The organism is Methyloversatilis sp. NSM2, from assembly GCF_038066675.1.
GTDB classification, from domain to species: domain Bacteria; phylum Pseudomonadota; class Gammaproteobacteria; order Burkholderiales; family Rhodocyclaceae; genus Methyloversatilis; species Methyloversatilis discipulorum_A.
The window spans coordinates 1-57,671 of the sequence record NZ_JBBUKV010000007.1; the positions used below are offsets into that span (position 1 = coordinate 1).

Below are 57,671 nucleotides of genomic sequence, written 5' to 3' on the forward strand. Positions count from 1 at the left end.
TTTGGCGTTCTCCGATCCGGCAAACCTTTCGACCCAACCGCTCACGGGGTTTGACTCGGATAACAGTATCTACAGGGCTCACTGAGCAGAAGACCGCCCGAAACGGCTCAGTAATCGTCGTCGTTCGCGACCTCGTCCTCTTCATCTTCCTCGTACTCGTCGTCCGCCTCTTCGGCGACGCGGGCTTCGAGGAAGGCCTTGAAATCGTCCGGGTCACAGAACTCGTCGATGAAATCGGCGAGTACGCTGACCACCATGTCGGGGTCCCAGTCGCACTGGTCGGCGGCGTCGTGGATCAGCTTTTCGGTGCTCATTGTCTTTCTCCCGAAGGAACACTGACGAGGGTGAGAACGGCTTTTGCAGCCTAGCACAGGCTCATTGCTTCGCCACCGTATCGGCATTCTGGCCGAACAGCAGCTTGCGCGACTGCTCGTCCACGACCGGCTTGTCGCTGACCTGGGCGCCACGTTCGTAGGCGCGCACGGTGGCAGTGCGGGCGCGTATCGATTCGAACCAGCGCTTCAGGTGCGGAAAATCGTCCAGATCCATCTGCTGGCGCTTGTGCGGCACCACCCACGGGTAACTCGCCATATCGGCGATCGTGTAGTCGTCGCCGGCGATGAAGGCGCGGTCCGCCAGATGCTTGTTCAGCACGCCGTACAGGCGGCCTGTTTCATCGACATAGCGCTTGATCGCGTAGGCGATCGCCTCCGGCGCGTACTGGACAAAATGGTGATTCTGCCCGGCCATCGGCCCGAGGCCGCCGACCTGCCAGAACAGCCATTCGAGCGCCTGCACGCGGGCACGCAGATCGGCCGGCAGGAACTTGCCCGTCTTTTCCGCGAGATACAGCAGGATGGCGCCCGACTCGAACACCGACAGCGGCGCCCCGCCGTCGGCCGGTGCGTGATCGACGATGGCAGGCATGCGGTTGTTCGGCGAGATGGCCAGGAATTCGGGGCGGAACTGCTCGCCGGCGCCGATATTGACCGGCACGATGCGGTGCTCGACGTTCGCTTCTTCGAGGAACATCAATACCTTGTAACCGTTCGGGGTCGGCCAGAAATGAAGATCGATCACGATGCGCTGCCTCGGAATGAATGCCGTCGCTTCCAGCCTAACCCGCCGCCGCGGTTTCTGTCTGCCCGAGCTGTAAGCCGCCGTGTCGGATGGCGCACCGCCGCCACGTACAATGTCGCTTTCTCGCAACTGCCTCGCCCATGCTCCAGCACGCCATCATCCCGGTCACCCCGTTCGCCCAGAACTGCACCCTGCTGTGGTGCGACGAAACGATGAAGGGCGCCGTCGTCGACCCGGGCGGCGATCTCGACCGCGTGCTGGCCGAGGTGCAGCGCCACGGCATCACGCTGGAAAAGATTCTGGTCACCCACGGCCACCTCGACCACGCCGGCGCGACGCAGGACCTGGCGGAACAGTTCGGGCTGCCGATCGAAGGCCCGCATCCGGACGACAAGTTCTGGATAGACGGCTTCCCGGTGCAGGCGCAGATGTTCGGCTTTCCGCCCTGTCGCCCCTTCGTGCCGACCCGCTGGCTGGCCGACGGCGACACCGTGACCGTGGGCAAGGTGACGCTGGACGTGGTGCACTGCCCCGGCCACACGCCGGGCCACGTGGTGTTCGTCGACCGCGCCGGCCGTCTGGCCCAGGTCGGCGACGTGCTGTTCGCTGGCTCGATCGGCCGCACCGATTTTCCGCGCGGCAACCACGGCGACCTGATCCGTTCCATCCGCGAAAAACTGTTCCCGCTCGGTGACGACATCCGCTTCATCCCCGGCCACGGCCCGATGTCCACCTTCGGCGAGGAACGCAAATACAACCCCTACGTGGGCGGAAACCACTGATATGCAACTCGAACGCATCCTGCAGAGCCAGGGCTTCGGCACCCGTCGCGAATGCCGCGCGCTGGTGCGCCTCGAACGCGTCACCGTCGGTGGTGAAATGATCGACGACCCCTTCGTCGAACTCGATCCAGAGGGCATGGAATTCACCGTGAACGGCCAGCCCTGGCGCTATCACGAAAAGGCCTACGTGATGCTGCACAAGCCGGCCGGCTACGAATGCTCGCAGAAGCCCAAGCACCACCCGGCGGTGTTCACGCTGCTGCCGTCGCCACTGGTGATGCGCGCAGTGCAGTGCGTCGGCCGGCTCGACGAGGACACCACCGGCCTCTTGCTGCTGACCGACGACGGCCAGTTCATTCACAAGCTCACCTCGCCCAAGCACGGCGTGCTGAAGCGCTATGTCGCCACCACCAAGCACCCGGTCGACGACGCCCAGCTCGCCGCACTGCGCGGTGGCGTCGAACTGAACGACGCGCCCGGCGTATCGGTGGCCGCGCACGCGGTCGAACAGATCGCTGCGAACCAGCTGTCGATCACGATAGGCGAAGGCAAGTACCACCAGGTCAAGCGCATGGTGGCCGCCGCCGGCAACCGCTGCGAGGCGCTGCACCGGGTCGCGGTCGGCAAGCTCGAACTGCCGGCCGATCTGGCGCCGGGCGAGTGGCGCTGGATCGATCCGTCGGAGGTGTAAGCGCATGGCCATCCAGACCGATTCCCTGCCCAGCGGCCCGCGCATCGTGTCGGCAGCACCCGCCAGCCCGCAGGAAGACGCACTGGAGCGCGCGCTGCGGCCGAAGCGACTCGACGAATACATCGGCCAGCAGAAGATCCGCGACCAGCTCGACATTTTCGTCGCCGCCGCCCGCGGTCGCAGCGAGCCGCTGGACCACGTGCTGCTGTTCGGCCCGCCGGGCCTCGGCAAGACCACGCTGGCCCACATCGTTGCCGCGGAAATGGGCGTCAATCTGCGCCAGACCTCGGGCCCGGTGCTGGAGCGCGCCGGCGACCTGGCGGCGATACTGAGCAACCTCGAACCGAACGACGTGCTGTTCATCGACGAGATCCACCGCCTGAGCCCGGTGGTGGAGGAAATCCTCTACCCGGCGCTGGAGGATTTCCAGATCGACATCATGATCGGCGAAGGCCCGGCCGCGCGCTCGATCAAGCTCGACCTGCCGCCGTTCACACTGGTCGGCGCCACGACGCGCGCAGGCATGCTCACCAATCCGCTGCGCGACCGTTTCGGCATCGTCGCCCGGCTGGAATTCTATTCGGCCGACGAGCTGGCTCTCATCGTGCGCCGCTCGGCGCGCCTGCTCGACTGCGTGATCGACGACGCCGGCAGTCTGGAAATCGCGCGCCGCTCGCGCGGCACGCCGCGCATCGCCAACCGCCTGCTGCGCCGCTGTCGCGACTACGCACAGGTGAAAGCCGACGGCACCATCACGCGCGAAGTGGCCGACGCCGCACTGCTGATGCTGGACGTGGACAGCGTCGGCCTCGACCTGATGGACCGCAAGCTGCTCGAAGCGGTGATCGACAAGTTCGACGGCGGCCCGGTCGGCGTGGACAACCTCGCCGCCGCCATCGGCGAATCGCGCGACACCATCGAGGACGTGCTGGAGCCCTACCTGATCCAGCAGGGCTATCTGCAGCGCACGCCGCGCGGCCGCATCGCTACCGCCGCCATCTATCGGCACTTCGGTTTCAATGCGCCCGGCCCGGCCATCGCCTCGCTTTGGGACGAAAAACCGGAAGGCTGACGTGCGCGATCAGCGCTCGCCGTCGGTCGTGCGGCGGCGCATTTCGTCTAGTGCGGAATCGAAGCGCGCGTCGCCGGCGCGGATGTTCTCGATATAGACCTCCCACGCCTCGACGCCCTGGCGGGCGGCGATCAGCTCGCCCGGCCGCAGCGCGAACGCGCGGTCCTCGGCACGGGTGCGCAGCTTGGGCGGCGTGAACAGCACCAGCATCTCTCCGCGCGCAAAAATGTCCTTCGCCAGCGCAACGCGGCGCGACGCGGCGGCCGGCCCGATAGAGCCATTGGGCGTGGTGACACGGCCGGTCAATGAATCGACGCCGGTGTAGAGCGCCGGATCGCGCGGATTCTGGCCGGCTTCGATCAGATCGTCGATCTGCGCCATCACCTCGTCGCGCCGTTGCGGCTCTTCGAGCAACAGCGGGAACACCGCGGCGTTGAGGCGTTTCGAGTAGTCCTCGAAATTCAGCTTCACCCGCATCGCCACCGCCTCGTCCGTCACGTTGCGACCGAGCGCATCGAACGCCTGGACCGCACGCCCCACCTCCTCGATGGCCACCCGGGCCAGCAACGCGGCGCGCGCGTGGTGATGGTGACGCAACAGCAGCGGCGCTTCGTGCAACAGCTGGCGTGCGTTGTCGTTGGCCACGTCGCGGATGGTGCGCAGCAGACGCGAACTGAGGGGAACGCTGGAGAAGGATGCGGACGACACGGCAGGACTCCGGTTACGCGGAACGGGCAGGGGCGCGACACACCACCCCCTGGAAAAAGCATACGCAGCGCAGCACGGCACGTCCAGCGGGCAGAAGTCGCGCGTGCGCAACGTGTCACCGGGATGCGGATGCGGATGCGAGCGCAGCGTACCCGCCCGACGGCGCGGTGATCAGCCAGACAGGAATCTCGGTTGGCGGCTATGACCCCGTCGCGGATGGATCCGGCAGCTGGGGAGACAGCGGTATCGTCAGCGTCACCTGCAGGCCGCTATTGTCGGCGCCACTTGCCAGATCGATGCGACCGCCGTGCGCCTGAACAATCTCGCGCGCGATCGCAAGGCCGAGGCCGCTGCCCTCGGCACGGGCGGCGGTGCCGCGGCGGAAGCGCTCGAACACCTGCGCCCGCTCGGCATCGGCGATGCCCGCACCGCTGTCGCTGACGCTGAGCAGGAGATGGTCGTCATGCGCCTGTGCGTGGATGACGACTTCGCCCGGCGATCGCGTGTAGCGGATCGCGTTGTCCACGATGTTGGCGAGCATTTCAGGCAGCAGCACGCCATCGCCCTGCAGCGCAGGCAGTCCGGGTTCGATGTCGACGCTCACTTCGATGCCCCGCGCCAGCGCCGCCGGAATCAGCGCGGCCACCACGTCCTCGACCATCGTGCTCACGACGACCGGCGCGCGGGCCAGCGACGCGCCGGCCTCCGCCCTGCTCAGGCTGAGCAACTGGTTGGTCAGCCGCGCAAGCCGTGCGCAGGCGGCATCCATGTCACGCAGCAGGCGTTCGCGCTCCGGCCCCTCGGCGGTACGCAGTACGAGCTCGACCTGGGTGCGCAACACCGTGATCGGCGTGCGCAGCTGGTGGGTCGCATCGGCCATGAAGCGCTTCTGCGCATCCAGCGTATGCCCAAGCCGCTCCATCAGCTGATTGATCACATGCACCTGCTCGAACACCTCGGCTGGCAGCCCCTGCTCGTCGATCGGGCCCATGTCTGCATGGTTGCGACGGGCGATCGCTGCACTGACCCGCTGCAGTGGCGCGATACCGCGCCCGACCCCGTACCAGAGAAAGAGCGCAAGTCCGGTCACGAAAACAGCCTGCGGCGCCAGCATGTAGGTCATTACCTCCTGCGCCATCAGTTCGCGCTTGTTCAGCGTCTCGGCCACACGCACCAGCAGGTCGTGGTCCCGCACTTCGCCACGGGTGACGAACTCGGCCAGCCGCACGCGCCGGCCATCGACTGTGCCGTCGTAGAGGTGCGCATCGCCATCGACTTCGATGTCCGCTGCCGGCAGCGCACGATTGCCGGCCCAGACGCGGCCGCTGCGGTCAGTGACGCTGAAATAGACCGTATCGATCTCGTCGAACTCCAGCATCCGACGCGCTGCGGGCGGCAGATCGACGGCAAGGCCTGCACCGTCCGGGACCACCTGACCGGCGAGCGTCCTGGCCGAATCCTCCAGCGCGCGGTCGTGCGCCAGATTGGCAAAGTGGAGCACCACGCCGTGTGTCGCCCACACCCACAGCACGGTGAGCGCCAGTATCGGCGGCAGCAGCCAGCGCAGCAGGCCTCGTCTGAGCGTGGCACGCTCAGTGCGCATCGGGTTTCTCCAGCAGGTAGCCGAGACCGTGCAATGTGCGGATGCGGATGCCGAAGGGCTCCAGCTTTCGACGCAGTCGATGGACGTACACCTCGATCGCGTTATGGCCCAGTTCGCTGCCCCAATCGCCCAGCGTGTGGGCCAGTCGGGACTTGATCACCGCCTCGCCCGGTCGCTGCATCAGCGCGTCGAGCAGCGAGGCTTCGCGTGCCGACAGTTCCAGCGCACGACCGCCGATATGCGCCTGCCGGGTGAGAGGATCGAATTCGAGCGGGCCGTGCGACAGACGCGCCGGCCCCACGCCCGCTCGCCGGATCAGAGCGGCTACGCGCGCCTCCAGTTCGGGCAGCGCGAACGGCTTGGTCAGATAGTCGTCGGCGCCCTGGCGCAAGCCAAGCACGCGCTGGTCGAGGCTGTCGCGCGCGGTCAGCACCAGAACCGGCGTGCGGTCGCCGCGCTGCCTCAGTTGCTGCAGCAGCTGCATGCCGTCGGTATCGGGCAGACCGAGATCGAGCACCACCATGGCATAGTGGCCGCACAGCAGGGCGCCGTCGGCGCTCCGTCCGTCCCCGACCGCATCGACGCCATAGCCAGCTCCTCGCAATGCGTGCGTAAGTGTCTTGCGCAGCGCGTCGTCGTCCTCGACCAGAAGTAATCGCATCGTTGAATCCGTGTATCAGAAGCGGCAGGGCGCGGCACTGCATGAAAGAACTTTGTAAGGCCCCGGCAGCTAGCCTGCCGCGCTTTCTTCACGTTCAGCCGCAGCCGCTTTGACCCGCTTTCACGAAATCGTTGCAGGGGCCGCCCGCCGGGGCGTCCTGTTGCTGCTCGCACTGGCGCCGACCGTCTGCACCGCGGACAGTGCGCTCGATCTGCGCACCGCGCTGCGCCTTGCGCGCGACGCCGAGTTGCAGAGCGCGCTCGACGCGGCATCGCTCGCGGCCGTCGAAGCGGACCGGCGCAGCGCCAGCGCCCACCCCAATCCGGTCATCAGCTATGGCCGGCTGCGACCCGGCCGCGCGAGCACCATGTTCGACGGCTCCCGTCAGCAGGACGTGGCGATCGAGCAACCGCTGCTGCTGGGCGGACAGCGACGTGCGCGCATGGAAGCGGCCGAGCGCGCGGTCGATGCGGCGCGCGCTCGCGTGGCGGTGTCACGGATGACGCGCGCCGCCGACGCCGCACTCGCCTTCGTGTCGCTGCAGGCGGCCCAGTCACGGCAGGCCGCCGCGACCGTCGGGCTGAACCGGCTGGAGGACATCGTCGCCAGTGCGAGCATGAACCCCGCCGCGCACCCGTACGCCGAACAGCGGCTGGCCTTCGAACGCGCCGACTGGCGCGCCGCCCTGTCCGCCGCCGACGCCGAACTGGCCGCCGCCAGGCAGCGTCTGGCCGACATGCTCGACATCACGGACTGGCGCACCCTGGTGGTCGTCCCGCTGAACCCGCTCGACCTGGTCGCTGCGAACGGCGAACGCAGCGGCGAACGCAGCGACCATCTGGCGCTGCATGCCGCGCGGCTGGAGGAGACCGCCGCCGAGGCGGCAGGGCGCGCGGCGCGCGCCGAACGCTTCCCGCAGGTTTCGCTCGGCCTCATCCGCAGCTGGACCAGCGAGCCCTACGGTATCGCCGACGGGGTCAGCGTGTCGGTCGAACTGCCACTGTTCGACCGCCGCGACGGCGCCGTGGATCGCGCCGACGCACTGGCTGCCGGCGCGCGGCTGCAGCGCCAGCTGCTGGAAGCCGAAATCGACCTCGATGCCCGCCGCAACCAGATCGAGGTGGCGATGCGCAGTGACGCGCTGGCCGCCTTCGATGCCGAGGTCGGACCGCGCCTGCAGGCGCTGCTGCGGCTGGCTGGCGACGCCTACCGGAACGACAGTGCCGGGCCGGCCGACCTGATAGACGCCCTGCGCGCGCAGCAACGCGCAACCCTGCGCCGGATCGAGCTCGAGGAAGGATTGCTGCGCGCCCAGATACGGCTGTTGCTGGCACGCAGCGAACTGCCGAGCCTGCTCGACTGATCCGCCCTCAGCCCAGCGCGCGCTCGATGAAATGGCGCGGCACGCGGGTCTTCGGCACGCGGCCGCCGAACCAGGTGCGCACGTCCTCGTCCAGACCGATGCCGTGCATGTAGTTGTACAGCGCCTTGTTCAGCGCGGCGCCCATCGCGTCGTGGTCGGTGCCGACCGGGTCGATGAAGCCAACGTCGTTCTTCGCAAAGGTGACCGGCGGCAGCGGCAGCAGCTGTACGCCGTAGTCCTCCGGGTGCATGCCGACCGGCGAATGCACGGTACAGGCGAAGCGGTGGAAGAAGCCGCTCTGGATGCAGCCGTGCTCGAACAGCTGGCGCACATACTCCAGCGCATCGACCGTGTCCTGCACCGTCTGCGTCGGGAAGCCGTACATCAGATAGGCGTGCACCAGAATGCCGGCGTCGGCGAAGCCGCGCGTGACGCGCGCGACCTGCTCGACCGACACGCCCTTCTTCATCAGCTGCAGCAGCCGGTCGCTCGCCACTTCCAGTCCGCCGGAAATGGCGATGCAGCCGCTGTCGGCCAGTTCGAGGCACAGCTCCGGCGTGAACGACTTCTCAAAGCGGATATTGCCCCACCATGAAATGCTCACGTCGCGCCGCTTCAGTTCAGCCGCGAAGGCGCGCAGCGACTTCGGCGGCGCCGCCTCGTCGACCAGGTGGAAACCGGTCTGCCCGGTCTCGGCGATGATGGCTTCGACGCGATCGACCAGCGTGCTTGCACTGGCCGCGTCGTAGCGCGAAATGTAGTCGAGGCTCACGTCGCAGAAGCTGCACTTCTTCCAGTAGCAGCCGTGCGCCACCGTGAGCTTGTTCCAGCGCCCGTCCGACCACAGCCGGTGCATCGGATTGAGCATGTCGAGCAGCGACAGGTAGCGGTCCAGCGGCAGACCGGCCCAGGTCGGCGTGCCGACCTCATCGAACGGAATGTCCGGCTCGACGAAGTTCACGTACTTCACCGCGCCATCCGGTTCGCGCAGGAAGGTGCGCACCAGTCGCTGTCGGGAGCGCCCACCGGCGAGGTGCTCGAGCAGCGCCAGCAGCGGCCGCTCGCCGGCGTCCAGCGTCACGTAATCGAAGAAGTCGAATACGCGCGGCTCGCTCAGTTCGCGCAGCTCGGTGTTGACGAAGCCGCCGCCGAGCACGGTGACGATGGACGGATCGACCGCCCGTATCGTCTGCGCGATGCGGAAGGCCGCGTACACCGCGCCGGGAAAGGGCACCGACAGCAGCACCACCCGCGGCGCGTGGCGCGCCAGCGCTTCACGCGTCAGCCGGTCGAGCGCGCCGTCGACCAAAGTGGGCGTGGCGGCCAGCGCCTGCGCCAGCGGATCGAAGCTGGGCTGGCTCTGCGCCAGCGATTCGGCGTAGCGGACGAATTCGAAGCGCGGGTCGACGGCTTCGCGTATCGCATCGGCGACGTCGTTCAGGTAGAGCGTCGCGAAATGGCGCGCGCGGTCCTGCACGCCCAGCGCGCCGAAGGCCCAGGCCAGCGGATCACCGCCGTCCGGGTCGATGTAGGCCTCCAGCGACTCGAAGCGCGGCCCTTCCGGCAGAAAGCCGCGCGACACGATGCGGTGCGCCAGCGTCGGATCGCGTCCCTGCAGGAAGGCGAGCACCGGCGCCATGGTCGCGGTGTAGCGCGCATGCTGCGCCGCGAAACTGGCAGCGGCGCGCGGGCGCTTCTTCTGCGGCAGCGCCTCGCAGGCCTCGCGCAGCGCCACCAGACCGTCGCGCGACAGCAGGTCCAGCACCAGCGCCAGCGCCAGATCCTCCTGCACCGCATCGACGCCGCGCGAGCGCAGGAAACCGGTCAGGTAGGCGGTGGACGGATAGGGCGTGTTCAGCTGCGTCATCGGCGGAATGACGGACAGCACACGGGGCGACGGGGTCGAGGAGGCGGGCGCGCTCATGGTGGATACGGCGGTGCGACAAGCCGCGCAGCGTACCCGAAGGCGCGCCGATCCGCGCAATACCTCACGACTGACCGCTCGCGGCATCGGTGACCACGCCTGGTTCCCAAATATTTACTCGGCAATTCGCTGCACGCCCCTACCATCACGGCGATACGAGCGCGAAGGTCCGTCGACGCCGTACCGAGGAGAGAGGCCACGATGCCCGAATCACCTACCCAAGCCGGACCGCCGTCCGTCGCAGTGCTGATCGAGGCACTGGCGGCCGATGCCGGTGACCGCACGGCGCTGATGCGCAGCGACGGCAGCAGCCTGTCGCGCGCCGAGCTTGCCAGACGCACCCGCCTGCTGGCGCAGCGGCTCAACGCGCTCGCCATCGCGCCGACCGACCGGGTGGCGGTGCTCGCGCCCAATGGCATCGACATGGCGCTGGCCGTGCTGGGCACGATGCGCGTCGCCGCCTGCGCGCCACTCAATCCGCAGTACGGGCCGGCCGAACTGGCCTTCTACCTCGACGACCTGGCCGCACGTGCGCTGGTCGTCACCGGCGACAGCCCGGCGCTGGCGCGCGAAATCGCGGCGCAGCGCGGTCTGCCGGTGATCGAGGCGGGCGAAGCACTGTGGGCGACCGGCGACGCGCCGCTGCCGCCGACACCGGCGTCCGACGACATCGCGCTGGTGCTGCACACCTCGGGCACCACCTCGCGTCCGAAGCAGGTGCCGCTGAGCCACGCCAACCTCGCCGCGTCGATGGCCCACATCGTCGCCGCGCTGCAACTCGTCGCTGACGACTGCGCACTGAACGCGATGCCGCTGTTCCACATCCACGGTCTGGTCGCCGGCCTGCTGGCGCCGCTGGCCGCCGGCGGCCGCACCATGTGCGCACCGGCACTGCGCCTGCCCGACTTCTTCGACTGGCTCGATGCCTGCGGCGCCACCTGGTATTCGGCGGTACCGACCATGCATCAGGCCGTGCTCGCTGCCGCCGACGGTCGCCGGCCACGACGCCCGCTGCGCTTCGTGCGCTCGTCGTCGGCCGCGCTGGCGCCAGCCACGCTGGCCGCACTCGAAGCGCACTTCGGCTGTCCGGTGATCGAGGCCTACGGCATGACCGAGGCGGCGCACCAGATGGCCAGCAACCCGCTGCCACCGGCCGTGCGCAAGCCCGGCTCGGTCGGCCTGCCAGCCGGCCCGGAAATCGCCGTCATCGACGCCGCCGGTGCGCCGCTGGCCACCGGTACGCGCGGCGAGATCGCCATCCGCGGCACCAACGTGATGCGCGCCTACCACGCCCACCCGGAGGCCAACCGCAGCGCCTTCACCGCTGGTTGGTTCCGCACCGGCGACGAGGGCTATGTCGACGCCGACGGCTATCTGCACATCACCGGACGGCTGAAGGAAATGATCAACCGCGGCGGCGAGAAGATCACGCCGCGCGAAATCGACGAAGCGCTGCTCGCTCATCCCGACGTCGCCCAGGCGGTCGCCTTCGCGGTGCCGCACCCGACGCTGGGCGAGGACGTCGCCGCCGCCGTCGTGCCGCGGCCGGGCAGCACCATCGGTCCGGAAGCGCTGCGCGAATTCCTGTTCGGCCGGCTCGCCGACTTCAAGGTGCCGAGCGAGGTGCTGCTGCTGGCCGAGATTCCGAAGGGGCCGACCGGCAAGGTGCAGCGCATCGGTCTGGCGGACAGGCTGCAGGCGCTGCGCACGCCGGACTTCGTCGCGCCGCGCGACGTGGTCGAGGACATCCTCGTCCAGTGCTGGCGGGAGGTGCTGGGCGGCGACATCGGCGTGCACGACAACTTCTTCGCGCTCGGCGGCGACTCGCTGAAGGCCACCCGCGTGGTTGCCCGCATCGTGTCGGTGCTGCCGGTCGAACTGCCGACCGCGCTGCTGTTCCGCCATCCGACGGTCGCCGCCCTCGCCGACGCGGTGCGGCAGACACTGGATCCGTCGGTGATCGCCGAGATCGAGTGCATCCTCGACGAACTGGCGCCGCTGCCCGCAGCCGGCGACGAACAGGATGCGCGCCCCGTCTGATCGGAAGCGCCGGACCGATGCGGTGCTCGACCGCTTGGCCGCGCTCGCGCCGGCGCATCGCGATGCCCTGCGCGACGCGTTACAAGCGCGCCGCGTGCGCGGTCACGACGCGGTCGCGCAGGCGCTGGCCGCACTCGGCATCACCCATCTGTACGCAATGCCCGGCCTGCCGATCGACGAGACGATCGGCGCCTGCGCACGGGCCGGCCTGATCGTCACCGGCGCCCGTCACCAGCAGGCGACGGTGATGATGGCCGCCGCCCACAACTACATCGCCGGCCGCCTCGCCGCGGTGGCCATGGTGTCCAGCGGCGTCGCGGTGACCAATGCGATGACCGGCGTGCAGGTCGCGCAGGACAATGGCTGGCCGGTGCTGCTGCTTGCCGGTGCGGTCGAGCAGGCCGCCGCCGGCATGGGTGCCTTCACCGAATTGGACGGCATGCGCGCAATGCGCCCGCTGGCCAAGGACTGTCTGTGCGCCGGCAGCACCGCCGACATCGGCCGCACATTGGCCGCCGCCGCCCGCATCGCCTGCGACGGACGCCCGGGCGCCGTCCATGTCGACCTGCCGGAAGACAGCCTCAGCGGCTTCGCCGTCGCTGCACCTGTGGACATCGGCGCACCACCCGCCGACACGCCGCCGGACACCACTGCCCTCGATCGCACCGCCGACCTGTTGCTCGGCGCACGCGCGCCGCTGCTGGTGTTCGGCAAGGGCGTGCGCTGGGACGACGCCTACCGTCCGCTGCGCGCGCTGGTCGATCATCTGCAACTGCCCTTCGTCGCCTCGCCGATGGGCCGCGGCCTGCTGCCGGACGATCACCCGCTGTCGCGCACCGCCGATCAGGGCCGCGCGCTGGCCGCCGCCGACTGCGTGCTGCTGGTCGGCGCCCGGCTGAACTGGACCTTCCGCTACGGCGCAGAAATCCGCCCCGGCACGCCCATCGTGCAGATCGACTGCTGCGACGCCGCCCTCGCCGAGGGCCCGCCGCGCGCGCTGACGCTGGCCGGTCGCGCCGGCACGTTGCTGCCGGCCCTGCTCGAGCGGATCCGGCAGCACCGGCTCCTTCCAGCGCAGGTGCCAGACAGCACGGGCGGCGTCATCGCAGCGCCGCCGGCCGCAGCCGCCGACCGGCCGACGCCGGACGAGGTCGCGGCGGCACTGGCCGCCACACTGCCCGCGGACGCGATCACCGTGCTCGACGGCAACGTGACGCTGCTGGCGGCACAGAAACACATCGTCGTCCGCCAACCGCTGTCGCGACTGACGCCGGGCACCAGCGGCTGCATGGGCAGCGGCCTGCCATTCGCCATCGCGGCCGCGCGCGCCGGCCGCGGCCGGCCAGTCGTGCTGGTCACCGGCGACATGGCACTGGGTCTCAATTTCTTCGAGCTCGAAACGGCGGTGCGGCACGGAATCAAGCTCGTCGTCATACTGCTGAACAACGACGGTCCGTCCGGCGAACGTCGTCAGCACAAGGCCTTTCCGGCCGGTCACGGCGAGCGGCTGCTGGCCTACCGCAGGGGCCTGCGCTACGACCTGATGGCGCAGCAGCTCGGCGTGCGCATCGAACAGGCAGACGGTCCGGCGACGCTGCCGGCAGCACTCGCGCGGGCACTGGGCGGTGACGGGCCGGCGTTGATACAACTACAGATCGATCCGCTGGCAAGCTGATCGCGAGGGGGAGCGCATGAGGATGCGTCGTGGGTGATATCGGCAGACAGGATGCCCTGACCGGCGGACCGGTCGCACGGGCCGGGCGGCTGGACAGCGCGCGCTTCGATGCCTTGCGTGCGCGCATGCAGGCGGCGTCGGCGACGCCGTCGCAGTTGCGCGCGCATCCGCGCGCGGCCGATGGCGAACCCTGTTCCTGCGAACAGGCGCGCGCCTGGTTCCTCGAACAGTGGGAAGGATCGAGCGCGCTCTACCACGTGGTGAGCCGCTGGCGACTCGACGGGACGCTCGACGAAGCAGCGCTGCAGCAGGCGCTCGACGCGCTGGTGGCGCGGCACGAATCGCTGCGCACCGGCTTCCCGGCCGTCGACGGCGAACCGGTGCAGCGCATCGCCACGCACGCGCACTGTCCACTCGAGCGCATCGCCGCGGCCGACGCCGACGCGCACGCGCAGCGCCCCTTCGATCTCGAACAGCCGCCGCTGCTGCGCGCAGCGCTGTGGCACGCCGACGACGGCGCGCAGAGGCTGCAGCTGGTGACCCATCACATCGTGTCCGACGGCTGGTCGCAGGGCGTGCTGCAGCGCGAACTGGGTGCGCTGTACGCGGCCGCGCGGCGCGGCGACGATGCCGCACTGCCGCCGCTGCCGCTGCAGTACGCCGATTTCGCGCGCTGGCAGCGCGAACGCCTGCACGGCAGCGCTTACGGCGCACTGCTCGGCTACTGGCGCGACACGCTGAGCGGACTGCCGCTGCAGGCGCTGCCGACCGACCGGCCCCGCCCGGCGCAGCCGGACTACCGTGGCGCCACGGTGGATTTCCGTCTCGACGCCGCACTCACCGGCAAGGTGCGCGCGCTCGCCCGCCGCCACGGCTGCTCGCTCTACATGGCGCTGCTGGCCGCCTTCAAACTGCTGCTGGCGCGCTGGAGCGGACAGAATGACGTCGTCGTCGGCACGCCGGTGGCCGGTCGCGGCCAGCCCGAACTCGACCACCTGATCGGCTTCTTCGCCAATACGCTGGTGCTGCGCACCCGGCTCGACCTGCAGGCCGGCGTCGCCGATCTGCTCGACCGCGTTCGCGCGACCGCGCTCGGTGCCTTCGACCACGCGGCGATGCCGTTCGAGAAGCTGGTCGAGGAACTGAAGCCGCCGCGCGACCCGGGGCGCAACCCGCTGTTCCAGGTCATGTTCGCGCTGCGCAACGCGCCGCGGGCCGATCTGCAGCTGCCCGGCATCGCTGCGCAGCCGCAGGCGCTGCGCAGCGACATTGCCAAGTTCGATCTGACGCTGGAGCTGAGCGAACACGACGACGGCATCAATGCGCAGATCGAATACGCCCGCGCACTGTTCGACGCCGCGACCGCGGCGCGCATGGCGGACCACTACCGCAGCCTGCTCGAAGGCATGGTGGCCGACGACGGTCTGCCGGTCGGCCGGCTGCCGATGTACGCCAGCGATGCGGCGCGCGACGGCAAGGACACCGCCGTCGATTACCCGGCGGACGCCACGCTGGCATCGATGTTCGCGCAGCAGGTCGCACGGTCGCCAGACGCCGCCGCGCTGGCCTGCGGCGACCGGGTGCTCGGCTACGCCGAGCTGAATGCACGCGCCAACCGCGTCGCCCACCGGCTGCGCGCACTCGGCGTCGGGCCGGATCGCTGCGTCGCGGTCTGCATGGGGCGCAGCTTCGAACTGGTGATCGCGCTCATCGCCATCCAGAAGGCAGGCGGCGCCTACGTGCCGATCGACCCGGACTATCCGGACGCGCGCATCGACTACATGCTGGACGACGCCGCCGCGCCGGTGCTGCTGACCGAGCGTGCGCTGGGCGCACGCTTCGCCGCGCGCGCTGCGACGGTGATCTGCCTCGACGACGACGACTGCGCCGACATGCCGGCGCACGACCCGGCGCCGTCGGCCGGGCCGCGCGACCTCGCCTATGTCATCTACACCTCGGGTTCGACCGGCCAGCCCAAGGGCGTGATGATCGAGCACGCCGCCATCTGCAATCACATGCACTGGATGCTCGCCACCTTCGGCTTCGACGCATCCGACCGCGTGCTGCAGAAGACCGGCATCTCGGCCGACGCCTCGGTGTGGGAGCTGCTCGCGCCGCTGTTCTGTGGCGCCTGCATGGTGCTGGCCGAGCCCGGCAGCCAGCGCGATCCGTCGTCGCTGGTGCGACAGATGCAGGCACAGCGCATCACCGTCATGCAGGTGGTGCCGTCGCTGCTGCGCGCACTGCTGGCCGAGCCAGGCTTCGCCGCCTGCGCGGCGCTGCGGCAGATGTTCTGCGGCGGCGAAGCGCTGGAAGCGCCGGTGGTTACCGCCTTCTTCGCGCGCAGCACGGCGCGTCTGCACAACCTGTACGGCCCGACAGAGGCGGCCATCGACGCCACCTGGTGGACCTGTGATGGCGCGCCCGGCGCGCAGGTACCGATCGGCCGGCCGATCAGCAACATGCAGGCTTACGTACTGGACGAAGCGATGCAGCCCGTGCCGGCCGGCGTCGCCGGCGAACTGTATCTGGGCGGCATCGGTCTCGCGCGCGCCTACCTGGGCAAGCCGGCGCTGACCGCCGAACGCTTCGTCACCGATCCCTTCGACCCGCGCGGCGGTGCACGCCTCTACCGCACCGGCGACAGCGTCATCCGGCGCGCCGACGGCGCACTGGTATTCGTCGGCCGCGTCGATCACCAGATCAAGCTGCGCGGCTTCCGCATCGAGCCGGGCGAGATCGAGGCCGCGCTGTGCGCCGACGCGACCGTCGAGCAGGCGGTCGTCGTCGCACGCGAAGAGCGTCTGGTCGCCTACGTGACCGGCGCCGGGCACCGGCCGGACGCCGCCGCGCTGCGCCGCCGACTGCAAGACAGTTTGCCGGCGCATCTGGTGCCAGCCGCCATCGTCTTGCTCGACGCGCTGCCGCTGACTTCGCACGGCAAGCTCGACCGTAACGCGTTGCCTCAGCCCGACTCCGCCGCAGCCGGTGACGACGCGCCGCGCACGCCGCTCGAATGCGAACTGGCGGCGCTGTGGGCCGAGGTACTGGGCCTTCCGGCAGTCGGCACGCGCGACAGCTTCTTCGACCTGGGCGGCCACTCACTGCTCGCCGCGCGACTGGCGGCGAGGCTGCGCGCCCGCTTCGGCATCGACGTGCCGCTCGGCGCCTTGCTCGACGCACCGAGCGTGCAGGCGATGGCGCGCTGGCTGGACGGCCGGACCGCGGTGACCGCGAACGACACGGCGACACTGCACGCACTGTTCGAAGCACAGGCGGCGCGCACGCCGGACGCGGTGGCGCTGGTGCACGCCGGACGCACGCTGAGTTACGGCGAGCTGAATGCGCGCGCCAACCGCATCGCGCACGCCTTGCGCCGGCGCGGTGTCGGCGCCGACACGCCGGTCGGCGTGCAGCTCGAACTGTCGTGCGACCTGGTGGCCGCGGTGCTCGGCGTACTGAAATCCGGCGGCGCCTACCTGCCGCTGGATACGCGCAATCCGCCGGCACGCACGCTGTGGATGCTGGCCGACGCCGGGGCGACGCTGCTGCTCACCACGCGCACCACGGCATTGTCGGAGGCCCCGGGCGTCACTGCGCTCCACCTCGACGACGAAGACTGGCTGCGTGACGAGCCAGTGCACGACCCTGAGCACGACCCTGAGCACAACCCTGAGCACGACGGCACGGCCGACACCCTGGCCTATGTGCTTTACACCTCCGGCTCGACCGGCACGCCCAAGGGCGTCATGGTCGGTCACGCGGCGATCGGCAACCGCATGCGCTGGCTGGTCGGGCAGTTCGGCATCGGCGCTGGCGACGCCATGCTGGCGCATGCCTCGATCGGCTTCGACGTGTCGGTCGGCCAGCTGTTCGCCTGCCTGATCGCCGGCGGCCGCTGCGTGCTGGCCGGCGACGCGCTGCGCAGCGATGCCGCCGCACTGATCGAACTGAGCCGGCGTGAGCGCGTGACGCTGTGGGATTTCACGCCGGCGCTGCTGCGCCTGCTGCTCGACGAACCGCCGCTGCCGGAATGCCGCGCGCTGCGCCACGTGTTCTGCGGCGGCGAAGCGATGGACGCCGCGCTGGCGCGCACCTTCCGCGCCCGCTGCGGCGCCGCGCTCCACAATATGTACGGCCCGACCGAAGCCGCCATCGACGCCACCTTCTGGACCTGCACCGACAGCGACGGCGACGGATCACCGCCGATCGGCCACCCGATCGCCAACGCGAGCGCCTGCGTGCTCGACGAGCGCATGCAGCCGCTGCCGGTCGGTGTCGAAGGCGAGCTCTACATCGGCGGCGCCGGCCTCGCCCGCGGCTATGTCGGACGACCCGAACTGACGGCCGAACGCTTCGTGCCCGACCCCTTCGATCCAGCGCCCGGCGCCCGCCTCTACCGCACCGGCGACCGCGTGCGCCGGCGCGCCGACGGCGCGCTGATGTTCGCCGGGCGTGCCGATCACCAGATCAAGCTGAATGGCGTGCGCATCGAACCAGGCGAGATCGAGGCCGCCCTGACGGCCCTGCCCGGCGTGCGTCAGGCCGCGGTCATGGCACAGGCCGATGGTCAGCGTCTGGTCGCCTGGGCCGGCGGCCGCGATCTGGATGCCGCCGCACTGCGCGCCGCACTCGCGCGCATGCTGCCCACCAGCATGCTGCCGAGCGCCATCGTCGTACTCGAACAGCTGCCGCTGACCGCCAACGGCAAGATCGATCGTGATGCGCTGCCGCCACCCGACGACCACGCCACAGCGGGCACTCACGCCGTCGCACGCACGCCGCTGCAGCAGACGCTGGTCGAGCTGTGGGCGGAGGTGCTTGACCGGCGCAGCGTGGGTATCGACGACGACTTCTTCGCGCTCGGTGGCCACTCGCTGCTGGCGGCGCGTCTGGTCAGCCGGCTGCGCACGCTGCTCGACCAGCCGCTGCCGCTGCGCGCGCTGTTCGAAGCACCCACCGTGGCGGCGATGGCCGCCCGTCTCGAAGCGCTGCGTGACGACGCTTCGCCCGCACACCTGATCGCGCAGCCGTCGACCGGCGGGCTCGAAACAGCCTGCGCACATGCGCAGGCGGGCCTGTGGTTCATCGAGCGGATGGGCACCCGCGGCGGGCTCTACCACATCGTCAACCGCTGGCGCATCGCCGGCGAACTCGACGTCGATGCGCTGCAGTGTGCGCTCGACGCGCTGCTCGCCCGGCAATCGGCGCTGCGCACCGGATTCGACGAACGCGAGGGACGACCGCATCTGCGCATCGACGCCGACGCGCGCTGCGTCGTCGAGCAGATCGCCGCGGCGGACGCCGACGCGCACGCCGAGCGCCCCTTCGACCTGGCGCAGCCGCCGCTGCTGCGCGTGGCGCTGTGGCGCGACGACGAAGGTGCCGAGGTGCTGCAGACGGTCATCCATCACATCATTTCCGACGGCTGGTCGCAGGCGGTGCTGAACCGCGAACTGGGTGCGCTGTACGCCGCAGCGCGCCGCGGTGGCCACGCCACGCTGCCTGCGCTGCCGCTGCAGTACGCCGACTACGCACGCTGGCAACGCGCGCTGCTGGACGGCCCGGCCGGCGAGCGCCTGCTCGGCTACTGGCGCCGGCAGCTGGACGGCCTGGGCGCGCTCGAACTGCCGACCGACCGGCCGCGGCCGAAGCACGCGGATTACCGCGGCGGCAGCGTCGACTTCGTGCTCGACGCGTCACTCACTGCCGCCCTGCGCGCGCTCGCGCGTCGCACCGGCTGCACGCTCTACATGGTGCTGCTGGCCGCCTTCCAGCTGCTGCTCGCACGCTGGAGCGGACAGGACGACATCGCCGTCGGCACACCGGTGGCCGGCCGCGCCCAGCCCGAACTCGACCACCTGATCGGCTTCTTCACCGACACCCTGGTGCTGCGTACCCGCATCGATCTCGACGCTGACGTGCGCGCACTGCTGGAGCAGGTCAGAGCGACCTCGCTCGGCGCCTTCGAGCACGCCGAACTGCCCTTCGACCGTCTGGTCGAGGCGCTGCGGCCGCAGCGCGAAGGCGGCCGCAATCCACTGTTCCAGGTCATGTTCGTGCTGCAGAACGCGCCGGCCGAAACGCTGACGCTGGCCGGCGCCTCGACCCATGCGCTGCCGGCGGCACGGCCGGTGGCGAAGTTCGACCTGACACTGGACCTGACCGAAACCGCTGACGGTCTCGCCGCGCAGTTCGCCTATGCCACCGCACTGTTCGATCGCGGCACGCTGGAGCGCATGGCCGGTCATTACCGCCAGCTGCTTGCCGCCATGGTGGCCGACGAAGGCAGCGCCGTCGGCCGCCTGCCGCTGCTGACGCCGGCCGAACGCCAGAGCGTGCTGATCGACCGTAACGACACCGCCTCCGACTACCCGGCGGAGGCCACGCTGGCGTCGCTGTTCGAAGCCCGAGTCAGGCAGGCGCCGGACGCCCCGGCGCTGATCAGTGGCGAACAGGTGCTGAGCTACGGCGAACTGAACGCGCGCGCCAACCGGCTCGCCCACCGGCTGCGCGCGCTCGGCGTAGGTCCCGATCGCTGCGTCGGTCTGTGCATGGCGCGCAGCGTCGAGCTGGTGATCGGCGCGCTGGCCATCGTCAAGGCGGGCGGCGCCTACGTACCGATGGACCCGGCCTGGCCGGCGGCGCGCATCGCCCGACTGCTGGGCGACACACGGTCCGCCTGGGTGGTCGCCGGGCGCGAGGCCGACACGCCCCTCGATGGCCTCGCGGTGCAGGTGCTGCACGCCGACGACGCGACATTGCAGGCCGAACCGGCCTCCGATCCGCCGCCGCTGGGCAACAGTCGCAGCCTGGCCTACGTCATCTACACCTCCGGTTCGACCGGCCAGCCCAAAGGCGTCATGGTCGAACAGCGCAGCGTCGCGCGGCTCGTGTTCGGTTGCGACTACGCGCACTTCGGCCCGGACGAAACCTTCCTGCTGCTGGCACCGATGGCCTTCGATGCATCGACCTTCGAACTGTGGGGCGCGCTGCTGCACGGCGCGCGCTGCGTCATCCACCCGGAGGCAGCGGCGACGGCCGCCGGTCTCGAAGCGACGATCGAACGGCACGGCGTCAGCACGCTGTGGCTCACCGCGGCGCTGTTCAACGCGGTGATCGACGAACGGCCGACGGCGCTGCGTGGACTGCGCCAGCTGCTGACCGGCGGCGAGGCGCTGTCGCTGCCGCACGTGAAGCGCGCGCTGGCGGCCCTGCCGGGCGTCGCGCTGATCAACGGCTACGGGCCGACCGAAAGCACCACCTTCACCTGCTGCCAGCGCATTCCGAACCCGCTGCCAGAAGACTGGGCCGCCATTCCGATCGGCCGGCCGATCGCCAACACCACGGTCTACATCCTCGACGCGTGGGGCCAGCCGGTACCGGACGGCGTCGAAGGTGAGCTGTACATCGGCGGCGCCGGTCTCGCCCGCGGCTACATCGGCGCGCCCACGCTGACCGCCGAGCGCTTCGTCGCGCCCGCCTTCGAGGATTGCCCGGACGCACGCCTGTACCGCACTGGCGACCGCGTGCGCTGGCGCCACGATGGCAGCATCGCCTTCGTCGGCCGCAACGACCAGCAGATCAAGCTGCGCGGCTTCCGCATCGAACCGGGCGAGATCGAAGCCGCGCTGGCTGCGCTGCCCGGCGTGAATCAGGCCGTCGTCATGTTGCGCACCGCAGCCGACGGCGAGCGCCGCCTGTTCGCCTGGGCAAGCGGAGAGCGCTTGGACGGCGCAGCGCTGCGCGTACAGCTCGCGCAGACGCTGCCGGAATTCATGCTGCCGTCCGCCGTGGTCGCGCTCGAACGCATGCCGGTGACCGCCAACGGCAAGCTCGATCGCGCCGCACTGCCGGCGCCCGACGCGCTCAATGCGCCACGCACGAGGCGAGCGCCCACCGATGCGGCCGAGCGCCACCTGCTGGCGATCTGGGAGTCGCTGTTCGGGCGCGACGGGCTGTCCACCGACGACGACTTCTTCGCCATCGGCGGCCATTCGCTGCTCGCCGTGCGTCTGGTCGACGCGATCGAGCGCACCTTTGGCGTACGCCTGCCGCTGGACACCTTCTGGTTCCGCGGCAACACCATCCGCGACATCGCCGGCCTGCTGCGCGGCGCCGGCGCACCGCTGCGCTGGCCGGTGCTGGTGCCGATCCGGCCCGGCGGCACGCGCCGTCCGCTGTTCTGCGTGCACACGATAGGCGGCAACCTGTTCCACTACTACGAACTGGCGAAGGCGCTGCCGGACGGACAACCGGTCATGGGACTGAACGCGGTCGGCGTCGGCGGCGCCGAGCCGGCGCGCAGCCGCATCGCCGACATCGCCGCCGACTGCATCAGTGCGATGCGCAGCGCGCAGCCGGCGGGGCCTTACCGCCTGCTCGGCTTCTCCAGCGGCGGCACCGTCGCCTACGAGATGGCGCAGCAACTGCGTGCAGCCGGCGAGCAGGTCGATTTCCTCGGCCTGCTCGACACCTGGGCGCCGGGCACCTACCTGCGCGCACCGGACGGGAGTCTGATCGATCGCCTCATCGCGCCGCTGCGCCCCTACACCGACCGGCGACGCCTGCAGCACCTCGTCTGTTCGCTCACCGGTCTGTCGCCGCGCCGTTTCCCGGACGCCGCGTCGGCGCACTGGTGGGCGCACTGGAGCTACCGCCCGGCCACCTATCCCGGCCGCGTCGACCTGTACGTCGCCGACGCGTCACGGCTGGAGGCGAGCGCGCCCTGTCTCGGCTGGTCGAGCCGGGTCACCGGGCCGCTGGTACAGCACCCGGTGGAAGGCAGTCACGGTCTGATGGTGAAGCCGCCGCGCGTGCACGAAATCGCGCAGATGCTGCGGCAGCGACTGGATGAGCTCGATGCCGCCACTGACTGACGGTACACCCGCGTTGGCGGTCGACGAGGTCCATCTGTGGCTGGCGCGTGTGGACGACGCGCCGCCGACCGACACGCTCGCCACCTGGCTCGACGATGCCGAACGCGTCCGCCTTGCCCGCTTGCAGCGCGAAGAGGACCGCGCACTGTTCGCACTCGCACACGCGTCGCTGCGCGACGTGCTGGCGCGCAGCCTTGGCATCGCCGCGCGCAGCGTGCAGATCGACTGCGACGAGCACGGCAAGCCCCGTCTCGCCGCCGTCCACGCCAGCGATCTCTGCTTCAACCTGGCGCACGCCGGCCGGGCGGTACTGATAGGCATCGCCCGCGGCCGCGAACTCGGCGTAGACATCGAAGCCGTGATCGCGCACGACGACCTGCGCGCGGTGGCGGAACAGGTGTACTCGGCGGACGAGAGAGCGGCGCTCGACCTCTGCCCGGCAGCAGCGCGCACCGATCTGTTCTACACGCTGTGGACGCGCAAGGAAGCCTGCCTGAAAGCCTGGGGCTGCGGCCTCGACGGCCCGCTGCAGCAGTTCAGCGTGCACGCCGCCGCGTACGACGACGTCGCCGCTCCGGCCGGCAGTGCCTTACCACCACTGCACTGCCGCGACCTGCCGGCGCCGCCGGGACATGTCGCGGCGATCGCCGTCAGCGGAGGACCGACGACGGCGGTGTGCAGGCGCTGGCACGCTTAGGCGCCGTGGGCCTTCGGCGACCCGGGCGCATCCTCGCCGCAGGAAGGCATCGCGCGCAGCCTGCCCCGCTCAGCCGCGGCGACGCACTGCCAGCGACAGCAGGCCGAGGCCTGCCAGCATCATCGCGTAACTGCCAGGCTCGGGCACGGCGAGCGCCAGCGCGTGCGACGCCTGAACGTCCAGCGTCGGCGCCATCGCGTAGAGCAGGCCCTGATTGAAGTCGCTCGCCGAATCGCTGATCACGCCGACCGAGGTATTGCCACTGCCCAGCACCTCGAACGACAGGGTCGCCAGCGCCAGCGAGGTCTGACCCGCGTCGACCACACCGGGGAAGGCGGAGCCGGACAGCACGAGGCCGGTGAAGGCCGAATCGTCGCTCCAGCCGTCGGCAAGCGACACTCCCAGCAGCTTCAGCAGGCTGCTGTCGAAGGACAGTGCCAGACCGAAGGCCAGCAGTTCGTCGCCGGCGCGTTCGCCGTCGAAGGGCTGGAGCAGCGACACATCCAGCGTGAAGGTCTGGCCGACCGCCGCGCTTGCGTTGCCGGACAGCGAGACGGTGGCGGCCTGGGCCGACAGGGTGCCGGCGGCGATCAGCGCGGCGACGAGGGTCTTGATCATCATGTGGATTCTCCTTGCGGGGCGGCGCCGTCAGGCGCCGCCGCCTGTGGTCACTGAGCGCTCACTGCTTGGTGAACAGTGCGTACCAGAGCTTGTAGTCGGCCTGGGTGATGCAGCGGTCGCTGTCGAAATCAGCCAGCGGCTGGTAACGCGCGTCGCCGTCGCAGCTTCCGAGCGCGGCGCGCTGGGCATCACGGTCGGCCACGTTGATGACGCCGTCACCGTTGATGTCGCCACGCTTGCGCACCGCGAAGGGCACGCGGGCGGCGGCTTCCTCGTAGCCGTCGTTCAGCAGGAAGACCGCGTAGTACTCGCCGGCCGCCAGACCGCTGAACGACGCCGTACCTGCGGCCCCGCCGGCATAGCGCCACAGCACCGACGGGCTGCTGCTGCCCGGCGTCTGGGTCGAGCGGTAGATGCCTATCCAGTCCTTCGCATTGCCCGGCATGCCCGACCAGTTCACCTCCAGCGTGTCGCCGGTGCGGATGAGGTTGCGGGTAACGCCGAGCACGCGCGGATCCGGTTCCGGCTCGCTGCCCTCACCAACGGTAAATTCCACGCGGTTGGATACTTCGGTGTAGGAGTCGTTGATGTACAGCGCGAGGAAGTACTCGCCATCCGGCAGCGGCTCCGGCGGCGACAGGCTGCCGCTGGCGCGGCCATCGACGTAGTAGTAGTTCACCAGCAGGTCGATGCCCGGCACGGCGCCCTTGCGGAACACGCCGATATAGTCCTTGGCCGTGGCCGGACCGTCGGAGAAGCGGATGTCCAGACGCTCGCCGCTGGCCAGTGCGGTCTTGACCAGACTGACGCTCGCGATCTCGCTGCCCACGGCGAACGGCACGCGGTCGGAAATTTCGAAGTAGGCATCGTTGATGAAGAAGGCGGCGTAGTAATAGCCCTTGTTCAGCGCGCCCAGCGTGACGCTGCCGGATTCGGTCGGCGTATAGGCCCAGGTGGTGGAACCGATGCCGCCCGGCGTCTGGCCGACGCGGTACACGCCGATCCAGTCCTTGGCGCCGGCCGGTGCGCCGCTCCAGCTGAAGGCCGGCCGCTCGCCGACGTTGAACTGGGTCTTGTTGATCGTCAGTTCCGGCATGTTGCCGACATAGAAGGCCATGCGCGGCGCGATTTCGACATAGCTGTCGTCGGTGAAGAAGGCGGCGAAGTATTCGACGCCTGCCGCCAGTCCCGAGAACGCCATCTGCCCGTTCACGCCCGACACATAGCCCCACTTGAGCGACGGCGTGGCAGAACCCGGCGTCTGACCCTTGCGATAGATGGCCACCCAGTCCTTGGCCTTGCCGCGACCGTTCAGGTACTCGACGGTGACCGGCTCGTCCGGTGACCACACCTTCTTCGCCAGACGCAGAGCCGGGTCGCCTTCGGCGCTGCCTTCGACCTTGAAGCTACGCGCCTCCGACCACGGCGACCATTCGGCATTCGCGTCGCGGTGGCGGGCGCGGATGTAGTAACTGCCGTTGTTCAGGCCGTACTGCTGCACGGTATAGGTTTCGATATCGACGCCGGCATGGATGTCCACCGGCTCGTAATCCGGTGCGCCGGTGTCGCCGTAGACGTTCTCGACGTCGCGGATCAGGTCGACCACGGTGCTGGAGAAAGCGGCATCGCGGGCGATCTGGAACTGCGTGCTGTTCAGCGCCATGCCCGACATCGACATGAAGGGCGACAGCTTGAACGACTGCGGCAGCGTGACCGTTTCGCCATTGGCCGCACCGTTCAGTTCGGGCTTCTCCGGTGCGGCCGCATCGAGGTGACGTTCGAATTCGTCGATCAGCCGGCTGTTGTAGGCGAAGCCCAGCTTCGGGTGTCCTTCGGCATAGGTCGACACCTTCATCGAGCGCGCGTCGAGATCGAAGTCGATCAGCTGCCAGGTCCAGTTGGCGATGGTCTTCTGTACGTCATCCATGTCGCGCTCGGTCGACTGGCCCCAGAACTGGTCCCAGGCGGTACCGCCGCTGATGATGTGGTAGATCGGCCAGTCGCGGGTCTGACCACGCGCGTACAGGTGGTGGTGGGCGCCGATGTTCAGCGCGTGCTTGCGCGTGCCGGCCAGTATCGGCATCGCGGTGTCGCGGAACCACTGCGAAATGTCGCCGACGTACTGTTCCGCCTGATAGGGGCGATGCACGACGCTGATCACCCAGTCGACGTCCGGATCGGCGTCGGCCGCGGTCACCACCTTGCGCAGCCATTCGGCCTGTGCCGAAAAACCCGATTCCGAGTTCAGATACACCAGCAGCACGCGACCGACCTGATGCGCGTAATAGCTTTCGTCGGCCGCGGCGGCGATGCCCTTGTAGCTGATCTGGTCGTAGAAGTTGTGCGCGCGCCAGTTGGCCAGACCCGGGTCGTAGTAGGTTTCGTGATTGCCCAGCGCGGTCATGATGGCCAGATTGCCGGACACCACGGCCGACGGCTTCATGTGCACGAACTCGTAGTGATCGAGCGTGCCGACGTCGACCTGGTCGCCGTTGTTCAGCATGAGCTGCACCGACTCTTCCAGCGGCAGACCGGTCAGGGACTGGATCTTGGCCTTGGCCGCCTGCAGCAGCGGTGTGTGGCGATCGTCGTTGCGCAGCTGATGGTCACCGGTGAGCAGGATGCGGAAGTGACCGCTCTTGCGCGCCGCCGTGGGCTGGGTGCGGAAGCGGAACACCGGCGACACCTGGCTGCCGGTGCGCACGCGGTAGGTGTACAGCGTTTCCGGCTGCAGGCCGGTGAGTTGCACGCCGTGCAGGCGGTAGTTCGCGGCCAGCGTCTGCGCCGAGCCGGAGGCGGTGCGGTTCAGCGGTCCGCCATCCACGCCGTATTCGACGACGGACTCGTCGCCTTCGGCGGTTTTCCACGACACCCAGATCGAGTTCGCGGTCGGCGTCTGCAGGTAGGGAACGATGTCGGCTGCGGCTGCGCTCAGCGACGCGCAGGCGCACACCAGCGCGGCGACGGCGATGCGCAGCCGTCGCACGAATGCGGCATGGAAGTTCATGGTCGGTACATCCGGAAGAAAACCGCCGGATTACAGCGACCCCGGATTACATCTTCGAACGGCTTACCGCCTCGCGGGTGAGCCGTTCGGATCATCCATGCGGCGAAAACATCGTCAGCTCAACGGCTTGCACGTCCCGCACACTGTACCGGTCGCGCAACCGCTACAGCCGTGCGCAGACGCTCAGCGGATCGCGGCTGCGATGTCCGCGGCCAGCGCATCGGCCAGCCGGCCGTGCGCCTCGACCAGCGCTTCGTAGGTCTGCGCGCGTACCGGTTCGCTGCGGCTGAAGCGTCCGCTGCCGATGTCGTTGCCATGGCCGCGGACGGCCCACACGGCTTCCAGCGTGACTGACGAGAAGCCGTCGGCATCGAGTCGCAGCACGTCCACCGGCACCGTCAGATCGGGCCGGGCGACGCTGTTCTGCGGGGCAGCCACCACGCGCGCCAATCCACGCTCGCGTGCGATGGCGGTGGCGAGCCGGCGAGCCAGTTCGGCTTTCAGCGACCCCGCCCAGCGGTGACCCTGTGCCGGCTCGGCGCGCGCACCGGCGACGCGCTGCACGATCTGCAGACGGTCCACCGCTTCCGGCAGGCTGATCGGACCGACGACGACGCTCGGTGACGCTGCGCCGGCAGCGACCGGCGCTTCGCCGGTGGTGAGCGTGTAGTGGCGTACGGTGGGCGAACTGCCGCATCCGCCAAGCAGCAGTGCGACCATGGCGACCGGAATCAGACGAAGACGGCTCACGGTTTCTCCTCGGGCTTGCCGCGCAGCAGCGCTTCCGGGTTGCGTTCCAGCATGTCGGCGAGATGGCGCAGCGACAGCGCGGCGCGCGACAGTTCCTGCAGGCTGTCGCGCAGGTCCTGCTGCAGCGGCGCGTCGCTGGCCAGCAGGCGACGTCCGTCGGCGACAGCGGCGCGGGCCTCGGCCATGGTCTGCTGCGTTTCGGCGACGGCGGCGCGCACTTCGTTCGACGCCAGTCCGTCCAGCCGCTGCATCAGCGCCTCGGTGCGCTCGACCGCGCTGGCCAGACCGGCGATGGCACGGCGCGTTTCGGCGGCGATGTCGTCCAGCGGCAGGCGGTCGATCTTGGCGGCGATGCGGCTCAGCGTCGCCTGCAGTTCGTCCAGGCTGCCGCGCTGCGTCGGCAGTTGCGGCGGCCGCCCGGCCCAGTCGACCTTCGCCGTGTCCGCATTGGGAAAGAAGTCCATCGCGACATAGAGCTGACCGGTGACCAGGTTGCCGTTGCGCAGCTGGGCGCGCAGACCGCGCTTGATCAGGCGGTCGACGAAGGCGCGGAAGTCGGCCTCGCTCATGTCCTGCGTGGTGTCCTTGCGCGACTGCATGCGCTCCGGGAACACCGCGATGTCGACCTGCAGGCCGACGTCGGCGGCGTCGACATCGACGTCGGGCGAGATCGCAATCACCTCGCCGATCTGGATGCCGCGAAAGTCGACCGGCGCACCGACCGACAGGCCGCGCAGGGTTTCGGTGAAACGCAGCTGCCAGATCTGCGCATTCGAACTGGGCTGTTTGAGCGCCTCGGCGCGGGTCGAGAACAGGCGGAAGTCCTGGCCCGCCGGCGCCGCCTCGGTATCGCCGCCGGGCGGCGTTTCGAAGGCCAGCCCGCCGGCCAGTATCGCGGTGGCCGATTCGGTGTTGAGCTGCAGCCCCTCGGCGCCCAGTTTCAGGTCGATGCCGCTGGCGTTCCAGAAGCGCGTATCTATCGTGACGAAGCGGTCGTAGGGCGATTTGATGAACACCTGGATGTCGAGATGCTGACCGGCGTCGTCAAGCTTGAAGGCGGTCACCTGCCCGGCCTGGATGCGCCGGAAATACACCGGCGTGCCGACATCGATCGAGCCCAGCGTGTCGGCGTGCAGCGCGAAGCTGCGCCCCGGCACGCCGAGCGACACGACAGGTGCGTCCTCCAGACCGACGAAATCGCGGCGCGCCTCGCCCGACTTGCCGGCGTCCATGCCGACATAGGTGCCGGACAGCAGCGTATCGAGACCCGACACCGCGCTGCCCGACACCTTGGCGCTGACCACCCAGAAACGCGTGTCCTCGACCAGCAGCGGTGCCGCCTCGCGCGCCATCTGCGCGGTGGCGACAACGTGGCTGCCGTCCTCGGCCAGCCGCACGGTGCTGATCTGGCCGACGTCGACGTCCTTGTACTTGATGCGCGTCTTGCCGGGCTCCAGCCCGGTGCCGGTGCGGAACTGCAGCGTCACCACCGGCCCCTGTTCGTACCAGGTGCGGGCAGCGAGGAAGAGCCCGATCAGCGCGGCGACGATGGGGATCACCCACACCAGCGGGATGCGGAAGCGGCGCGGCGGGTCGACCACTGCAGTGGGCAGCGCGGGCGGAGTCGGGTCAGACATGGGCGGCAGGTTTCCCGGGTTCGGTAAGAGGGTCCCAGATCAGGCGCGGGTCGAAGCTCATCGCCGCGAACATGGTCAGCACGACGACGGCGCCGAAGGCGATCGCCGCCGGCCCGGCCTCTATCGTGGCCAGGCCACGGAAATTGACGAGCGCCACCAGTATCGTGATGACGTAGATGTCGAGCATGGACCAGCGGCCGACGAATTCGACGATGCGGTAGAGTCGGGTGCGCTGCATGACACTGCGCCGCGAGCGGCGCTGCACCGTCACGGTGAGCCAGGCGAGCGCGATGATCTTCAGCAGCGGCACCATGATGCTGGCGAAGAACACCACCGCCGCCAGCGGCCACGAACCGCTCTGCCACAGGAACACGACGCCGCTCATGATGGTGTCCTGCTGGCGACCGAGCAGCGAGGAAGTGGTCATCATCGGCAGCAGGTTGGCCGGTACGAACAGCACGGCCGACGCGATGATGAGTGCCCAGGTGGTCGACACGCTGGCCGGCTTGCGCGGGTGCATCGGCGCGCGGCAGCGCGGGCAGCGCAGCAGCGCCGCGCGATCGGCCGGAATGTGCGCGAGCTGGCCGCACACATGGCAGCTCATCAGCCCCGCTTCGCGCGCGGTCAGGTCGCGCTTCATGCGTTGGCGCCTTCCGGTGGTACCTGCCACAGCAGCCGCGTGTCGAACGCGCGCCCGGCCAGCGTCAGCGCAACGATCAGTGTCGCCATCGCCCAGAAGGCGGTACCGAGCAGCACGGTCGCCATGTGCGACAGCTTCACCAGTGACACCAGCATGCCGAGCAGGAACACCTCGACCATGCCCCACGGCTGCACCGAACGCACCAGCCGGAAGAAGGGCGCCAGCCGTGGCGACACTCGGCCCAGACGCAGCGGCAGCAGCACCATCAGGATCATCAGCAGTTCGAGCAACGGGAACAGCAGCGCGGTGCCGAACACCAGCGCGGCGACCGGTGTCATGCCGTCCTGCCACAGCACCTGCACCGCGCCGATCAGCGTCACCTCGACGCGCCGCCCCTGCAGTTCGAGGCCGACCAGCGGATAGACGTTGGCGATCACATACAGGATCGCGGCAGTCAGCGTCAGCGCCAGCGTGCGATCGAGGCTGTCCGGCGGATTGCGCGCGAGGAAGGCACCGCAGCGCACGCAGCGCGCAGTCTGCCCGGGCGCGAGTTCGGGCTCGGTCTGCAGCAGATCGCACTCGTGGCAGGCGATGGTCTGGGCGGGCAGCGTGGGATGCGCGTGGGACATGGGCATTACCTTGGAATCAGCGGCGATTGTGCGGGCCGCTGCCGCGGCGCGCAATGTGGCCGCTGCCGGTGCGTGCGCAGCCGGCCGTCAGTGCGCGCCGACGCCGTCGCGCGCCGCCAGCTTGGCGGTGATGTAGTCGGCATGCGGGATGTAGAGCAGGTCGGCCACCTTGCGCATCACGTGCGCTTCGTGCGCGTGCAGATGGCCGTCGGCGTAGGCCACCTGCCACATCAGCTCGATCACGCGCAGCTTGCGTGCGGCGTCGAAGGCGCGGTTCAGCTGGCCGGTGAAGCGCTGGTAGTCGTAGGCCTCGGCCGCCGCGGTGGTCGCCAGTTCGATCAGCCGTTCGATCTCGTCGTCGGCGAGCGCGAACTTGTCGCGCAGCGCCTGCATCGCAGCCGCGCGCTCGTCGTCACCGATGTCCGGGTCGGCGCGCATCACTTCGACCAGCAGCACGGCGGTGGCCAGCTGCAGCTGGTGTTCGGTGGCAACCGGATCGACCGCCGGTGCGGCGAAGCTGTCGAACAGCTCTTTCAGGGTACGGAACATCCATTCATCCTCGTTCGGGCCGGCGCAGGTCGCCGGCCGTGTTGTGCAGAGTGTGCATCGGTGCTGCGTGTTCCCGCCCATGCCGCAGCGAGCGACGGACGATCACGCCGGCAGTTGCGCAAACTCGCGCGCCAGATGATCGACCAACCCGCGCACCGCCGGCAGCAGGCCGCGGCGCGACGGGAACACGACGTGGGCGATGCCGCAGCGCGGCGCCCAGTTGGGCAGCACGTCGATCAGGCGACCGCTGGCGAGGTCGTCGCGCACCATCATGGTCGGCAGCTGGGCGACACCGACGCCGTGCAGCGCGGCGCTGCGCAGCGCGGCCAGGTCGTCGGTCACCAGCCGCGGCGCGTGGCGCACCTGCGCGCTGGCACCGTCCGGGCCTTCCAGCATCCACGCGTGGTCGCGCTGCGCCGGCCCCCAAGCCACGCTGGGCAGCGTTGCGAGATCAGCCGGCACGCGGACCTCGCCCAGCGGCGCGATCAGATCCGGGTGAGCGACCAGGCGTTGCAGGCTGTCGCCCAGTACCTTCATCACGAGGTCGGTGTCCTCCAGCGGCGGAAAGCGCACCCGGATCGCCAGGTCGAAACCTTCGCGGATCACGTCCACGCGCCGGTTCGTGCTTTCCAGATGAATCTGCACGCGCGGACAGGCCGCCATGTAGCGGCTCAGCATGTCGGCCACCTGGTATTCGAGCAGCGCGGTCGGACAGGCCAGCCGTACGATGCCCTGCGGCTCGGCACGCGTGCGCTCGACCGCCTCCTGCGCCGCCTCCGCCTCGACCAGCATGGCGACGCAATGACCGTAATAGGCCTGGCCGATCTCGGTCACCGCGAAGCGGCGCGTCGAGCGCTGGATCAGGCGCACCCCGAGACTGTCTTCCAGCAGCGCGATGCGCCGGCTGAGCTTGGACTTGTGCATGTCGAGCGCGCGCGCCGCCGGCGCAAAGCCGCCGTGCTCGACCACGCGGGCGAAGTAGTAGAGGTCGTTCAGGTCCTGCATCTCAGCTGCCATACCGCCCCCATCGTTCCATCAATAGAACACTGAATAGCGATTTTGCCGTCTAGTGCGTCGATTGTCCCGAATCTAGTATTCACCTCAACGCAGCACGGTTCAGACGGAACGGTGCGAACGAACAGGAGAAACACCATGAAGAAGATTTCGGGTCTGTACAGCGCACCGCGCCAGCACTGGGTCGGCGACGGTTTTCCGGTGCGCTCGCTGTTTTCCTACGATTCGATGGGCCGCCACGTGAGCCCCTTCCTGCTGCTGGACTACGCCGGCCCGGCGAACTTCGAGCCGTCGGACACGCCGCGCGGCGTCGGTCGCCACCCGCACCGCGGCTTCGAGACGGTCACCATCGTCTATGACGGCGAAGTCGCCCACCAGGACTCGACCGGCGCTGGCGGCGTGATCGGCCCGGGCGACGTGCAGTGGATGACCGCCGGTGCCGGCATCATCCACGAGGAATTCCACTCGCCGGACTTCACCCGCCGCGGCGGCCCGCTGGAAATGGTTCAGCTGTGGGTGAACCTGCCGGCGCGCGACAAGCGTGCCGCCCCCGGCTACCAGCACCTGGCGAAAAAGGACATTCCGGTGGTCGACCTGCCGGGCGGCGCCGGACATCTGCGCGTCATCGCCGGTGAGTACGCTGGGCACAGCGGCCCGGCCCGCACCTTCACGCCCATCAATGTGTGGGACCTGAAGCTGAAAGCCGGCGCCGACCTCGAACTGACGGTGCCGGAAGGTCACACGCTGGCGCTGGTGGCGCTGCGCGGTCTGATCCGTGCCAACAGCAGCCAGCCGGTGCGCGAGGCGCAGATGGCGCTGTACCACCGTGAGGGCAGCAGCTTCTCGATCGCCGCCGAAGCCGACGCCACCGTGCTGCTGCTGGCCGGCGAACCGATAGACGAACCGATCGCCGGCTACGGCCCCTTCGTGATGAACACGAAGGACGAAATCCGCGAGGCGATCGACGATTTCAACAGCGGTCGCTTCGAGACCGTGACGGGCTGACCCGCTTCACCCCCTGCGCGCACCGGGGCGCGCAGGGACCACTCCGCCGGGGGCCACAAAGGCCAAAGCCACCCTCCCGGCACCCAACCTCAACTGCAAGGAGAATTGCCATGACCACGAAGACCTACAAGAAGCTGAACAAGGACGACGCCGTGATGCTGCTGGTGGACCACCAGGCGGGCCTGCTGTCGCTGGTGCGCGACATCGATCCGGACAAGTTCCGCAACAACGTGCTGGCCACCGCCGATCTGGCCAAGTACTTCAAGCTGCCCACCATCCTGACCACCAGCTTCGAACAGGGCCCGAACGGCCCGCTGATGCCGGAACTGAAAGAGATGTTCCCGGACGCGCCCTACGTCGCCCGCCCCGGCCAGATCAACGCCTGGGACAACGAGGACTTCGTCAAGGCGATCAAGGCCACCGGCCGCAAGCAGCTCATCATCGCCGGCGTGGTGACCGAAGTGTGCGTCGCCTTCCCCGCTCTGTCGGCGATCGAAGAAGGCTTCGACGTGTTCGTCGTGACCGACGCCTCCGGCACCTTCAACGACATCGCCCGGCATTCGGCCTGGGACCGCATGTCGCAGGCCGGCGCACAGCTGATCAACTGGTTCGGCGTGGCGTGCGAACTGCACCGCGACTGGCGCAACGACGTCGAAGGCCTGGCCACGCTGCTGTCCAACCACATTCCCGACTACCGCAACCTGATCACCAGCTACAACGCGCTGAAGGGCTGAAGCCCGAAGGCATGAGGGCGGGTCGTCCGGACGGATGACCTGCCAGCGTCATGTCCGGCGATATCATCGGCACGCTCTGAACCGCTCGATGCCCGCCGCCTATGTTCATCGCCCATGCCCCATCGGGCTATCTTCTCGCCACGCAGTTCGTCGATCGTGCGCGAACGCTGCCCGTCCGCGCGAGCGTCGCCGTGGCGGCCGGCGTGATCGGCGCTCTCGCGCCGGACTTCGACATGCTGTGGTTCTACCTGGTCGACGCCCGGCAAACCCACCATCACAAGTACATCAGTCACTGGCCTGTCCTGTGGCTGTCGCTGCTTCTGCTTGCACTGCTGTGGCGGCACACGAGGCCCTTGAGTGCAGGCGCCGCCGTGCTCGGCATCTTCTCGGCGGGAGGGCTGCTGCATATGGTGCTGGACAGTGTCGTCGGCGACATCTGGTGGTTCGCACCCTTCATTGACCGCCCGTTCGCGCTGTTCACAGTGCCTGCGCTGCACACGCCCTGGTGGCTCAACTTCCTGCTGCACTGGTCGTTCGCGCTCGAACTGGCGATCTGCGTCGGTGCAGTGATCACCTTTCGCCGTCGCCAGCGCAGCGGTGTCCCGGCCAAGGTCTGAACCGGTGCGCGAGGCGCACCGCCGGACGGAGGCCCCGCCGGCACTTGCGTGAATCACGCTGCAAGTGCCGGCAGGGTCCGCACGATCAGACGATGGACGACGTGTCCGCCTGACCGTAAGGCCGGGTGCCGTAGTAGGCGTGAATGCGCTTCTCCCAGGCGACGTCGGCCATATCGGGCCAGTGGTTCTTGTCGAAGCCCGGTGCGCTTTCGAGGCGCTCCTTGTTCACGTCGAGCACGAAACGCTTGTTCTCGGTGTCCAGCTTCAGCGCGTCCCAGGGGACAGCGAACAGCTTCTGACCCATGCCGAGAAAGCCGCCGAAGGACATCACCGCATAGCTCACGTGGCCGGTGCGCATATCCAGCATGATTTCCTTGATGTCGCCGAGTTCTTCCGACTGCTTGTTGTAGACCTCGTTGCCGATGAGGGTGTCAGCCCCCATCAGATGGGGCCCGGGGCCGGTGTGCGTATCCGGCCCTGCACCGTTGTTTCGTGCCGGCTTGTATATGCCGTAGGCGTCGCGATCTTCATAGTTCATGGTCATCTCCTGTCGAAGGTGTGCAGTGGTCGCAGCGGAACCCGCCGCGTACCTGCTTCCTCCTGCAGCAGACTAGGCGCCCGCGACAACGCGGTCTGTTCGGCAGCCCACGCAGCCACCGCTCAGGCCCGGAACTGCGCCGCCGCGAATGCCCAGACCATGCGTGAGGCATCGGGCCCGGCCGGATCGCTGTAAGGCAGTTGTGCGGCACCGCCGCTCCACGCGTGCGCCAGTCCGTGGATCTGGACCAGCCTGGACACGAGGACGCTGCCACGGCGGAAGTCGGTCACCGTCATGGCGTACCGCTGACCGCGCTGCACGCTGCGCGACGGCCGGGCGCGGGCGCCCAGGCCCTCGGCCCACTGCTGCGCGGCGGCGTGGGCGTTCTGCAGCGCCACCACCCTGTCGGCGTCGCCGTGGATGACCAGCAACGGCGGCCAGCCGCTTTCCTTCTCCAGCGGCGTCGCCTCCAGTGGCTTCGTGGCGCGATGGCCGTGCATCGCGCCGAGCGCCGACAGGCTTGAATGGGCGGTGCCCGGCGGCACGCCGGAGTGCATCACCACGGCACGGAACCGTGCGGGGTGACGGGTCGCCAGCAGGGCCGCCATGCTGGCGCCCGCCGACAGCCCGACGATCGCCGCCCGCCCGGGGTCGGCCGGGTGCAGCAGGCACACCTGGTCGATCATCTTCATGATCAGCGCGGCTTCGCCACTGGCGCGGCCGGCGGTGGCGTCGAACCAGTTCCAGCAGCCCTGCGCGTTGGCCAGCCGGTCCTGCTCCGGATAAAGCACCAGAAAGCGCTCGCGCATCGCCACCCGGTTCATGCGCGTGCTGCGGGCGAAGGCGTTCGCGTCCTGACCGCAGCCGTGCAGCATCACCATCAGCGGCAGGCGCTCGCCGATCGTGACGCCGGGCGGTCGATAGAGCCTGAAACGGCGTGCGCCGGCGACACCGGTGGCAATGCCGAGCACCCACGCCCCGTCGCCCGGCGGTGGTGTGCGCCGGGCGACCACCGGCTTCATCGCCCGGCCCACCGCACGCACGCCTGTCTTCATCGCGCTGCGGGTAATGGCGACCAGGCTGCGTTCAAGACTGCGGGCCCAGACCGACTTGCGTGTGCGCTTTTTCATCGGTCCATTATGCGGTGCCGTGTGCGACAGCCCTGTGCATGCCGACGGATCACCGTGTCATCGGCGCGTCGCCGGTCAGAAGGCCGTGCGCACCAGCCCGCCCTCGGCACGGATCGCCGCGCCATTGATCACCGCCGCGCGGGCGCTGGCGATGAAGGCGACGACGGCGCCAATTTCCGTCGGATCGATCAGCCGCGCGATCAGCGACGACGGCCGGTTTTCGGCCATGAAGCGGCGCTGCGCCTCGGCCGGTGGCAGGTCGGGAAACAGGTCCTGGATGAATTTCTCGACGCTTTCGGTGCGCGTGGGGCCGGGCAACACCGCATTCACCGTCACCCGCGTACCCTGCGTCAGTTCCGCCAGCGAGCGCGACAGGCCCAGCTGCATGGTCTTGGTCGCGCTGTAGTGCGCCATTTCCGGCGCCGGGCTGATGCCGGATTCACTCGATATGAACACCACCCGGCCGTCGCCGCGGGCCAGCATGCCGGCGAGGTAGTGCCGGGCCAGCCGCACGCCGCTCAGGATGTTCACCTCGAACAGACGCTGCCAGTCGGCGTCGCTCTCGTCGAAGAAACCGACCGCCTCGTAGATGCCGAGGTTATTCACCAGAATGTCGACCTCCGGCAGCGCGGCCAGCGTGGCGGCACACCCGTCCGCCGTGCCATTGTCGGCCACCAGCGGCAGCAGGTCGGCTTGCGGATGGCTGGCTCGGATGCTGGCGACGCCGGCCTCCACGCTGGCCGCGCTGCGCCCGTTGATGACCACCTGCGCGCCTTCGGCCGCCAGCGCGCGGGCGATTTCCAGCCCGATTCCATTCGACGACGCGGTGACCAGGGCGCGCCTGCCCTTCAGTTCGAGATCCATGTGCAGCTCCTTGCAGTTGATGTGCCTGCAAGTGTGCCGCCGGCTTATCATTTCATTAACCATCGAAAATACAATTGATTGTTGACTGTTCGTCAAATATCAACCGGACCACGCCCATGACGACGCGCACCGAAGACCTGCAGGCCTATCTGGCGGTGATCGATGGCGGCTCGCTGACCGCGGCCGCCGAACAGCTGGGGCAGACGGTGTCCGGCGTCAGCCGTGCGCTGGCACGGCTGGAGCGCAGGCTGGACAGCACGCTGCTCGTGCGCACGACGCGGCGCATCGACCTGACCGAAGAAGGCCGGCTGTTCGCCGACCACGCACGGCGCATCGTCGCTGCGCTGGCCGAGGCGGAGGAATGCATGGCCATCCGCCACCAGCGCCCGGCCGGGCGGCTGCGCGTGGACGCCGCCTCGCCCTTCGTGCTGCATGTGCTGGTGCCACGTGTCGGCGCGTTTCGCGCGCGCTATCCGGACATCGAACTGGAGCTGCACAGCAACGACCGCATCACCGACCTGATCGAACAGCGCACCGACGTCGCGCTGCGCATCGGCACGCTGCCCGATTCGACGCTGCACGCGCGTCTGCTCGGCCGCTCGATGCTGCGCCTGCTTGCCTCGCCGGCCTATCTGGCCGTCCACGGCGAACCGGCTGACGCGGCGGCACTCGCCGCGCACCGGCTGATCGGCTTCACCGCGCCGGCCCACCTGAACACCTGGCCGCTGCGCACGGCGGACGGCGAAGGCTGCGCGATCCGCCCGTCGCTGTCCGCGTCCAGCGGCGAAACGGTGCGCCAGCTCGCGCTCGCCGGCGAAGGCATCGCCTGCCTGTCGGACTTCATGACCGAGGACGACCGGCGCAGCGGCCGGCTGGTCGAGCTGCTCGCACCGCTGCGCGTGCCGAGCTTCCATCCGGTGCATGCCGTGTACTACCGCAACACCACGCTGGCGGCGCGCATCGCCTGCTTCATCGACTTCCTCGCCGAAAGCTGGCCGGCACCCGGCGGGGATTGAAGGCGACGGTACGGCGGGCGGACAATCTGCCCTATGTCGCTGAGCGCGCTGTCACAAGTGCAGGCGCTGGCGCGTCTTCGACGCGTATCCACTCCCGCTCTGGCGCCCGCACATGACCTTGACCACCCACACCTTCGATCAGCACCGCCGGCGACTGACCGGCATCGCCTACCGCATGCTCGGCTCGCGCGCCGACGCCGACGACGTGCTGCAGGACGCCTGGCTGCGCTGGCACGAGTCCGCCCCGGCCGACCTGCGCTCCGCCGAAGCCTGGCTGGTGACCGCGGTGACCCGGCTCAGCATCGACCGGCTGCGCGCGCGCAAGGCCGAAGCGCAGCACTACGTCGGCCCCTGGCTGCCGGAACCGCTGGCCGAGCACGACCTGATCACGCCGGAATCGCGGCTGGAGCGGGCCGACGACCTGTCGTTCGCCTTCATCGCGGTGCTCGAACGCCTGAGCCCGGACGAGCGCGCCGCCTTCCTGCTGCGTGAAGTGTTCGACTACGACTACCCCGAGGTCGCACAGGCGCTGGACAAGAGCGAGGCGGCCTGCCGCCAGCTGGTGCATCGTGCGAAGACGCGGGTGGGCGAGCAGCAGCCGCGCTTCACCGTCGACCGCGAGGCCCATCTGCGCGTGCTGCGCCGTTTCATGGCCGCCGCGCAGTCGGGCAAGCGCGACGACATCGAAAGCCTGCTGGCGGACGACGCGATCGCCGTGTCGGACGGCGGCGGCAAGACCTGGGCGACCCTCAAGCCGCTGCACGGCGCTTCGCGCATCGCCTGGCTTTACTACGCGGTCGCGCGCAATCCGGACATCAGTCTGGAATGGCGCGAGGGCCTGGTGAACGGCGAGCCGGCCATCCTGCGCTTCCGCAACGGCGTGCTGCACTCGACGCTGTCCATCGTGACCGACGGCGAACGCGTGCTCGCCCTGTACGGCGTACTCAATCCGGACAAGCTGGGCAGCTTCCGCATCGACTGATACAGGCGGCTGTCACACCGGGCGGCCGGTCGTCGTCTTGTCCATGAGCGCATCGATTCCGTTGCGCTCTCACATGGAGAAGCTCTCATGCACGGCCTGCGACTGCCCTACTTCCGCCTCGCGCCGGAAGCCTACAAAACCCTGTACGCCCTGTCCGACCAGATCAGCCGTGGCGCGCTCGACAAGAAGCTGGTCGAGCTGGTCTATCTGCGCGTGTCGCAGATGAACGGTTGCGCCTTCTGCCTCGACATGCACGCCACCGCGCTGCGTGGGCTGGGCGAGGATGTCCAGCGCATGGACGTCGTCGCTGGCTGGCGCGAATGCAGCTTCTTCAGCGACGCCGAGCGCGCCGCGCTGGACTGGGCGGAAGCGCTGACCCGCATTGGAGACGGCGCACCGGAGGACGCGCAGTTCGATGCGCTGAAACAACACTTCAGCGACACGCAGATCGCCGAACTGACCTTCGCCGTCGCCACCATCAACGCGTGGAACCGCATCGCCGTGTCGATGCAGCAACCGATCGAGCGGAGGGCGTCGTGATGCGCCGCGCGTCACTGTTCGCCGCGCTGCTGTCGCTGACCTTCATCGCCACGCCCGCCGCCGCGCACGAAGCCGGTCACGGTGGCGGCGTTGCGCAGCGCCTGAGCCAGCCGTTGCAGCCGGGCCTGGACGAAGGCGTGCTGCTGGTCGTCACGCTGGCCCCCGGCGAAGCCAGCCCGGCGCATCGCCATCAGGCGCATGTCTTCGTCTACATGCTGGAGGGCGAAGTGCTGATGCAGGTGGCGGGCGGACCCGAGCGCCGGCTCAGGCCGGGCGACGTGTTCGAGGAAAAGCCGGACGACATCCACACACAGGCGCGCAACCTGAGCAGCACGGCGCCCGCCCGCTTCGCGGTGTTCATGGTGAAGAAGCAGGGCGTGCCGGTGGTGCTGCCAGCGAACTGAGCGACCGCCGTTCCGCGGCGCGCCGCGGAACGCAGTCTGCTATCGTCCCGACGCTCCGACATCACGGCAGGTCTCATGAGCGTCATCACCGTCTATCACAACCCGAAATGCAGCAATTCGCGCGGCGCGCTCGAACTGATACGCGAACGCGGCTTCGAGCCCCAGGTCGTCGAATACCTGAAAACCCCGCTGTCGACCGCGGCGCTGCGTGCGCTGGTCGCCGCCTGCGGCGTGCCGGTGCGCGAACTGATGCGCAGCAAGGAAGCGCTGTACAGCGAACTGGGCCTCGATGACCCGACGCTGGACGACGACACGCTGATCGCTGCGATGGCCGAACACCCGGTGCTGCTGAACCGGCCCATCGTCACCACACCGCTCGGCACCCGGCTGTGCCGGCCGCCGGAACGGGTGCTCGACATCCTGCCCGCGCGATGAGAAAGACCGGGCCGGGCAAGGCCGAAACCGATCTGATGCAGCCGTTCGAAGGACTGACGCTGAAAGACATCGTCATTCCCGACACGAAGGAAGCCGTCGCTGCCGCAGTCGCTGAGATCCGCGCAGCCGGCGAAGCCGGCTTCGACACCGAATCCAAACCCACCTTCAAGCCGGGTGAAGTGAGCAGCGGGCCGCACCTCGTGCAGTTCGCGCTGCCCGACCGCGCCTTCCTGTTCCAGATGCACGACAGCGCCAGTCGCGATGCGGCGTCCCTGCTGCTGGAGGATCCGGCGGTGCTGAAGATCGGCTTCGGCCTCAGCGCCGACCGCAGCCAGATCCACGCGAAGCTCGGCGCCACCTTGCAGTCGGTGCTCGACCTCGACCACCTGTTTCGCCGTCGTGGTTACAACAACTCGTTGGGCGCACGCGCCGCCGTCGGCCTGGTGCTGGACCGCAATTTCCGCAAGTCGAAGTCGGTGACCACCACCAACTGGTCGCTGCCCCGTCTGAGCGATGCGCAGAAGCTCTATGCCGCCAACGACGCCTACGCGGCGCTACGCGTATACCTCGCGATCACGCTGACGCCGCAGGAAAGACAGGCGCTGCTGCCTGGGCGCTGAGCGCGTCTTGTCGCGGTCGGAAGACCGCTCCTACACCCACCCGAGGCTCAAGCCACGAGTCTGGCGTCCTCCTGTGGGAACGGCAGTGGCCGCGACACGGCCACTGCCGTCCGCAGGCTTCGATACAGGCCGCAGTCGGGGTCAGAAGACCCCTCCCACAGAAACCCGGCTCCGGCCACCGACCGCGAGTCTGGCGCCCGCCTCTGTGGGAGCGGCCTTGGCCGCGACGCGACCGCTGCGGTCCGCAGGCTTCGATACAGGTCGCAGCCGGGATCAGAAGACCCGCCCCCTCTCATAGAGACCCGCGAAGCTTGCCCGTGCTGCGCCTCAGCCGAGCACGCGGGTCATGTAGCAAGCACCTTCGCCATAGCTTGCAAGCGCCTGCACAGGCACAGTCCCAAGCGCCGGTCGGTAGCCGCGCTGCGCCCAGTAGCGGGCGGCATCGCCGACCGCCACCAGGGCGCCGCAGCGAAGTCCGCGGCATGCCGCCGCATCGTGTGCCGCCTCGTACAGCGCGGCCGCCACGCCGCTGCCGCGGGCCGACGCGGCCACCGCGCAGTCATGCAGATACCAGCGCGTCGCCGGCACCGGCAGCGCGGCAAGATCGGTGTCCAGCGCCGGCGGCTTGCCGTCGTGCCACGGATGCGAAACCAGATAGCCAAGCAGATCGCCGGCCGCTGACTGCGCGACCAGGCAAAGATCCGGTGCCAGCCTCATGCGATTCAGATAGACGGCAGCGCCCTCGGGCACGAAGGCCGCATCGGCATAGGCGATTGCCTGCAGCGCAAGCACGGCGTCGACATCGTCGGCGCGCATCGGGCGGATGATCGGATGCATCGGTACTGCAAAAACCTCAGGAAAGGAGATGCGCGTCGGCACCCCGCGGAGTTGCGACACCTGCGCGCCGTCTCACGATGCAGCGCGCAGTTCCATCCTGCCGTCGGCGACCAGGCCGCGGCCGATCTCGCGCAGGTCCACACCGATCGGATGCTGGCTCACGCTCAGTCCGAACTCCGGCAGGATGGCCAGCAGGTGGTCGAAGATGTCCGACTGTATGCCTTCGTACTTCGACCACGCGGTGGTGTTGGTGAAGCAGTAGATCTCCAGCGGCAGGCCATCCGGCGTCGGCGCCAGTTGCCGCACCAGCAGCGTCATGTCGCGGTGTATGCCCGGATGCGCGCGCAGGAAGCGCTCCACGTAGGCGCGGAAGCAACCGATATTGGTGATGCGGCGGTGATTGACCGGCGCCTTGCCGCGCGCTTCGAGCTGACGGTTCCAGTCGTCGATCTCGCGCTGCTTCTCGCCCAGATAGTCTTCGAGCAGCGCAAAGCGTGTCAGCCCGCGTCGCTCCTCGTCGGACAGGAAGCGCACGCTCTGCTGGTCGAGCAGCAGGCTGCGCTTGATGCGGCGACCGCCCGACTCCTGCATGCCGCGCCAGTTCTTGAACGGGTCGGTGATGAAGCGTTTGGTCGGAATGGTGGTGATGGTCTTGTCCCAGTTCTGCACCTTCACCGTGTGCAGCGCGATGTCGATCACGTCGCCGTCGGCGTTGAGCTGCGGCATTTCCACCCAGTCGCCGACGCGCACGATGTCGTTCGACGAAATCTGCACGCTGGCCACCAGCGACAACAGCGTGTCCTGGAACACCAGCATGAGCACCGCAGCCATCGCGCCCAGACCGGACAGCAGAATGAGTGGCGAGCGGTCGATCAGCGCAGCCACCATCAGGATGGCGGCGACGACGTACAGCAGGATCTTCACGACCTGGATGTAGCCCTTGATCGGCTTCAGGTGAGCGCCGGGCCGCCGCTCGTACAGCGCGTTGAGCCAGCTCAGCAGGGCGCCGATCGCGAGGGCCACGGTGAGCACCATGAAGGCACCGGCCACGTTCTGCACCACGGTGACCGCGGTCGGCGGCACCTCGGGCAGCAGTGCGATGCCATTGTGCAGGATGAGCGCGGGCACCACATTGGACAGCCGGCGCACGACCGTGTCATCGAAGGTGCTCTGCCCCTCGCCCACCGGCAGCATGCGCAAAGCGCGTGTGAGCACGCGCAGCAGCACCTTCTTGACGATCCAGTTGGCCGTCCAGGCCAGCAGCGCGATCAGCGCGATACCGATCAGCGCACGCAGCTCCGGCGGGTAATGGTCAAAGGCCTCCATGAGCTCAAGATAGCTCGTCACTGTTGTCTCCCTGTGAATGGCCTGCGGCGGCGGCGCCGCGAAGACGCGCCCGCTCTGTCGGCACGCAGGACCGACAGGCGGAAAGGGCGCAGGGTTCCGCAGATCGGCGCCGCCAGACGGCGGGCCGGCACTGCGCGGATCAGATCACCGGCGCGAGCCAGCGCTTCATGACCGGCTCAGGCATACCTTTGCGCGCCGCCAGATCGGCCACCTGATCGGCGCCCACCTTTGTGATCGCGAAGTACTGCGCGTCCGGGTGGGCGAGGTAGAAACCGCTCACCGCCGCGGTCGGCAGCATGGCGTAGCTTTCGGTCAGCGACACGCCGATCGCGGCTTCCGCGTCGAGCAGGCGGAACAGGTCGCCCTTCTCGGTGTGGTCCGGACAGGCCGGATAACCCGGCGCCGGACGGATGCCACGGTACTTCTCGGCGATCAAAGCAGCGTTGTCGAGCTGTTCGTCGCGCGCATAGCCCCAATCCTCGCGCCGCACCTTTGCGTGCAGGTACTCGGCGAAGGCTTCGGCCAGCCGGTCGGCCAGCGCCTTCAGCATGATGCTGCTGTAGTCGTCGTGTGTCCTCTCGAACTCGGCCAGCTTGGTTTCGATACCGATGCCGGCGGTGACGACGAAGGCGCCCGCCCAGTCCGCCACGCCGCTGGCGCGCGGCGCCACGAAGTCGGACAGACAGTAGTGCGGCTTGCCGGCCGGGCGCTCGTGCTGCTGGCGCAGGTTGTGCCAGGTCATCGCGGTGTTCAGGCGCGTCTCGTCGGTATAGAACTCGATGTCGTCGCCGCGGCTGTTGGCCGGCCAGACGCCATACACCGCGCGTGCAACCAGCCACTTGCCGTCGATCACCTGCTGCAGCATGGCCTGCGCGTCGGCCAGCAGCTTGCGCGCTTCCTCGCCGACGATTTCGTCGTCGAGGATGGCCGGATACGGACCCGACAGTTCCCAGGTCTGGAAGAAGGGGCCCCAGTCGATGTAGTCGACCAGCGCCGCCAGATCCTGGTCCTCGATCACCTGGCGACCGATCTTCTGCGGCCGCTCGGGGATAACCTCGCTGCCCCAGCCGCAGCAGTACGCGTTGTCGCGCGCGTCGTTCAGCGACACCAGCTTCTGGCCCTTCTTGGCCGCATGCTGTTCGCGGATCTTCGCGTAGTCGGCCGCCACTTCTTCGGCATAGGCCGCGCGCTGATCCTTCGACAGCAGGCTGGTGGCGACGCCGACCGCGCGCGAGGCGTCCGGCACATACACGACCGGAGATGCGTAATGCGGCGCAATCTTGATCGCGGTGTGCGCACGCGAAGTGGTGGCGCCGCCGATCAGCAGCGGAATGTCGAAGCCCTCGCGCGTCATTTCCGACGCGACGTGGCTCATCTCTTCCAGCGACGGCGTGATCAGGCCCGACAGGCCGATGATGTCGGCCTTGTGCTCGCGTGCGGTCTGCAGGATGCGGTCGCACGACACCATGACGCCGAGATCGATCACGTCGTAGCCGTTGCAGCCCAGCACCACGCCGACGATGTTCTTGCCGATGTCATGCACGTCGCCCTTCACCGTCGCCATGACGACGCGGCCCTTGGTTTCGCCAACCTTCTTCGACGCCTCGATGTAGGGCTGAAGATGGGCCACCGCCTGCTTCATCACGCGGGCCGACTTCACCACCTGCGGCAGGAACATCTTGCCGGCGCCGAACAGGTCGCCGACGTGGTTCATGCCGGCCATCAGCGGACCTTCGATCACCGCCAGCGGCGGCTTGCCCTCAGCTTCCAGCCGCGCGCGCACCTCTTCGGTGTCCTCGACGACGAATTCGGTGATGCCCTTGACCAGCGCGTGCTCGAGCCGCTTCTCGACCGGCCATTCGCGCCAGGCCAGATCCTGCGTCGATTCCTTGGCCTGTCCCTTCACCGTGATCGCGAACTCGACCAGCGCGTCGCCGGCACCGGGGTGGCGGTTCAGCACCACGTCCTCGACCTTGTCGCGCAGCGGCTGCGGAATGTCTTCGTAAACGCCGAGTTGGCCGGCGTTCACGATGCCCATCGACAGGCCGTTGCGGATCGCGTGGTACAGGAACACGGTGTGGATGGCTTCGCGCACCGGGTCGTTGCCGCGGAAGGAGAAGCTCACGTTGGACACGCCGCCCGAGGTCTTCGCGTACGGCAGGTTCTTGTGTATCCAGCCGACCGCTTCGATGTAATCGACCGCGTAGTTGTCGTGCTCGGCGATGCCGGTGGCGATCGCGAAGATGTTCGGATCGAAGATGATGTCTTCCGGAGGGAAGCCCACCTGTTCGGTCAGCAGCGTGTAGGCGCGCTGGCAGATTTCGGTCTTGCGCTGGTAGGTGTCGGCCTGGCCCTTCTCGTCGAAAGCCATCACGATGACCGCCGCGCCGTAGCGGCGTGCGAGCTTGGCCTGGCGCAGGAACTCCGCCTCGCCTTCCTTCATCGAGATCGAGTTGATGACGCCCTTGCCCTGGATGCACTTCAGGCCGGCCTCGATCACGCTCCACTTCGACGAGTCGAGCATGATGGGCACGCGCGAAATGTCCGGCTCGGAGGCGATGAGCTTCAGGAAGCGCTCCATCGCGGCGACCGAATCCAGCATCGCCTCGTCCATATTGATGTCGATGACCTGGGCACCGTTCTCGACCTGCTGGCGGGCCACCGCCAGCGCGTCGTCGAAGCGCGATTCCAGAATCATTTTCGCGAAGGCGCGCGAGCCGGTCACATTGGTGCGCTCGCCCACGTTCACGAACAGCGAGTCGGCGCCGACATTGAACGCTTCCAGCCCGGACAGGCGCAGCTTGCGTTCGATCTCTGGCACGGCGCGCGGCGGCATGTCCGCCATCGCTTCGGCGAAGGCGCGGATGTGGTCCGGCGTCGTACCGCAGCAGCCGCCGACGATGTTCAGGAAGCCGGACTGCGCCCACTCGCGCAGGTGATTCACCATGTCGGCCGGCGTTTCGTCGTACTCGCCGAAGGCATTCGGCAGGCCGGCGTTCGGGTGGGCGGACACGTGCGTGTCGGCCAGATGCGCCAGTTCCTCGACGTGCTGGCGCATGTCCTTCGGGCCCAGCGCGCAGTTGAAGCCGAAGGAGATCGGATTCGCGTGTCGCAGCGAATTCCAGAACGCCTCGGCGGTCTGGCCGGACAAGGTGCGGCCGGAGGCGTCGGTGATGGTGCCGGAAATCATGACCGGCCAGCGGCGGCCGACCTCGTCGAAGAACTTCTCGACCGCGAACACCGCCGCCTTCGCGTTCAGCGTATCGAACACGGTCTCGATCAGCAGCAGGTCGGCGCCGCCTTCGGTCAGGCCACGCGCGGCGGCGACGTAGTCATCGACCAGCTGGTCGAAGCTCACGTTGCGGAAGCCCGGATCGTTCACGTCCGGCGACAGCGAACAGGTGCGCGAGGTCGGGCCGAGCACGCCAGCGACGAAGCGCGGCTTGTCCGGGTTCTTCGCGGTGTACGCGTCGCATGCCTCGCGCGCGATGCGCGCGCCTTCGACGTTCAGCTCGTGCACGATGGCTTCCAGGCCGTATTCAGCCTGCGAAATCACCGTCGCGTTGAAGGTGTTGGTTTCGATGATGTCCGCGCCGGCCTCGAGATAGGCCGCGTGGATGCCGCGGATCACGTCCGGCCGCGTCAGCAGCAGCAGGTCGTTGTTGCCCTTGAGGTCCTTCGGGTGATCGGCGAAGCGTGTGCCACGGTAGTCGGCCTCGACCAGCCGGTGCTTCTGCACCATGGTGCCCATCGCGCCATCCAGAATCAGGATGCGGCGGGCCATCAGGGCCTTGAGCTGTTCGGTGCAGTCTGGACGAATCATCGGTCTCTCCGTGGAGCGGCGACCCGTGATCATCGAAAGGCAGGGAACAGAAACGAAAAACCCGCCGAACGCGGAAAGCGTGCTGACGGGTCGTGGGCAGCTCGCTTTAGCGGCATTTATAACGCGCCCGCAAGCTGGAGGCTCAAATCGGCGCGGACCCGCACCTTAAGGGGGTGCGGGGTTCAAGTCAAGTTTCAGCGGACGTCCATCGACAGTATCCAGCCAACCAGCTTGCCGGCGTCGGCTTCGTTGATCGCCACCGCATTGGGCGGCATCGCCAGACCGGCGGCCTTGCCCTTCCAGTGACTGTCGTAGGGGTTGGAGCCCTTCATCACCGTCTGCACCAGCTGCTTCTGCGCGTCCTTGACGCCGTAGTAGCGCGCGGCGACGTCACGCCACGGAGGCCCCACCGGCGTGCGGCCGTCGGCATTCTTGGCCGGCTCCACGCTGTGACAGACGGTGCAGCCGCTGCTGGCGGCGAGCTTCAGCATGGCGGCGTCCTTGGACGGATCGGCCATCGCCGGGCTGCTGCCGAGGGCGAGCGACAAGGCGCCTGCTGCAAGTGCGTAACGGAAGGTGTTCATGGTCTTTCTCCCTGATGAATGTAGGCGTCCGGTGCCGTGACGGTTCTCGTGAAACCGTTGCGGCATCTCATGGCGCCACGCTAATCCCCCACAACGGACAGGGAATTGACGTGCATCAAGGGCGTGCTGCGGCGCAAAAACTATCGCTTCGCACGCGAAAGATCGACCCGCTCAGAAGCAGTTCGCCTCGGCCAACCCGAGCCGGCAGCTCCACTGGAATTGTTCGCGCGCCTGCTTGATCGAGCGCTGGAACATCGCGGTCGGCTCGGCCAGGATGGCGTCGGGCAGCGGCACAGCCGGGACGGCACCGCTGCTGTTGGTGAAGAAGCGCAGGAAGCAGGTCTCTTCCTTGTCGCAGCTCTGTTCGATCACGCGGCTGTAGTAGGCGCGGTCGCGCGCCGACGCTTCGGGCACGACGATGAACTGCATCAGGCCGAGGCGGCCGGCGACGATCGAGTCCTGCGTGTTCGCCGGCTCCTGTCCGGCATTCGCGCCGGCAGACAGCGTGAGCGCACCGAGCAGCGCGCACAGCATGCGGTTCATGACTTCTCCTCCGGATCGGCGCAAATGCGCCGCTTGCCGGTCAGACCGGCCCGGCGCCGCCCGGTTCGTCGTCGGTGCCGGCGCGGCGCGTGCGCAGGCTGCCCTCGACCATGCGGTACTCGAACAGCCGGCACTCGAGCGCGCCATTGAACAGCGGCGTGCGCCGGCTCGCCTTCAGCTTGATCAGCTTCGGGAAATCCGGATCGGCGGTGATGAAGTGGCAGCGCCAGCCCGCGTAGCGCTGCTTCAGCAGGTCGCCCAGCTTCGGATAGAAGGCGTCCAGTGCCGGTTTGTCTTCCAGCCGCACGCCGTAGGGCGGGTTGGTCACCATCACGCCGTGGTCGGCCGGCGGTTCGCGGTCCAGCACGTCCGCCCCTTCCACCTTCACCACCCAGGGCAGCTTCGCCGCCTGAAGGTTTTCCTTGGTGCGCGCCAGCTCGCGGCCGGAAATGTCGGAGCCGAATATGGGCAGCTCGCGTGGCGGCTGGGCGCGCGCGGCGGCGGCCTCACGTATCGTCGTCCATACGGCGGCGCTGAACGGCGTGAGCTTTTCGAAGGCGAAGCTGCGGCCGAGGCCGGGCGCGATGTCGAGCGCCATCTGCGCGGCTTCGATCAGGAAGGTGCCGCTGCCGCACATCGGGTCGAAGAAGGGTTCCACCTTGTTCCAGCCGGACAGCATGATGATGCCGGCGGCGAGGTTTTCCTTGATCGGCGCCTCGACCGCGGCCACCTTGAAGCCGCGCTTGTACAGCGGCTCACCCGAGGTGTCGAGGTAGAGCGTGGCTTCGCGGTCGGTCAGGAAGACGTGGGCGCGCACGTCCGGATTGGCGGTGTCGATGCTGGGCCGCTGCCGGGTCTGTTCGCGCATGCGGTCGCAGATCGCGTCCTTCACCCGCAGCGTCACGAAATCGACGCTCTTCAGCGGCGAGCGCACTGCGGTCGTGTAGACGCGCAGCGTGCGCTTGGGGCTGAACCAGCGCTCCCACGGCAGACCGTAGGCGAGCTTGAAGATGTCGTCTTCCTTGCGGTACGGCCCCTGGCCGACGCGCCACAGCACACGGGTAGCGATGCGGCTTTCCAGGTTGACGGTGTAGGCCAGCTTCCAGTCGCCGGTGAAACCGACGCCACCCGGCACGACCTTGACGTCGGCGGCACCGAGCCGCGTCAGCTCGTCGGCCAGCACGGGCTCGAGGCCACGCGGACAGGGCGAGAAGAAGTACTGACCCGACTGCAGTTCAGGCTCTTCGCGGACGACGCGGCGAACGGCGCGCACGCCGGGTCTGGCGGAATTCGGAGTATTCATGGCTCAGAAAGGCTTCAGCACGACGAGAATGACGACCACGAACAGCACCAGCACCGGCGCTTCGTTGAACCAGCGGTACCAGACGTGGCTGCGCGTGTTGCGGCCCGCTTCGAAGTCGCGCAGCAGGCGCGCGCAGTAATGGTGGTAGCCGACCAGCAGCAGCACCAGCGTGAGCTTGGCGTGCATCCAGCCGCCGGAAATGCCCTCGCCCAGCCACAGCCAGAGGCCGAAGCCGACCGCCAGCCCGGCCAGCGGGCCCATGAAACGCAGCAGCTTGCGCGACATCAGCAGCAGGCGGTCGCGCACCGCCGTCTCCTCCGGCCCGAGCATGGCCAGGTTGACGAAGAGGCGTGGCAGATAGAACAGGCCGGCGAACCAGCTGGTGACGAAAACGATGTGCAGGGCCTTGGCCCAGAGGTAACTGCTTTGCATGGTCGACAGGGTCAGGAGGTCGTGGAAGGAGAATTCAGTGCGGCGGCGAGCACGGCGTCGACATCGGGCCGCGACAGCCGGACGCGCAGTTCGCGCTTCATGCGGCGGTTGTCGAGCACGCGCGACTCACCCATGAAGGAAAGCGTCATCGGCGACAGCTTCTGCGCCGCCTCTGCACGTGCGACGCGCGGCGGGCGCGGCAGCGCGAAGGCGTCGGCGACGCGGTCGAAATAGTCGGCCATCTTGAGCCGGGTGTCGTCGCTGGCGTTGTAGGTGCGGCCGCCGCGAGCGCGGTGCAGCGCGGCCCAGGCCAGGCGGGCGAGATCTTCGGCATCGATGTGATTGGTGTGCACGTCGTCGTCGGCCTGCAGCACCGGGTCACCGCGCTGCAGACGTTCGAGCGGCAGGCGGTCCGGGCCGTAGATGCCGGGCGCGCGCAGGATGGACACGGCGACGCCGCGCCGCGCCAGCGTGCGCACTGCGCGCTCGGCGTCGACCCGTCGCTTGCCACGCGCACTGGCCGGTCGCAACGGCCGGCTCTCCGGCACGAGGGCACCGCCGCAGTCGCCGTACACGCCACTGGTGCTGATGTAACAGAGCCGGCGCACGCGACCGGCACGCGCCAGCATATCGACCAGCGCCCGGCTGCGCGGGTCGGTCGCCGCGCCGGAATTCGGCGGCGGCGCGAAATGCCACACCCAGCGGGCAAGCGCAGCGACGCGACGCAGGCTGCGCCGCTGGTCGAGGTCGGCCCGTACGCAGCGCACGCCCAGCGGGCGCAGGTCGGCCGCAGCGACGTCGCTGCGCACCAGCGCCAGCACCCGTATCCGGCGGGCAAGCCACGGCAGGGCGCGACGCGCAACGTCGCCACAGCCTACAATCAGTAGTCTTGACCGGGCGCCGCACCAGTTTCCAGGGGCAGTGCGTCGCGGTCTGCTCGTCATCTTCATTACCGGATTGTCTCACGCAGCCATGTCCTATCAGGTCACGCTCCAGCCCAGCCAGCACCAGTTCGCTACCGATTCCGAAACCCGCCTGCTCGACGCCGCCCTCGCCGCAGGCTTCAACCTTCCGTATGGCTGCCGCAACGGCGCCTGCGGCTCGTGCAAGGGCAAGATACTGTCCGGCACCGTCGATTACGGCCAGTACCAGGCCGCCAAGCTGACCGAGCAGGAGAAGACCCAGGGCTATGCGCTGTTCTGCGTCGCGAAGGCCTGTTCCGATCTGGTGCTCGAATGCCGCGAGGTCGGCGGCCTGAAGGACATCGCGGTGCGCACCCTGCCCACCCGCGTGCAGGAGATGCAGAAGCTGGCGCCCGACGTGATGCTGCTCAAGCTTAAGCTGCCGGCCAACGAGCGCCTGCAGTTCCTGGCCGGCCAGTACATCGACTTCCTGCTGAAGGAGGGAAAGCGTCGCAGCTTCTCGATCGCCAATGCGCCGCACGACGATGAGTTCATCACGCTGCACATCCGCGAAGTGCCGGGCGGCCATTTCACCGGCCACGTGTTCGGCGCAATGAAGGAACGCGACATCCTGCGTTTCGAAGGCCCGCACGGCAGCTTCTTCCTGCGCGAGGACGTCGAGCGCCCGGTGGTGATGGTGGCTGGCGGCACCGGTTTCGCGCCGATCAAGGCGGTGATCGAACATGCGATCAAGATCGGTTACACGCAGCCGATCACGCTGTACTGGGGTGCGCGCACGAAACAGGACCTCTACATGCACGATCTCGCGCAGAGCTGGGTCGGCGCCCTGCCCGGCTTCCGCTACGTGCCGGTACTGTCGGAGCCGGCCGCTGGCGACGCATGGGACGGCCGCACCGGCTTCGTCCACCAGGTCGTCATGGCCGATCTGCCCGACCTGTCGGGTCACCAGGTCTATGCCTGTGGCGGCCCGGCGATGATCGATGCTGCGAAGGAGGACTTCACCCGCCAGTGCGGGCTGCCGATAGAGCATTTTCACGCCGACTCCTTCACCTATTCGACCTAATCGACGCAATGGACCAGGACGTTTTCTTCACCCGGGAACCGGTGGTCAACAAGCAGCGGGCGATCACTGCCACCCGGCTGCGCGTGCACGCACCGGACTGCGCGACCGCGGTGGCCGCGCTCGAATCGATCGGCGATGACTGGCCGCTGGCGCGCCCGGTCTTCGTCGGCCTCGCTGGTTGCCGGCCGGACGCCACGCTGGCCGACTGGATCGCGCCCGAGGGCGCCATGCTCGAGGTCGCCGCGCCGTCGCTGGCCGACCCGGTGACCGCGCAGGCGGTATCGCAGCTGGCCCAGTCGGGCCTGCCGCTTGTGTTGTCCGATTACAAGGCCGGTACCGAGATACCGGCCGGCCTCGCCTTCCGCTTCGTGATGGCCGACGCGCGCGTGCAGCCGGTCACCATCCGCGTGCCGGGCATCCTGATCGCCACCGGCATCGATGACCCCGCTGCGTTCGATGCCGCGATCAAGGCCGGTTACGGCGGCGGCGCCGGCTGGTTCTTCAAGGCCGGCCAGACCACGGCGAAGAAGCTCGCACCGGCGCATGCGCAGATCGTGCGCGTGCTGAATCTGGTCCGCCGCAACGCCGACCCCAAGCAGATCGAGGACGCGATGAAGCAGGACGTGGCGCTGTCCTTCAAGCTGCTGCGCTACATCAACTCGGCCGGTTTCGGCCTGATGTGTCAGGTGCAGTCCTTCCGCCACGCCGTCGTCATCCTCGGCTACGAAAAGCTGAACAAGTGGCTGTCGCTGCTGCTGGTAACCGCCGGCAAGGATCCGTCGGCGCCGGCGCTGATGCAGGCGGCGATCGCCCGCGGCCGGCTGATGGAGGTGCTGGGCGCCGAGTTCTTCCCGCGCGAGGAGCACGACAACCTGTTCATCACCGGCGCCTTCTCGCTGCTCGACCGCCTGCTCGGCGCGCCGATGGACAAGGTGCTCGAAGAAATGTCGCTGCCGGACCGCATCAGCGACGCGCTGCTCGGTCAGGACGGCGCCTACACACCGTTCCTGAAACTGGCCCGCGCCTGCGAGGATGCGTCGGCCGATGCATTGTCGGAACTGACGCACGCACTCGGCCTGAGCGCCGACGTCGTCAATCGCGCCCAGCTGTCGGCGCTGAAGTTCGCCGACACGCTGGAGTTCTGAGTTCCGGGTTCGGAAGAACGCGCCTGACCCGCCATCGGAGCCGGCGTTTCCCAACGGGAGCGGGCTTGCTCGCGATAGCGGCCCGGATCGAAGCGGGCGGCCCGCCACTGCCGCGTCGCGGCCAAGGCCGCTCCCACAGGGAGCGTCCCTGCCGTATCAGGCCTTCGACAGTGCCTTCAGGGCCTGGCGGATGCCATCGGACACGCTGACGCCTTCCGGCAAGGTCTTCAGCGCCGCCTGCGCCTCTCGATCGCTGTAACCGAGCGCCATCAGCGCGTTCAGTATGTCGGCGCCGGCATCGGGCGCGACCGCGGCAGCCAGCGACACGGTGGGCATCAGCTTGTCACGCAGTTCGAGCAGCAGGCGCTCGGCCGTCTTCTTGCCGATGCCCGGAATCTTGGTCAGCCGGCCCGCCTCCTGCATCGCCACCACGCGCGCCAGTTCGTCGACCGACATGCCGGACAGCACGGCCAGCGCCATGCGCGGGCCGATGCCGCTGATCTTCACCAGCTGGCGAAAGGCCGCGAGCTCGGCCGGCGCGCCGAAGCCGAACAGGAAATGCCCGTCCTCGCGCACGACGAAATGCGTGTGCAGCGTCACCCGCTCGCCGATGGCGGGCAGGTTGTAGAAGGTGCTCATCGGCACATCGACTTCATAGCCCACGCCCTGCACGTCGAGCAGGATGCGCGGCGGATTCTTTTCCAGCAGCGAGCCGGTGAGGCGACCGATCATGAAAACTCCGGGAGACTGAAGGCGCTGGCCGCGACGGATGCGGTCAGGCCGGACGACGCGCGATGATACGCCCGCCGCGCCGGCGGGCGCCGGGGCCGCCGATGGCGCCCATGCCGCGCGCCGCGTGGGCGTGGCAGATGGCGCAGGCCAGCGCGTCGGCGGCGTCGGTGCCGGGGGCCGCGGCCAGCGCCAGCAGGCGGGCCACCATGTACTGCACCTGTTCCTTGTTCGCCTTGCCGTGGCCGACCACGGCCTGCTTCACCTGCAGCGCGGTGTACTCGGCCACCGGCAGCCCGGTGGCGGTCAACGCCGACAGCGCGGCACCGCGCGCCTGACCGAGCAGCAGCGTCGACTGCGGGTTAACGTTCACGAAGACGATTTCCACCGCCGCGTGCGTCGGCTGCCAGGTATCGACCACTTCGCGTATGCCGGCGAACAGCGTGGCAATGCGAGACGGCAGCGGCTCGCGCTCGTTCGAGGTGATGCGGCCGCTGGCGACGTACCGCAGCTTTGCGCCCTCGGCTTCGAGTACGCCGAAGCCGGTGATGCGCAGGCCAGGGTCTATGCCCAGGATGCGCATGTTGCTCACTGCACGATGCCGCTGCCGGCGTTGATGCGCTCGAGTTGCTCGCGGATGCGGATCGGGTCGTCGGAGCGCAGCAGCTTGATCACGCGCGGCGCGATATCGCCGCAGTCGCAGCGCAGTACTTCGCGCTTCACTTCCAGCAGCTGCGACGGATGCATCGAGAACTGGCGCAGACCCATACCCAGCAGCAGGCGCGCGAACTGCGGCTCGCCGGCCATCTCTCCGCACACTGCCACCGGCATGCCAGCGCGCTTGGCCTGCGCGATCACCTGCTGCACCAGCCGCAGCACGGCCGGATGCAGCGGGTCGTAGAGATGCGCCACTGCCTCGTCGGCACGGTCGATCGCCAGCGTGTACTGGATCAGGTCATTGGTGCCGATGGACAGGAAGCTGAAGTGGTTCATCAGCGTTCCGAGCGCCAGCGCCGCAGCCGGAATCTCGACCATGGCGCCGATCTCGACCCGGTCGTCGTACCTGCGGTTCGCCTCGCGCAGCTGCTGCTTGGCCAGCGCGATCATCGCCAGCGCCGATTCGATCTCGTGCTGGAAGGCCACCATGGGCAGCATGATGCGCACCTTGCCGTAGTGCGCGGCGCGCAGGATGGCGCGCAGCTGGGTGACGAACATGCGCGGCTCGGCCAGGCAGTAGCGGATCGCGCGCAGACCGAGCGCCGGGTTGGCTTCGCTGCGCTCGGCGCCGCGCAGCGCCTTGTCGGCGCCGATGTCCAGCGTGCGCATGGTGACCGGCTTGCCCTTCATCGCCTGCACCACGCTGCGGTAGGCCTCGAACTGCTCGTCCTCGTCCGGCAGGTCGTCGCGGTTCAGGAACATGAACTCGGTGCGGAACAGGCCGATGCCGTCGGCCTCGACTTCGCGCACCTGTTCGACGTCCTGCGGCAGCTCGATGTTGGCGAACAGCTGTACCGCCTCACCGTCCAGCGTGGTGGCGACGGCGCCGGTGAGTCGCTTCAGCTTCGAGCGCTCGATCTCGATCTCGCGCGCGCGCAGCCGGTACTCGTCGAGGATGCGCTCGTCCGGATTGATGATGAGCACGCCGCGCACGCCGTCGACGATGAGCATGTCGTCGTCCTGGATCAGCCGGCGCGCCTGATGCATGCCGACCAGCGCCGGGATCGCCAGGCTGCGGGCGACGATGGCGGTGTGCGAGGTGGCACCGCCGAGGTCGGTCACGAAGGCGGCGATGCGCTGCGCCTTGAACTGTATGGTGTCGGCCGGCGACAGATCGTGTGCGACAACGATGCTGTCGGTGTCGCGACGGCGGGTACTGACGCGATTGCGCTTGCCGGCCAGCGCCTTGATCACGCGCTCGACCACCTGCACCACGTCGGCGCTGCGGCTGCGCAGGTAGGCGTCGTCGATCTGTTCGAACTGCTCGACCAGGCGGTCCATCTGCCGCTTGATCGCCCACTCGGCATTGCAGCGACGGCTGCGGATGTACTCGCCGGCCTCGTCGAGCAGCAGCGGATCGTCGAGAATCATGCTGTGCAGGTCGACGAAAGCGAGCAGTTCGCCGCGCGCCTCGGTACCGTCGTTCAGCAGGCCGCTGCGCAGCTCGGCCAGTTCGCCACGCACGGCGTCGAAGGCGCGGCCGAGCCGGACGACTTCGTCATCGACCTTGCGCGGCGGCAGCGAATAGTGGGCCACCTCGAGCGTCGCGTGCGACACCAGATAGGCATGGCCGATCGCGATGCCGCCGGAAACGGCGAGGCCGTGCAGCGTGAAGGTCACTTACTCGCCCTCGCCGAACTTGTCCTCGATCAGCGCGACCAGTGCAGTCATGGCAGCGTCGGCGTCGGCGCCTTCGGTCTCGATGATGATGACCGAGCCTTTGGCGGCCGCCAGCATCATGACGCCCATGATGCTCTTCGCATTAATGCGGCGACCGTTGCGCTCCAGCCAGACCTCGCAACCGTGACGGCTCGCGATCTGGGTCAGCTTGGCCGAGGCGCGCGCGTGCAGGCCCAGCTTGTTGGTGATTTCGATCTCACGTCTTGGCATCGCGCCCCACCTTCATCGCCATCACTCCGTCGCGGCCACCGCTGACCGCCTTGTTGACCAGCCCATGCAGCGTTTCGCGCTCGCGATAGGTCAGCGTGCGCAGCAGCATGGGCAGATTGACGCCGGACACCGCCTCGACCTTGTCCGGCACGCACAGCTTGAGTGCCAGATTGGACGGCGTGGCACCGAAGATGTCGGTCAGCAGCAGCACACCTTCACCGCTGTCGACGACGGACATCATCCGCCGCGCCAGCGGCAGCAGGTCCAGCGGATCGTCCTGCCCGGACACGCCGAGCTGCGCGATCTGCGCCGGCCGTGTGTTGAGCACGTGGCAGGCGCACTGGATCAGCGACTCGCCGTAGCTGCTGTGCGTAATCAGAAACAGGCCGATCATCGTTTGAATTCTCCCTTGGCGGCATTCTAAGCGCTGCAACCGGCTTGAACCGGGATACCGGCACGGCCGACCGCGCAGATCAGAAGCGAGCGCAGCGCTCGCAAGGCACCTGCACCACGGCGTGGTCTTCCAGCCGCACCGCGGTGAGCTCGCCGCCCCACAGGCAACCCGAGTCCAGCGCGATCAGATTGGCAGCGCGACGATAGCCCAGCGCCGACCAGTGACCGCACACCACGGTGTGCGTGCGCCAGCGCGCGGCCTCGACGTCGAACCACGGCAGATGTCCGGGCGGAGGCTCCTCCGGCGACCCCTTGCTGAAGAACTCCATGTGACCGGCCGGCGTACAGAAGCGCATGCGGGTCAGCGCATTGACGATGACGCGCAGGCGGTCCCAGCCGGTCAGCGTGTCGCTCCAGGCCGCCGGTTCGCTGCCCCACATGCGATGCATGAATTCGTCGTGCTGCGGCCCGCGCAGCGCGTCCTCGACCTCGCGCGCCAGCAGCATCGCCTGCACCACGTCCCACTGCGGCAGCAGGCCCGCATGCACCATCGCGAATTCGCCCTCGACGTGCATCATCGGCCGCTCGCGCAACCAGGCCAGCAGCTCGTCGCGGTCCGGCGCGTCGAGTACGTGGTGGAAGGTATCCAGCCGGTGCTGCTTGCCGTGACCGGCGGCGATCATCAGCAGCGACAGGTCGTGGTTGCCGAGCACGGTCACCGCAGCGTCGCCGAGGTCGCGCACGAAGCGCAGGGTTTCCAGCGACTTCGGGCCACGATTGACCAGATCGCCGACAAACCACAGCCGGTCACGACGGCGATCGAAGCCGCAGCGCTCGAGCAGCGTTTCGAGTGGATCGAAACAACCCTGCAGATCGCCGATCGCCCAGGTGCTCATGTGCCGGTTCCGCTGCGAACCTCATCGGACGGAGCCGGCGACGGCGCCGGGCCATCGCCCTGCGGAACGTACTCCGGCACCCACTGCGCCAGCTCGGCGCGGACGGCGGCGGGCTCGGCCGGCAAGGGACCGGTCAGCC

General features: G+C 68.6%; 51 protein-coding genes and 1 riboswitch (1 of these 52 running past the window's edge). Of the genes, 19 read left to right on the plus strand and 32 right to left on the minus strand.

Features of this window, described 5'->3' with window-relative positions:
• Nucleotides 1-107: 107 nt before the first annotated feature.
• Together WJU27_RS15000 and WJU27_RS15005 are read right to left on the minus strand one after the other, a co-directional pair.
• Nucleotides 108-314, minus strand: a complete 207-nt coding sequence (locus tag WJU27_RS15000; protein WP_019915645.1) for a hypothetical protein — start codon at nt 312-314, stop codon at nt 108-110.
• Nucleotides 315-375: 61 nt separating this feature from the next.
• Nucleotides 376-1,080, minus strand: a complete 705-nt coding sequence (locus tag WJU27_RS15005) for a glutathione binding-like protein (RefSeq protein ID WP_020163129.1) — start codon at nt 1,078-1,080, stop codon at nt 376-378.
• 140 nt (nt 1,081-1,220) lie between these two features.
• Between WJU27_RS15005 and WJU27_RS15010 the strand changes: the two genes are divergently transcribed.
• Genes WJU27_RS15010 through ruvB form a run of 3 tightly spaced genes read left to right on the plus strand, consistent with a single transcriptional unit; the run spans nt 1,221 to nt 3,625 of the window.
• Entirely contained in the window at nt 1,221-1,862 is a 642-nt protein-coding gene (locus tag WJU27_RS15010) for an MBL fold metallo-hydrolase (protein WP_020163128.1), read from the plus strand.
• 1 nt (nt 1,863) lies between these two features.
• Nucleotides 1,864-2,553, plus strand: coding sequence for a pseudouridine synthase (locus WJU27_RS15015; RefSeq protein WP_341422579.1), 690 nt, complete (start codon nt 1,864-1,866; stop codon nt 2,551-2,553).
• A gap of 4 nt (nt 2,554-2,557) precedes the next feature.
• Nucleotides 2,558-3,625 carry a Holliday junction branch migration DNA helicase RuvB gene (gene ruvB / locus WJU27_RS15020; RefSeq protein ID WP_341422580.1) on the plus strand — a complete coding sequence of 356 codons (1,068 nt, stop codon included), beginning with the start codon at nt 2,558-2,560 and terminating at the stop codon, nt 3,623-3,625.
• Between the two features lie 9 nt (nt 3,626-3,634).
• On the opposite strand, the gene WJU27_RS15025 is transcribed toward ruvB, so the two are convergent.
• The 3 genes from WJU27_RS15025 to WJU27_RS15035 form a co-directional block, all read right to left on the minus strand.
• Nucleotides 3,635-4,333 (minus strand): AbiV family abortive infection protein, encoded by a 699-nt coding sequence (locus WJU27_RS15025; RefSeq protein WP_341422581.1) that lies wholly within the window; start codon nt 4,331-4,333, stop codon nt 3,635-3,637.
• 199 nt (nt 4,334-4,532) lie between these two features.
• A complete protein-coding gene (locus tag WJU27_RS15030) occupies nt 4,533-5,936 on the minus strand; it encodes a sensor histidine kinase (protein ID WP_341422582.1) in 1,404 nt (467 codons plus the stop codon).
• On the minus strand, nt 5,926-6,597 hold the full coding sequence (locus WJU27_RS15035; protein ID WP_296808149.1) for a response regulator: 672 nt from the start codon (nt 6,595-6,597) through the stop codon (nt 5,926-5,928). Before WJU27_RS15035 ends, WJU27_RS15030 begins: the two co-directional genes overlap by 11 nt.
• A 109-nt stretch (nt 6,598-6,706) precedes the next feature.
• On the opposite strand from WJU27_RS15035, the gene WJU27_RS15040 reads away from it, so the two are divergent.
• A complete protein-coding gene (locus WJU27_RS15040; protein WP_341422583.1) occupies nt 6,707-7,960 on the plus strand; it encodes a TolC family protein in 1,254 nt (417 codons plus the stop codon).
• 7 nt (nt 7,961-7,967) lie between these two features.
• Here the strand turns inward: WJU27_RS15040 and WJU27_RS15045 are convergent, their stop codons facing one another.
• On the minus strand, nt 7,968-9,848 hold the full coding sequence (locus WJU27_RS15045) for a B12-binding domain-containing radical SAM protein (RefSeq protein ID WP_445928440.1): 1,881 nt from the start codon (nt 9,846-9,848) through the stop codon (nt 7,968-7,970).
• 237 nt (nt 9,849-10,085) lie between these two features.
• On the opposite strand from WJU27_RS15045, the gene WJU27_RS15050 reads away from it, so the two are divergent.
• From WJU27_RS15050 to WJU27_RS15065, 4 genes are read left to right on the plus strand one after another with little or no spacing between them, the layout of a single operon-like run.
• Nucleotides 10,086-11,924, plus strand: a complete 1,839-nt coding sequence (locus WJU27_RS15050) for a non-ribosomal peptide synthetase (protein ID WP_341422585.1) — start codon at nt 10,086-10,088, stop codon at nt 11,922-11,924.
• A gap of 22 nt (nt 11,925-11,946) precedes the next feature.
• Entirely contained in the window at nt 11,947-13,599 is a 1,653-nt protein-coding gene (locus tag WJU27_RS15055; RefSeq protein ID WP_341422586.1) for a thiamine pyrophosphate-binding protein, read from the plus strand.
• Between the two features lie 29 nt (nt 13,600-13,628).
• Nucleotides 13,629-22,478: a non-ribosomal peptide synthetase gene (locus WJU27_RS15060; protein WP_341422587.1), complete on the plus strand. Its 8,850-nt coding sequence runs from the start codon at nt 13,629-13,631 to the stop codon at nt 22,476-22,478.
• Entirely contained in the window at nt 22,462-23,175 is a 714-nt protein-coding gene (locus WJU27_RS15065; RefSeq protein ID WP_341422588.1) for a 4'-phosphopantetheinyl transferase family protein, read from the plus strand. The genes WJU27_RS15060 and WJU27_RS15065 overlap by 17 nt, the downstream gene beginning before the upstream one ends.
• A gap of 69 nt (nt 23,176-23,244) precedes the next feature.
• Here WJU27_RS15065 and WJU27_RS15070 read toward each other — a convergent pair whose 3' ends face one another.
• The 8 genes from WJU27_RS15070 to WJU27_RS15105 form a co-directional block, all read right to left on the minus strand.
• Nucleotides 23,245-23,796 carry a cohesin domain-containing protein gene (locus WJU27_RS15070; protein ID WP_341422589.1) on the minus strand — a complete coding sequence of 184 codons (552 nt, stop codon included), beginning with the start codon at nt 23,794-23,796 and terminating at the stop codon, nt 23,245-23,247.
• Nucleotides 23,797-23,854: 58 nt separating this feature from the next.
• Nucleotides 23,855-26,803, minus strand: a complete 2,949-nt coding sequence (locus WJU27_RS15075; RefSeq protein ID WP_341422590.1) for a fibronectin type III domain-containing protein — start codon at nt 26,801-26,803, stop codon at nt 23,855-23,857.
• Between the two features lie 183 nt (nt 26,804-26,986).
• Complete coding sequence (locus tag WJU27_RS15080; protein WP_341422591.1) at nt 26,987-27,553, minus strand: PqiC family protein; 567 nt, start codon at nt 27,551-27,553, stop codon at nt 26,987-26,989.
• Nucleotides 27,550-29,190 (minus strand): PqiB family protein, encoded by a 1,641-nt coding sequence (locus WJU27_RS15085; RefSeq protein WP_341422592.1) that lies wholly within the window; start codon nt 29,188-29,190, stop codon nt 27,550-27,552. Before WJU27_RS15085 ends, WJU27_RS15080 begins: the two co-directional genes overlap by 4 nt.
• Entirely contained in the window at nt 29,183-29,830 is a 648-nt protein-coding gene (locus WJU27_RS15090; RefSeq protein WP_341422593.1) for a paraquat-inducible protein A, read from the minus strand. Before WJU27_RS15090 ends, WJU27_RS15085 begins: the two co-directional genes overlap by 8 nt.
• The gene (locus WJU27_RS15095) at nt 29,827-30,459 is read right to left on the minus strand and encodes a paraquat-inducible protein A (protein WP_019915660.1); all 633 of its coding nucleotides are present in this window, start codon (nt 30,457-30,459) and stop codon (nt 29,827-29,829) included. The genes WJU27_RS15090 and WJU27_RS15095 overlap by 4 nt, the downstream gene beginning before the upstream one ends.
• 87 nt (nt 30,460-30,546) lie before the next feature.
• Complete coding sequence (locus tag WJU27_RS15100) at nt 30,547-31,008, minus strand: tellurite resistance TerB family protein (protein ID WP_020163110.1); 462 nt, start codon at nt 31,006-31,008, stop codon at nt 30,547-30,549.
• A 102-nt stretch (nt 31,009-31,110) separates the two neighbouring features.
• Nucleotides 31,111-32,013: a LysR family transcriptional regulator gene (locus WJU27_RS15105; RefSeq protein ID WP_341422632.1), complete on the minus strand. Its 903-nt coding sequence runs from the start codon at nt 32,011-32,013 to the stop codon at nt 31,111-31,113.
• A gap of 147 nt (nt 32,014-32,160) precedes the next feature.
• Here WJU27_RS15105 and WJU27_RS15110 point away from each other — a divergent pair, with 147 nt between their 5' ends.
• The 3 genes from WJU27_RS15110 to WJU27_RS15120 all read left to right on the plus strand — a co-directional run bounded on the left by WJU27_RS15110 (nt 32,161) and on the right by WJU27_RS15120 (nt 34,378).
• On the plus strand, nt 32,161-33,027 hold the full coding sequence (locus WJU27_RS15110; RefSeq protein WP_341422594.1) for a pirin family protein: 867 nt from the start codon (nt 32,161-32,163) through the stop codon (nt 33,025-33,027).
• Nucleotides 33,028-33,137: 110 nt separating this feature from the next.
• Nucleotides 33,138-33,761 (plus strand): isochorismate family cysteine hydrolase YcaC, encoded by a 624-nt coding sequence (gene ycaC / locus WJU27_RS15115; protein ID WP_304001515.1) that lies wholly within the window; start codon nt 33,138-33,140, stop codon nt 33,759-33,761.
• A 101-nt stretch (nt 33,762-33,862) separates the two neighbouring features.
• A complete protein-coding gene (locus tag WJU27_RS15120; protein WP_341422595.1) occupies nt 33,863-34,378 on the plus strand; it encodes a metal-dependent hydrolase in 516 nt (171 codons plus the stop codon).
• 85 nt (nt 34,379-34,463) lie between these two features.
• Here WJU27_RS15120 and WJU27_RS15125 read toward each other — a convergent pair whose 3' ends face one another.
• The 3 genes from WJU27_RS15125 to WJU27_RS15135 form a co-directional block, all read right to left on the minus strand.
• On the minus strand, nt 34,464-34,916 hold the full coding sequence (locus WJU27_RS15125) for a PRC-barrel domain-containing protein (RefSeq protein WP_341422596.1): 453 nt from the start codon (nt 34,914-34,916) through the stop codon (nt 34,464-34,466).
• 122 nt (nt 34,917-35,038) lie between these two features.
• On the minus strand, nt 35,039-36,046 hold the full coding sequence (locus WJU27_RS15130) for an extracellular catalytic domain type 1 short-chain-length polyhydroxyalkanoate depolymerase (protein WP_341422597.1): 1,008 nt from the start codon (nt 36,044-36,046) through the stop codon (nt 35,039-35,041).
• 75 nt (nt 36,047-36,121) lie between these two features.
• Nucleotides 36,122-36,910: an SDR family NAD(P)-dependent oxidoreductase gene (locus WJU27_RS15135; protein WP_341422598.1), complete on the minus strand. Its 789-nt coding sequence runs from the start codon at nt 36,908-36,910 to the stop codon at nt 36,122-36,124.
• 116 nt (nt 36,911-37,026) lie between these two features.
• Here WJU27_RS15135 and WJU27_RS15140 point away from each other — a divergent pair, with 116 nt between their 5' ends.
• From WJU27_RS15140 to WJU27_RS15165, 6 genes are all read left to right on the plus strand, one after another.
• A complete protein-coding gene (locus WJU27_RS15140) occupies nt 37,027-37,926 on the plus strand; it encodes a LysR family transcriptional regulator (protein ID WP_341422599.1) in 900 nt (299 codons plus the stop codon).
• Between the two features lie 112 nt (nt 37,927-38,038).
• A complete protein-coding gene (sigJ, locus tag WJU27_RS15145; RefSeq protein WP_341422600.1) occupies nt 38,039-38,908 on the plus strand; it encodes an RNA polymerase sigma factor SigJ in 870 nt (289 codons plus the stop codon).
• 87 nt (nt 38,909-38,995) lie between these two features.
• Nucleotides 38,996-39,448, plus strand: coding sequence for a carboxymuconolactone decarboxylase family protein (locus WJU27_RS15150; protein WP_341422601.1), 453 nt, complete (start codon nt 38,996-38,998; stop codon nt 39,446-39,448).
• Nucleotides 39,448-39,852 carry a cupin domain-containing protein gene (locus WJU27_RS15155; protein WP_341422633.1) on the plus strand — a complete coding sequence of 135 codons (405 nt, stop codon included), beginning with the start codon at nt 39,448-39,450 and terminating at the stop codon, nt 39,850-39,852. Before WJU27_RS15150 ends, WJU27_RS15155 begins: the two co-directional genes overlap by 1 nt.
• Before the next feature lie 75 nt (nt 39,853-39,927).
• Nucleotides 39,928-40,287 (plus strand): arsenate reductase (glutaredoxin), encoded by a 360-nt coding sequence (arsC, locus tag WJU27_RS15160; RefSeq protein ID WP_341422602.1) that lies wholly within the window; start codon nt 39,928-39,930, stop codon nt 40,285-40,287.
• Entirely contained in the window at nt 40,284-40,907 is a 624-nt protein-coding gene (locus tag WJU27_RS15165; RefSeq protein ID WP_341422603.1) for a 3'-5' exonuclease, read from the plus strand. The genes arsC and WJU27_RS15165 overlap by 4 nt, the downstream gene beginning before the upstream one ends.
• A gap of 327 nt (nt 40,908-41,234) precedes the next feature.
• Here the strand turns inward: WJU27_RS15165 and WJU27_RS15170 are convergent, their stop codons facing one another.
• The 8 genes from WJU27_RS15170 to WJU27_RS15205 all read right to left on the minus strand — a co-directional run bounded on the left by WJU27_RS15170 (nt 41,235) and on the right by WJU27_RS15205 (nt 50,720).
• A complete protein-coding gene (locus WJU27_RS15170; protein ID WP_341422605.1) occupies nt 41,235-41,744 on the minus strand; it encodes a GNAT family N-acetyltransferase in 510 nt (169 codons plus the stop codon).
• Between the two features lie 72 nt (nt 41,745-41,816).
• A complete protein-coding gene (locus WJU27_RS15175) occupies nt 41,817-43,091 on the minus strand; it encodes a mechanosensitive ion channel family protein (RefSeq protein ID WP_341422606.1) in 1,275 nt (424 codons plus the stop codon).
• Nucleotides 43,092-43,230: 139 nt separating this feature from the next.
• The gene (gene metH / locus WJU27_RS15180; protein ID WP_341422607.1) at nt 43,231-46,914 is read right to left on the minus strand and encodes a methionine synthase; all 3,684 of its coding nucleotides are present in this window, start codon (nt 46,912-46,914) and stop codon (nt 43,231-43,233) included.
• Between the two features lie 85 nt (nt 46,915-46,999).
• Nucleotides 47,000-47,078, minus strand: a riboswitch (SAM riboswitch).
• Between the two features lie 30 nt (nt 47,079-47,108).
• Nucleotides 47,109-47,498: a c-type cytochrome gene (locus WJU27_RS15185; protein WP_341422608.1), complete on the minus strand. Its 390-nt coding sequence runs from the start codon at nt 47,496-47,498 to the stop codon at nt 47,109-47,111.
• Between the two features lie 171 nt (nt 47,499-47,669).
• A complete protein-coding gene (locus WJU27_RS15190; RefSeq protein WP_341422609.1) occupies nt 47,670-48,041 on the minus strand; it encodes a hypothetical protein in 372 nt (123 codons plus the stop codon).
• A gap of 40 nt (nt 48,042-48,081) precedes the next feature.
• Nucleotides 48,082-49,344: a THUMP domain-containing class I SAM-dependent RNA methyltransferase gene (locus WJU27_RS15195; RefSeq protein ID WP_341422610.1), complete on the minus strand. Its 1,263-nt coding sequence runs from the start codon at nt 49,342-49,344 to the stop codon at nt 48,082-48,084.
• A 3-nt stretch (nt 49,345-49,347) separates the two neighbouring features.
• Nucleotides 49,348-49,776, minus strand: a complete 429-nt coding sequence (locus WJU27_RS15200; protein ID WP_341422611.1) for a CopD family protein — start codon at nt 49,774-49,776, stop codon at nt 49,348-49,350.
• A gap of 11 nt (nt 49,777-49,787) precedes the next feature.
• Nucleotides 49,788-50,720, minus strand: a complete 933-nt coding sequence (locus WJU27_RS15205; protein WP_296808073.1) for an SDR family oxidoreductase — start codon at nt 50,718-50,720, stop codon at nt 49,788-49,790.
• Nucleotides 50,721-50,748: 28 nt separating this feature from the next.
• On the opposite strand from WJU27_RS15205, the gene WJU27_RS15210 reads away from it, so the two are divergent.
• A complete protein-coding gene (locus tag WJU27_RS15210; protein ID WP_020163088.1) occupies nt 50,749-51,762 on the plus strand; it encodes a CDP-6-deoxy-delta-3,4-glucoseen reductase in 1,014 nt (337 codons plus the stop codon).
• 8 nt (nt 51,763-51,770) lie between these two features.
• On the plus strand, nt 51,771-52,907 hold the full coding sequence (locus WJU27_RS15215) for an EAL and HDOD domain-containing protein (protein WP_341422612.1): 1,137 nt from the start codon (nt 51,771-51,773) through the stop codon (nt 52,905-52,907).
• A 156-nt stretch (nt 52,908-53,063) separates the two neighbouring features.
• On the opposite strand, the gene ruvA is transcribed toward WJU27_RS15215, so the two are convergent.
• From ruvA to WJU27_RS15250, 7 genes are all read right to left on the minus strand, one after another.
• Entirely contained in the window at nt 53,064-53,639 is a 576-nt protein-coding gene (ruvA, locus tag WJU27_RS15220) for a Holliday junction branch migration protein RuvA (protein ID WP_019915684.1), read from the minus strand.
• 43 nt (nt 53,640-53,682) lie between these two features.
• Entirely contained in the window at nt 53,683-54,219 is a 537-nt protein-coding gene (gene ruvC / locus WJU27_RS15225) for a crossover junction endodeoxyribonuclease RuvC (RefSeq protein WP_029644358.1), read from the minus strand.
• A 5-nt stretch (nt 54,220-54,224) separates the two neighbouring features.
• The gene (gene ptsP / locus WJU27_RS15230) at nt 54,225-55,973 is read right to left on the minus strand and encodes a phosphoenolpyruvate--protein phosphotransferase (protein ID WP_020163085.1); all 1,749 of its coding nucleotides are present in this window, start codon (nt 55,971-55,973) and stop codon (nt 54,225-54,227) included.
• Complete coding sequence (locus tag WJU27_RS15235) at nt 55,974-56,243, minus strand: HPr family phosphocarrier protein (RefSeq protein WP_020163084.1); 270 nt, start codon at nt 56,241-56,243, stop codon at nt 55,974-55,976.
• A complete protein-coding gene (locus tag WJU27_RS15240; RefSeq protein WP_019915689.1) occupies nt 56,230-56,637 on the minus strand; it encodes a PTS sugar transporter subunit IIA in 408 nt (135 codons plus the stop codon). Before WJU27_RS15240 ends, WJU27_RS15235 begins: the two co-directional genes overlap by 14 nt.
• Nucleotides 56,638-56,716: 79 nt before the next feature.
• Nucleotides 56,717-57,532: a symmetrical bis(5'-nucleosyl)-tetraphosphatase gene (locus WJU27_RS15245; protein WP_341422613.1), complete on the minus strand. Its 816-nt coding sequence runs from the start codon at nt 57,530-57,532 to the stop codon at nt 56,717-56,719.
• Nucleotides 57,529-57,671 carry the final stretch of a polysaccharide biosynthesis protein gene (locus WJU27_RS15250; protein ID WP_341422614.1) on the minus strand. Its footprint extends 1,747 nt past the window's final position, so the window shows 143 of its 1,890 coding nt (coding positions 1,748-1,890); its start codon lies beyond the right edge, outside the window — the gene reads right to left on this strand; the stop codon is at nt 57,529-57,531. Before WJU27_RS15250 ends, WJU27_RS15245 begins: the two co-directional genes overlap by 4 nt.

Coding starts and splice junctions, on each gene's coding strand:
- WJU27_RS15000 (WP_019915645.1), bottom strand. CDS start 314: ATGAGCACCGAAAAGCTGATCCACGACGCCGCCGACCAGTGCGACTGG.
- WJU27_RS15010 (WP_020163128.1), top strand. CDS start 1,221: ATGCTCCAGCACGCCATCATCCCGGTCACCCCGTTCGCCCAGAACTGC.
- WJU27_RS15015 (WP_341422579.1), top strand. CDS start 1,864: ATGCAACTCGAACGCATCCTGCAGAGCCAGGGCTTCGGCACCCGTCGC.
- ruvB (WP_341422580.1), top strand. CDS start 2,558: ATGGCCATCCAGACCGATTCCCTGCCCAGCGGCCCGCGCATCGTGTCG.
- WJU27_RS15030 (WP_341422582.1), bottom strand. CDS start 5,936: ATGCGCACTGAGCGTGCCACGCTCAGACGAGGCCTGCTGCGCTGGCTG.
- WJU27_RS15035 (WP_296808149.1), bottom strand. CDS start 6,597: ATGCGATTACTTCTGGTCGAGGACGACGACGCGCTGCGCAAGACACTT.
- WJU27_RS15050 (WP_341422585.1), top strand. CDS start 10,086: ATGCCCGAATCACCTACCCAAGCCGGACCGCCGTCCGTCGCAGTGCTG.
- WJU27_RS15065 (WP_341422588.1), top strand. CDS start 22,462: ATGCCGCCACTGACTGACGGTACACCCGCGTTGGCGGTCGACGAGGTC.
- WJU27_RS15070 (WP_341422589.1), bottom strand. CDS start 23,796: ATGATGATCAAGACCCTCGTCGCCGCGCTGATCGCCGCCGGCACCCTG.
- WJU27_RS15075 (WP_341422590.1), bottom strand. CDS start 26,803: ATGAACTTCCATGCCGCATTCGTGCGACGGCTGCGCATCGCCGTCGCC.
- WJU27_RS15085 (WP_341422592.1), bottom strand. CDS start 29,190: ATGTCTGACCCGACTCCGCCCGCGCTGCCCACTGCAGTGGTCGACCCG.
- WJU27_RS15090 (WP_341422593.1), bottom strand. CDS start 29,830: ATGAAGCGCGACCTGACCGCGCGCGAAGCGGGGCTGATGAGCTGCCAT.
- WJU27_RS15095 (WP_019915660.1), bottom strand. CDS start 30,459: ATGTCCCACGCGCATCCCACGCTGCCCGCCCAGACCATCGCCTGCCAC.
- WJU27_RS15100 (WP_020163110.1), bottom strand. CDS start 31,008: ATGTTCCGTACCCTGAAAGAGCTGTTCGACAGCTTCGCCGCACCGGCG.
- WJU27_RS15105 (WP_341422632.1), bottom strand. CDS start 32,013: ATGCAGGACCTGAACGACCTCTACTACTTCGCCCGCGTGGTCGAGCAC.
- WJU27_RS15110 (WP_341422594.1), top strand. CDS start 32,161: ATGAAGAAGATTTCGGGTCTGTACAGCGCACCGCGCCAGCACTGGGTC.
- ycaC (WP_304001515.1), top strand. CDS start 33,138: ATGACCACGAAGACCTACAAGAAGCTGAACAAGGACGACGCCGTGATG.
- WJU27_RS15120 (WP_341422595.1), top strand. CDS start 33,863: ATGTTCATCGCCCATGCCCCATCGGGCTATCTTCTCGCCACGCAGTTC.
- WJU27_RS15125 (WP_341422596.1), bottom strand. CDS start 34,916: ATGAACTATGAAGATCGCGACGCCTACGGCATATACAAGCCGGCACGA.
- WJU27_RS15130 (WP_341422597.1), bottom strand. CDS start 36,046: ATGAAAAAGCGCACACGCAAGTCGGTCTGGGCCCGCAGTCTTGAACGC.
- WJU27_RS15135 (WP_341422598.1), bottom strand. CDS start 36,910: ATGGATCTCGAACTGAAGGGCAGGCGCGCCCTGGTCACCGCGTCGTCG.
- WJU27_RS15140 (WP_341422599.1), top strand. CDS start 37,027: ATGACGACGCGCACCGAAGACCTGCAGGCCTATCTGGCGGTGATCGAT.
- sigJ (WP_341422600.1), top strand. CDS start 38,039: ATGACCTTGACCACCCACACCTTCGATCAGCACCGCCGGCGACTGACC.
- WJU27_RS15150 (WP_341422601.1), top strand. CDS start 38,996: ATGCACGGCCTGCGACTGCCCTACTTCCGCCTCGCGCCGGAAGCCTAC.
- WJU27_RS15155 (WP_341422633.1), top strand. CDS start 39,448: ATGCGCCGCGCGTCACTGTTCGCCGCGCTGCTGTCGCTGACCTTCATC.
- arsC (WP_341422602.1), top strand. CDS start 39,928: ATGAGCGTCATCACCGTCTATCACAACCCGAAATGCAGCAATTCGCGC.
- WJU27_RS15165 (WP_341422603.1), top strand. CDS start 40,284: ATGAGAAAGACCGGGCCGGGCAAGGCCGAAACCGATCTGATGCAGCCG.
- WJU27_RS15170 (WP_341422605.1), bottom strand. CDS start 41,744: ATGCATCCGATCATCCGCCCGATGCGCGCCGACGATGTCGACGCCGTG.
- metH (WP_341422607.1), bottom strand. CDS start 46,914: ATGATTCGTCCAGACTGCACCGAACAGCTCAAGGCCCTGATGGCCCGC.
- WJU27_RS15185 (WP_341422608.1), bottom strand. CDS start 47,498: ATGAACACCTTCCGTTACGCACTTGCAGCAGGCGCCTTGTCGCTCGCC.
- WJU27_RS15190 (WP_341422609.1), bottom strand. CDS start 48,041: ATGAACCGCATGCTGTGCGCGCTGCTCGGTGCGCTCACGCTGTCTGCC.
- WJU27_RS15195 (WP_341422610.1), bottom strand. CDS start 49,344: ATGAATACTCCGAATTCCGCCAGACCCGGCGTGCGCGCCGTTCGCCGC.
- WJU27_RS15200 (WP_341422611.1), bottom strand. CDS start 49,776: ATGCAAAGCAGTTACCTCTGGGCCAAGGCCCTGCACATCGTTTTCGTC.
- WJU27_RS15205 (WP_296808073.1), bottom strand. CDS start 50,720: ATGACGAGCAGACCGCGACGCACTGCCCCTGGAAACTGGTGCGGCGCC.
- WJU27_RS15210 (WP_020163088.1), top strand. CDS start 50,749: ATGTCCTATCAGGTCACGCTCCAGCCCAGCCAGCACCAGTTCGCTACC.
- WJU27_RS15215 (WP_341422612.1), top strand. CDS start 51,771: ATGGACCAGGACGTTTTCTTCACCCGGGAACCGGTGGTCAACAAGCAG.
- ruvA (WP_019915684.1), bottom strand. CDS start 53,639: ATGATCGGTCGCCTCACCGGCTCGCTGCTGGAAAAGAATCCGCCGCGC.
- ruvC (WP_029644358.1), bottom strand. CDS start 54,219: ATGCGCATCCTGGGCATAGACCCTGGCCTGCGCATCACCGGCTTCGGC.
- WJU27_RS15235 (WP_020163084.1), bottom strand. CDS start 56,243: ATGCCAAGACGTGAGATCGAAATCACCAACAAGCTGGGCCTGCACGCG.
- WJU27_RS15240 (WP_019915689.1), bottom strand. CDS start 56,637: ATGATCGGCCTGTTTCTGATTACGCACAGCAGCTACGGCGAGTCGCTG.
- WJU27_RS15245 (WP_341422613.1), bottom strand. CDS start 57,532: ATGAGCACCTGGGCGATCGGCGATCTGCAGGGTTGTTTCGATCCACTC.